We start from the raw sequence: 57,671 nt of genomic DNA, 5'->3' as shown, positions 1-57,671 counted from the left end.
TCTACAAAAGCTTTCTTTTTAGCCTGATACTGAGCCGTCTGATAAGACTGGACAGGCTGAGATACCATTTCCTGTGCAGAAAATACAGGAGCTAATGCCAACATGGCGATTACAATTAACTTTTTACTCATAACTTCTTCATTATTTTAAGGAATTCGTGAATCTTCGATTTCATAAATCTATCTTCTTTAATTATAGTTTCTTTTTATTTCGTTTATTTTAAACGCGAAGCCCGCAAAAATTTTTCTTTACAATGACCTGTATATTTTCGTTTGCAAAGGCATTTAACCCAGCAAAGATTTGCTTAAAATATTTCCAGATTATTTTTCTTTTCTTTTTGACAGCATCCATTCATACAATTTAGGATTTGAATAGGTTGAATCCCATGAATTATGGTTGTCATTCGGGAAGATCGTTAATTCTGCAGACGGATTTACCGGGTGGAGTTTTTGGTAAAAATTAAATGCATTTTCCGGTAATACGACATCGTCCATTCCGCCATGGAATATTTTCATATTTAAATTTTTGTACTGATCAATGTTGGCATACATCACTCTGTCCGTAGGCGCGCAAACAGAAACTACTGCTGCAAACATTTCGGGATGTTCCATTGCCAATTTCAGGGTTCCCCAACCTCCCATAGAAAGTCCCGTAAGATAAATTCTGGAAGCATCGATATTATATTTTGCCTGAATTTCTTTGATCAGAGCGTATACAGTAACCGTATCCCACCATGTATTTTCAGGACATTGAGGAGCCAAGATGGCTACAGGTTCCTTGATCAGGTTTTTGTAGGTGAAAGGACTGTGCGCTTTTACTTTTTCCAGATCATTGCCTCTTTCACCGGATCCATGTAGAAATACAATTAGCGGAACATTTCCTTTTGCATTCTGAGGATAATCGAGAATGTAGGAAATCTTTTCCTGTCTTTTAATTTCTTTATTTAATTCTGCTTTAATTTCCTGGGCATTTGCTTTTATGAAAAACAAAACAGGGAGTAATAAAGCGTATTTTAGTTTACATTTCATCTGAAATTTCTATTTTGGATTCCCAATTTAACTATTTCTTTTTAATTAGCCCCGATTGTAGCATTTGTCTGAGCTCATTTTTTGGGTTTCTGCATGGCGGCTTCGCCGCCTGCAGAAACCCAAAAAATAGCGAGTGCGGAAAGCGGGAAACAGCTTCTGAAAAATTATTTAATATTATATTTTTCTGATCTGAAGCTTAATTTCTTTAATCCCTGTTGAATTTCAGGAGCATTCATGAATAATTTCCATAAAAATCCGGTTCTGTAATTTTCAATCATGGGTGCAATGGTACCCTGATCTATTGCGAGATATCTTGGGGTAAACCAGTTGTCGTAATTGATTGAAGTTGCATCATAAGGTCCGGCAGAGCCAATAAATTCAGGTTTCTGCGTATAGATGAACCTTAAAAAATCCATGGATTCTTTCGGTGTGTACGGAAAACTGCTTAGTGCGGCGGTAGGCGTAATTACCCCTCTGTCATTTTTTGGAAAATGTGCGTCGTATCCCGCAGTTCCGTCGGCATTTCTGGAGTAACTTGCCGTAAGTCCCCAATAGTTTGGTCCGTATCCTTTCCATTTTTTAGGATTTTCAACACAGTAGTTATAATCGATCAGTACCTGGTTCTTATTAAGGTCAAAATAATTTTTGATTAATTTGTCTGAAAGGTTGCTGGGGTCCAGACCGATATAGGAGTAATGCGCCCAGAATAAGGGCCCTCCGTATTCTTCGGCGCCGTTATGCTTTACGTATAAAGGAAGTCCGTATTTTGTTTTGTCTGAAAGATAGGTTCCGTTTCTTGTCCAGCCTTTGTAATAGGTTTCCGCATCAATTGGATAAGTCGGTGAAGATGCCGCTAAAATATAGGTAATCAGGCATTCGTTGTAGCCTTCAAGTGGAAAATTCATTTCCCATCCATAATTGGGTGACCAATGCCAATATAATACTTTTTCCCCACCTTTGGTATACCAGTTCCACTGAATTCCTTTCCAGAGATCATCACATTTTTGGGCTAGTGCTTTTTCTTCGGCATTTCCGTTTTTGAAATACTCGCGCACCATTAAAATCCCCGATGTTAAAAATGCCGTTTCTACCAGGTCTCCGCCATTGTCTTTTTTGCCGAAAGGAACTGTTTTACCGGTTTCACCGTTGATCCAGTGTGACCAGGCTCCCTTGTGGCGATCTGCTTTTGCAAGAAAATCCATCATTACGGTTAATCTTTTCACCGCTTCTTTTCTTGGTACAAAACCTCTTTCAACTCCCACCAAAACGGTAGCCAGACCAAAGCCCGAACCACCGGTGGTAATGACATGTTTGTCGTTATCAGGGTAAATATTGTCTTCATGATAACGCTCGCGTCCAAGCTTAGAGTTGGGTTCTGCGTAATCCCAGAAATATTTTAATGCATCTTTCTGCACCCTGTCCATTAATTGTTCATCTGTGATATCATTCTTCACGATTTGAGGTTTCGGGGTCTGCTGTTGCGGAGCCTGCGAATTTTTGCATGAAACCGTGAATAAAGATATTAAAGCGATAGATGCTATTATCCTCTTCATAATTTAATTTTTATTTTTTAAAATCCATACTGTGTAGAGTGGAAGCCTAGCTTAATAAGCCCCTGTTTCACATCTGGAGCATTCATAAACAGCTGCCATAAAAACTGATTTTTATAGTTTTCTACCATTGGCGCGATTGTACCCTGGTCTATCGCCAGATATCTTGGCGTTACCCAATTGTAATGAACCGAGTATGCATCGTATGGTCCTGCAACACCAATATATTTGCTGTAATTTTCATTATATAAAGATCTAAGTACATTCATACTTTCAGTAGGTGTATAAGGCATATCTGATAGTGCTGCTGTAGGCGAAATAACACCTAAATCATTATTTGGCTGATGAGCAGCATACCCTGTAGATCCGTCCGTATTTCTTGAATAACTTGCGGTAAGTCCCCAGCTTTTTGAATTGTACCCCAGCCAACCTTTAGGGTTTGTTAAACAGTACTGATACATAATTCTGGCGTGGTTAGTAGTTGCTTCTCCATAATTTACATATTCGTCAGAAAGTCCCCTTGGGTCAAGGCCTAAAAAAGAATAATGTGACCAGAACATCGGCCCTACTGTTCCATTTGCTCCGTTATGGTTTACAATAACCGGGATTCCATATTGCGTGGCGGTACTTTTAATGTTTCCGTTTCTAGCCCAACCCTGTTGATAAACGGGCTTATCTATGGAATAATTTGGTGAAGCAGCAGCCAACACATAGGTAATCAATGTTTCATCAAAGCCCTTCAGCTGCATATTCATCTGAAAATTATAATTTGGCGACCAATGCCAATAGAGTACATTTTCTCCTTTTGTATACCAATTCCATTCAATTCCTTTCCATAGAGTGTCTGCTTTTTGAGATAGTGCTAATTCTGAGGTATCAGAAGAATTTTTAAAATATTCCCTTACACAGATTAGACCTTGTGCCAAAAATGCCGTTTCCACAAGATCTCCTCCATTATCCATTGTACTAAACGGAATAACCTGTCCGGATGTTCCGTTCATCCAATGGGGCCATGCTCCATGGAAGCGGTCGGCATTCTGTAGAAAGTTAAGTGAAGTTGTAAGTCTCGAAACAGCCTCTGCTCTTGAGATATAACCGTTTTTAATTCCTACCAGAATAGTCATCAATCCGAAACCTGATCCTCCTGTAGTTACCACATTTGCATCCTGAGATGTATTATCGGTATGGTATCTTTCTCTGGCCAGCTTTGAATTCGTTTCTGCATAATCCCAAAAATATTTTAAAACATCTTTCTGAACCATTTCGATAAGTTGTGGATCTGTATAATTGTTGGGTGTTTCGGTATTACCACCCCCGATTGGTGTTCCGGAACTTGCCGGTGTATCATCTGAAGAGCAAGAATTTAATAAAATTCCGATGAATACTATTGAAGCTATCATTTTTCTCATATTCAAATATATAAAAAAAGAGCCTAATTACAGGCTCTTCTAAGATTATCTTCCGTCTTTTTCAAGTTTATATAACGCGATTACATCAGAACTTTTCAAAGCCACATTATATATCCTGAATTCATCCAGCTGTCCAGCGTAACTTGTTGCCCAGTCCTGCTGTGATCCGTTATTTTGCGGTGGTACGGTTTCAAATTGGTGTGACCCAAAAACCACTTTTCCATTCGTTCCTCCCATTTGGAAGTTACCGTATCCGGGAGCATTGGCTGGATTGCTCGCACCGCCAGGATCTGAAGCAAACCATGTTGCAGCTCCACCAAGCTCTCCTCCAGCAGGAGAATAAGCAAATCCGTCAAGATTTTTGGCTGCTTCACCGTCTTGATATACATAACATTTGCTTGTGCTAGCATCATAAGCGAAAACTATATGAACCCATTTTCCTTTATATCCATCAAGGTTTGCTATAACACCCTGTCCTTTCCAAGAAACTCCTGTTCTGCTATTTTCAACACCCAATTTAAGTCTTATCCTGTTTGGTTTGGATGCATCCGGATTTTCTAAGAATAGATTAATACCTCCCCAGAATTCGGTTGGACGAACTATAGTAAAAATACCTTGTGCACCTTTACCTTGTCCCGGAGTTGCAGGATCTACCGTACCATCACTTTTCATCCAGAAAGCAATTGTAAAACTATTCAGACCTGTAATCGCAGTTGTAGCATTAGCAACAGAATACTTCATTTCTGAGGAAGAGCCATTATAAGCCATTCCTTTTACACCTGAGGTATACGCAACACCCTGTGGCATTTGCCCCGTAATATTATTTATTTTATCACTTAAGTTATTTTCGAAACTTAATTTTGCAACAAGATTACCGGATGCTACTTCGTCTGAATTTTGATATCCTCCGATAGAAGAATATGGTATTGGCGGATTGTCTTTGTCAATACTATCTTCACAGCTGATAGCAGTTATACTAAATAAAAATGCTGCTGCTATATATTTAATTAAATTTATATTTTTCATCTGTATACATTATTAATATTAATAACCTGGGTTTTGCTGAGACATTCCCTTTGATTCATCGATAAATGACTGTGGAATTGGAAATAATTCATGTCTACCAACAACAAATGTTTTACCATTTGCAGCCATAGCAGCTTGTGCTTGTCCAGTTCTTACAAGATCAAACCAACGATCATGCTCAAAAGCTAATTCTAATCTTCTTTCATTCCAAATAGCAGTTCTCATGGCAGCTTGGGTAGTAGCGGTAGTATTTGCAAGCCCTGCTCTTGATCTAACTTGATTTAAATATGTTGCAGCATTATTAGTCTGCCCTGTTTCATTTAGAGCTTCAGCCTTCATTAATAAAACTTCTGAGTATCGTAAATATCTAATATTTGCGTCGGAATCATCCGAACCAGTAAATGCAGATGAATAAGCTTTGTAATTATAATACGGGTTTTCCACAGTAGCTGGAACTACTCTACCATCGTATAAGGTTGAGTTTCTGAAAATAATTGTAGCATCTCTTCTTTCAGTATCTCCAGCAGCATTGAAAGCATCTACTAAGCTTTGAGATGGTGTATTAAAGCCCCAACCCCAGCCACCAGCTCCTCTAGCGCCCTGAACTTGTGAATATTGCTGAATACCAGGCATTGAAGCGCCACCAAAACCTTGAATCTCGAAAATAGATTCTGCATTATTTTCTCCAGATACCTTGTATATATCCTGAAAATTTGGAGTCAATGAATAACCTACTACCTGATCGCAATTTTCCGAAACTTTTTGCCAGTTTTTCTGATATAAATAAACTTTAGCTAACAAGGCATAAGCGGCTCCTTTACTAGCCCTGCCCACATCGGCCCCAGAATATGCACTCTTTGCAGGCAATGCGGCAATTGCATCTTCTAAATCTTTAACAATAAATGCATAAACCTCCTCTTTTGATTTTCTGGTTAATAACATCTTACGATCTTCCTCATTGTTTGAATCTGCAATTCTATCAACAATTGGAACTCCTCCCCAACCTTTAACAAGTGTAAAGTACATAAATGCTCTTATGAATTTTACTTCACCAATTAATCTGTTTCTTAACTGCGGATTTGCCTGATCAAGCATAGGAATAAACTTGAGAGCTTGATTCGCTCTATTTATACCTTTATAGTTAGCTCTCCAAACTTCGTTAAAAGATCCCGTAGTGGGTGTGATATTTAAAGCATCTATTAAATCTTTATCTGAACCTGAATCTCCAGGAGAAGAACCTTTATCTGCATCATCAGTAATTATACTTGTAATACCAATCCATGAGAAGGTACTCATATCCCAATCTAAAAACTTTGCGTATACAGCTGTTACAAAGCTTTTTGCTCCTTCATCATTATTATATAAAGATAAATCTTGAGTAGATACACTTGCCGTTGGTGTAACATCCAACTCATCATTACAGCTATTCAAAAATAATCCTGACAAAGCTATAACTGATAATATTATTATTTTTTTATTCATGACTTACAATTTAAAATTTTACATTAACCCCAAATACAAATGATCTCACAGTTGGATATGCATCTAATTCAATACCTGCACTTCCGTATGGATTATTATCTCCTGGTAATTCAGAAGTAAATCCTGAGAATTTTTGGCTTATAAAAGGATTAATTGCATTTACATATAAACGTATTGTTTTAATTGATTTTAATTTTGTATCAATATTATATCCTAAAGTGATATTATTTACTCTGAAAAAATCTCCAGACTCTAAATAATAATTAGATGCGATCGGAACTGAATTAAATGGAGCCGGGTTTTCAGCTGAAGTATTATTTGGAGTCCAAAAATCATTTGCAACATTGTACTCTATATTTTCTCCGGAAAACCTTTGTGCCTTTTTACCATTATAAACTTTAAAGCCAAATGCTCCATAACCATTTACTGATAAATCTACATTTTTATATTTTAGATTGATATTAATACCTAAAGTAGATTTAGGAATATAAGATCCGAAGAATTTTCTGTCATCTGCATCTGCCGCACCGCTTTTACCATCTCCATCAGTATCCACGTAAATAAAATTTCCATTAGCATCATATCCAGCTACTTCCCATAAATAAAAGCTTCCCAGAGACTGCCCTAGTGTTTTTTCTGATAAAAGTTTTGTCCACTGTCCATTTCCTAAGCTCCCACCATTGATGTCATTTACATTTTCATCACCAAGCTTATCTAAAGTATTTTTATTAAATGAATAATTTGCATTGATTGAGTAAGAAAAATCCTGACCAATTCTATCTCCCCAACCTAAAGATATCTCAATACCTTTATTTGTAACTTGACCTAAATGAGAATAACCTGCTTCTTCCAAACCTGTAGTACTAATAGGTGTAGCCTGGAGAATTAGATTATCAGTAACCTTTTTATATAAATCAATTGTCCCTGTTAATCTTCTATCCAACATCTCAAAATCTAGCCCAATATTGCTACCTTTAACTATTTCCCAAGATAAATTCGGATCAAAATATCTTACCAATGTTGTTCCTCCATTATTCGCAACTCCATTGAAGTAATAATTGTAATTTTGACCTGTTGCGAAAGGCAAGAAGTTAAGTGGTACATTTTGGTTTCCTAATTTACCCCAGCCACCTCTCAACTTTAATAGATTTAAGAAAGAAACATCTTTCAAGAAATCTTCTTCAGATACAACCCAACCAGCACCAAAAGAAGGGAATGTTCCCCATCTGTTATCTTTTGTAAATTGAGAAGAACCGTCTCTTCTTATAGTTGCTGTCAATAAATATTTATTCATTAACTTATATTGAGCTCTTCCGAAATAAGATAATGTTCTAGCATCATTTGCTTTTACTGAGTTTAATGTAGCCAAATTATTACCTGCATAATTAGTCCCGTCAAGATTCCAGTAATTACTGTTTTCTAAGACATTATTTCTTGTATAAGCTACAGATTCTGCTCCAGTAAAGACTGTAAGTTCAGTACCTACCGTAGCCTCAATATCATGAACTCCAAACTTTCTATTATATGTTAAATAGTTTGTGATTGCATAATTAAAATCATTTGATCTATTATTTGTTAAAGTATTGATTGGATCAGATGGATTATATTGGGCTAAAGTTCTTGTAGGGTCATTAGCTAGCCAAATCTGTCTGGTTGGAGTATAGTTATAGCTTTTTGCGTTATTATACTGTCCTGAAAACTGTCCTGTATACTTAAGTCCTTTAAATATATCTACATCTAATTTTGCACTCCCTTGTAACTGAAAATCATTATTTCTTTGATTATTGAAATTTAATTGTGCAACCGGATTACCAACATTATTAAATGAAGAACCTGTTGTTGAAGCAAAACCATCTGCTCCTACAAAAGAAACACCATACTGCCCCGTTCCAAAATAAACAGGAACTATAGGCGATTGCTTATAAGCAGCAGTAAAAGCACTTAATGGTTTTGGAGTGACATTAAAAAAAGCAACACTTAACGTCTGAGTAAGCGTTACACCTTTGGCTATTTTAAACTCATTGTTGGTTCTTACTGTAGTTCTGTTATAATCTGTACCTTTAAGAATTGATTTTTCATCATAATTACTTGCACTGAAGAAATACTTTGCATTTTCTGAAGAACCTGAAACTGAAACATTATGTTGATTGTATATACCTACTCTTGTTATTTCATCAAACCAATCTGTATTTACAGGTTGATCCTGAGAAAATTTCGTAGTTCCTAACGCTGTATTAGTATAGTAAGAAAACAGATTACTACCAGCCATTTTCACCTTTTTAAGAGGTGTTCTTACTCCTATAAATCCATCATATTCTACAGAAATACCTTTACCTCTACCACTCTTTGTAGTAATGATTACAACTCCATTTGCTCCTCTATTACCGTAAATTGCTAAAGCTGATGCATCTTTTAGAACGTCGTAAGTAAGAATATCATTAGTATTGATATTAGAAATACCACCAACCATCATTCCATCTACCACATAAAGTGGTTCTCTTCCACCAAGTGCTGTTCCTAAACCCCTAATAACAATTGAAGGTGTTGAACCGGGCAAATCCGATGCAGAAACCTGAACACCAGCAGCTTTACCTTGAATAGCCTGAGTTGGATTTAACACTTTTGTTTTGCTGACTTCTTCCGCGCTAATAGAGCTAATTGCTGCAGTATTGTCAACTTTCTTTCTACTACCATATCCAATCATCACCACTTCCTCAATCTTCTGTTCTTTCGCAACAGTATCATTTGGTGTGGTTTGTGCATTGACATTCATACCGAAGTATAAAACAGCAATGAGACATGAATACTTTAAATCACGTTGTTTCATATAGTTATTTTTTATTCGTACAATCATAGTGATGGAAAAAATGCCTGATTTTTTCCTGCTTATCATGAAAATATCGCATATTCTCACAAAAAGACATTAGTCAAAATTATAAAAATATCTTGAACAATGTTAATTTTACTTAATGTTTTTATACTTTAGTTAAATCATCAATTTGTATAAAATAGAGATAATATTTCCATTTTAAAAAAGATATTCAAATTTTAGTTTAAAATAGCTATTATACTTAATCACAAGATCTGTTTTTAACAAAAAATATTTATTTTTAATATTTAGTTCAAATCAAAAATATTTTATCCTCATACTAATTTTTTAACATTCTCAATATTCACTATTATAAAATTTGTTAAAACAATATTTGTAATTAAATTTGGTTTATTATTTGAGAATATATTTATTTTTAATCATTACAATGAAAAAATACATCATCGCTGCTGCCTTTATTATAGGTACTGGAGCTGTCATCAATACATCAGTGCAGTCTTGCACTACATTGGCAACGTCAGATCTCGGTTTGTCGGTTATTAAAAGATTACTTCTGAACGGAATAGATAAAGGAGTCAACATCTACAGCAACAGAGACGCTTTTCTGCAAAATAACATGGTAGACAAGGCTCTTCCTAAACAGCTGCGGGAAATCAATTCTATGCTTGAAAAAGTAGCACCTTCACTGGTAGCTAAAGAGAGAGAATATATTGCAGACGCAGCCGTCTATACCGTAAATATTTCAAAACCTATTCTTGTAAATGCCGTAAACAGTCTTAATGCTCAGGATGTTACAAGAATCATCCAGGGAGAAAAAGGGACAGCCACACTTATCCTGAAGGAAAAGACATCACAACAGCTTATCGCCGCAATTACGCCGAAAGTTGAAGAGCAGCTGAACCAATATGGCATTACAAGAAGCATCAATACAGCTTTATCAGGAAGTAATCTTCTGAATGGCCTGCTTGGAGGAAGTAAAACTACGGTAAATTCCGGCGGACTGAGTCAGATGGCTTCTGAGCAACTGGTGAACGGTCTGTTTAACATTATTGAAGATTACGAGATTCAGAATTCCAGATCGCTTTTAGGCCCACTTGGAAAGTAGAAAAATTTTCGTTATATTTATATATTATTTACAACTGGAGATGGATATTTTACAAGGAAATCAACATGCAAGTCCGGATGATTTTTACAATTCATTAAGGACAAAACTGGAAGATCATCATGATTTTCCGGAAGATTATTTATTCAAATTTATTATTCCGACCGATCAGGCAAAACTTACCGAAATTTACCGGGTTTTTGACGGGATTAAATTTACTTTGGGAAACAGGGAAAGTAAAAACGGAAAATATACAGCCTGCAACATCAATGCATTTGTATTGGATGCCAATCAGGTAGTCACTATTTATAAGGAAGTAGCCAAGATAAAAGGCGTTATTCTACTATAAAATTAAAGTCAGCTCAAAAAGCTGACTTTTTAGTTATTTGTCTATAAAGTATTTTACATTTTCAACAGGCCTACCCAGCATAGCTACAGAACCTTTAATCAGAATAGGTCTCTGAATGAGAGAAGGGTTTTCGGATAAAACCTTTATCCATTCTTCTTCTGAAAGGTCTTTCCCGGCATATTTTTCAAGATACAGCTTTTCATTTTTTCTGATGATATGAAAAACATTTTGATTGAGCTTTTTAAGAACGGTTTTAATTTCCTGCACGGTCAACGGTTCCTCAACAATATTAATGATTTCAAACGGAACCCCATTTTCATCAAGATACTCCAAAACCGCATTGGATTTTGAACAATTTCCGTTGTGTAAGACTTTCACTAACATTTTTAATGATTTTAAATATATTCTGATTACAATAAATGTAGCAAGAATACTACCAGAACTATCTTAATTTAATAAATCTTTCTAAAACAAGCCATAAAGCTCCGCCTCAATTTTTTCAAGGATAAAACCAAAATCTTCCGGCTTTTCTACGAAATCAAGATCATCTACTTCAATGACAAGCAGTTTTCCTTCCGTATAATTTGAGATCCACTTTTCGTATTTCTGGTTGAGCTTGGAAAGATATTCTATGCTGATTGATGCTTCGTACTCTCTTCCTCTTTTATAAATCTTTTTTACCAGATTAGGCACATCAGACTTTAGGTAAATTAAAAGATCGGGCGCAGAAACAAATGATTTCATCAGATTAAATAAAGATGAATAATTATTAAAATCCCTGTCTGAAAGCAAATTCATATCATTCAGGTTTTCTGCAAAAATATGGGCATCTTCATAAATCGTTCGATCCTGAATGATATTTTTCCCGCTTTCCCTTATTTCTTTCACCTGCTGAAAACGGCTACCTAAAAAATAGATCTGCAGCGCAAAACTCCACTTGCTCATGTCTGCATAGAAATCTTCAAGGTATGGATTGTGATCTACATCTTCAAATTGGGCATCCCATCCGTAATGTTTAGAAAGCATGGTGGTTAAAGTAGTTTTGCCTGCTCCGATATTTCCTGTAACTGCAATATGCATATTTTCTCCTTAATATTTTTGATTTTTTACCGACTAATTGCCGCCTGATTCCAGCGTTGAGATATCCTCTATCAACTTTTGCAAAGAGCTTTCGGAAGGATTTTTATCTTCAATTTCCTGAGTTTTTTTCTCCAGCTTTTCTTCCGGGCTTCCGGATTCTGCCGGCTTCTCTTCAGGCTGCTTTACCTCCTGCTCCGGTTCTCTCTGCTTCTCTTCCGGTTCCTGCTGCGGCTGAACCTCTTTTTCGAGGCTGTAAAGATAAAGTTTGTTGGTCTTGATTTCAAAATAAGAAAGGGTATTTTTATCCACAATCCGCGCTTCGGGATCCTGAAAAATTTTAACAATTTCTTTTTCCTGAATGTATTTTAAAATAGCATTATTGGTAATCACTAAAATATTTTCATTTTCCCTTCTGAAACGTTTCCCATTTTCTACCGGTGCTTCAAAGATTTTTTCAAACTTAAAAGTATATACCCGAAAAGCCTGTTTTGTTAATATGTAAATCTTATTCTCATACACCAGAAGATCCATAAGATCATCGAAACTCGCATCAAAAGGATAAGAATTAATAATGGTTTCGTTTCTGAAATTGTACTGGATGAGCCTTTTGGTACTTTCATCCAACAGCCAGAGCTGCTGAAGGTCTTCCGCATAGGCCATTTTTATAAACCCGAATTTTTGTTTAAAATCCACGCGCTGGATCTCATTCATATTCTGGTCAACAAATTTAAGTTCCTGCGCATTTTCCGAGAAAAGTGGCACACTCAGCGGATTCTGTACGCTCTGAACTTTGAAGGGCACCGTAAGCATCATCTGCCCTATCTGTTTTCCCAGCGAATCATATTTGGTGAGACTGAAATCTTTGTTTTTGTAGACATAGAGGTTTCCGTAATCATCAGCAAGCATATCTTTAGCTTCCTTCAGTTTCAGCGTATCCAAAGGCAAGGATTTCTGCGCTGAAAAAGAGCAGAAGACGAACACCAATATCAAATATAATATTCTCAAATTATTTTACTGAAGTAGCGCTCCAAAGGAACACTACCAATTTACTATTTATTTTATTTAAAATTTAAAGCTTATCAGAATTTTAAATATAATCATTACCTATTTAACAGCAACTTCATAAATTTTCGGCCAGTTTTTCCCTGTTACGAGCATATTTTCTCCTTTAAAAGCGATACCATTGAGTACATCATCACTTCCTTTGGTATTTTGTTTTGCAATATCCGTAAAATCAAATGTTCCTACAACTTCTCCATTCTGAGGATTAATTTTTAAAACAATAGGTTTCTGCCAGACATTAGCGTAAATAAATCCGTTGTGAAATTCCAGTTCGTTCAGCTGATCGTATGCTTGTGCGCTTCCTGCTACTGCGATATACTTTACCAGTTTTGAAGGATTGGCAGGATCAAGAAAGTAAAGAAGTTTGCTTCCGTCTGATGCAATAAGATTTTTCCCATCGTAAGTAAGTCCCCAACCTTCACCCAGCACATTAGGATAGGCGAATTCTGATAATAACTTCAGGGAGCTTTTATCGTAAATATATCCTTTCTTACTCTGCCATGTAAGCTGATAGACCTTATCTCCTACAATAGTACTTCCTTCAGAAAAATCTTCCTGCGGCTGTTTTGTTGAAGCAAGTGGTGTTGTGGTTCCCAATGTGTATTTTAATATCTGGGAAGAGCCGTTTTGTCCGTCACTTTCATAGACAGTGTTTCCCTCAACCTGGAAGCCCTGAACAAAATTCTTTGGATCATGAGGATATTCTGCCACGATTTCATAAGACATTTTTTCCTCCGGATTTTTAGCAAAAACATTTATGGTTGCATCCTGGGTAAGCGTTTCACCGCTTTTGGTTTTGATATTAAAGGTAACCGGATTATCGCCCAGTGTAAAAAATTTCGGATCAATTGTCAAACTGGAGGTTTCTTTATCCCCAAAACTGATGGATATACTTTCCGCTTCATCGGTAACTTCATTCGGCAGGATAAGTTTTTCCCCGAAGTGGTATCCTTTCTGCTCCATAGAGTTGTTATAATCTGCCAATGCATCCAGAACTTTTCGATCATCTTTGCAGGCTGACAACAATAAGATTGCCGCAAGACCGGCTATAATATTTTTCTTCATTGATTTCTAAAAATTTTTTCAAAATTAGCAAAATTTATGGCACCCTGCTAATTTACTTATCAGGTTCACCAAATTGTAATATATTAAGCATGAAGATTAACTTTCAAGATACCGTTTCAGGCTTTCTTCTGTGATTTGTGTCCAGCCTTCCGTGAAAGCTTTTTCGGAAAAATTTTCGCCGAGATTATGAAAAGCATTAATATTTTCATGAATCAGTCTGATGACAGTCTGCAGCCCCTCTGGATAAAGCTCCCAGGTTACCGTGGTTTTCTGGTCTGAAAATTCGGGATAAAACCAGGTGTGTTTCAGTTTTTTTTCCGGGATAACTTCCAGAATTTCTGCCTGATGATGATATTTTCTTTCGTCTCCCGGTTCATAAAAATTAAAAACGGTTCCTGTTTCAGGGATAAAATCAGGGATATCAAAATACCATATTTTCATTTCATCTATGTCCGTTAATGCTTTCCAAACCTTTTCTGCAGGCGCATTCACTTTCTGTTCTACAATGATCGGATGGCTCATATATTTGTTTATTGATTTTTAATGCAACTTTTCTGACATTGTCATCTTTTCTTCATTCTATTCATTATTAAATGTAATGTTTTTTTCAAAAAGAATGCTAAAAGAATTTCATTAGCCGTAAACAGACAGATGAAGGTTGGTAAAAATTAATTATAAAAACTCCCTGTTAATTCTTTGTGAAAGGAATATTGTTATAAAACCCGATCTGAATTTGCCCGCGATTCCTGTTCTCCTGAATCTGATTCATATATCCCGCTTCAATTCTCATATTTTTATTAATAACATATCCTAATGCTCCGTAAACCCTGTTCCTGTCGAAAACCGGACTGTTGAAATGCAGAAATATTTCGTTGTATGCAGATGCATAAAAAGTTTTCGGGACAAGCTCTTTGTTGTTGATGGGAATATTAAATCCTAAAAAATACCGGAACCTCATCCTGAAATCATCTTCAAGAAACCGTTCTTCCAGACGATAACGGTGCTGAAGGTAAAATCTTCCGAATTTTTGCTTCGTGATATACTGCTGGAAGATGCGGTGCTCAATATTTTCAGTTTTTTCACCGTTCGTATAAGGCTGACTTAGAATAAATCCGTACCCTAATAAAATATTGTTGTTGTTTTCAGTAAGGTCATATCCGATTCCCGTACGGATCAGAAGCTGCTCGAGATCTTCGCCTGCATCGAAATTCCTGTACTGAATTTCATTATGCCAGTTTAATTTTTTGCTGATTTTATTATTTCCAAAATACATATACCATGCGCCGAGATCGCTTTTTTGTGCATGAATTGAAGAAATACCAAACATAAGGAGTCCTGCCGCAAATAATCTTAAAATTTTCATTCTTTATTGTTTATTACTAAAATCTATTAAAATTTGAAGTTTAATATCATTTATCAATAATAAGCAAAATAATCAGTTTATAAAAATGATTTATGTCTGGTTTTAATTTAAAATAAAAAAACCGGCACTAATGCCGGTCTTCTTTACTCTTTACGGATGCTGCTGTGTTTTGGCAGGATCGTCATAATTTACCATCCAGTTGATTCCGAATTTATCGGTAAACATTCCGAAATACGCCCCCCAGAAAGTATCAGACATCGGCATGGTCACTTTTCCGTCTTCAGAAAGTCCGTTGAACAGTTTATCTGCTTCTTCCCTGGATTCTGCATTGATGGAAATCGAAAAATTGTTTCCTTCCTTATGATTTGAAGCCCATTCTCCGGCCGTATCGCTTCCCATAAGTATCGTCTCCCGGGAAATCGGAAGGCTGATATGCATAATTTTATTTTTATCTTCTTCAGGAGTTTCCTTACCTTCCATTGGAGGCATCTCGCCAAAAGTTCCTACATAGGGAAACTCTCCCCCGAAAACGGATTTATAAAAGTCGAAAGCCTGCATGCAGTTTCCGTTGAATGTTAAATAAACATTTACTGTAGCCATAATAATATATTTTTTAGTTTATCTGTGCTGATCGATGAGGATCATGTTTCCGTCGGGATCTTTCAGGTAAATATGTTCCGGTCCGGAGGTATTTTCATCGGCCTCTTTTTCCAGCACCACACCTTTTTCCTTTAGTTGTTTCTGAATATCGCGGACATCATCAAAACGATCAATATTTTGGGCATTCTGATCCCATCCCGGATTAAACGTAAGCATGTTACCATCAAACATCGCCTGAAAAAGACCGATGATGTGGTCTCCGTTTTTCATAATAAGATAATTATGATCCATATTTCCGCCCATCTGGCTGAATCCTAACTTTTCGTAAAAATCTCTAGACTTCTGAAGATCTTTTACACTTAAACTGATTGAAAAAGCTCCTAATTTCATATTTTGTTTTTAAGAATTATCTTATTTAAGTTAAATTACTGACTGTTCTGTATGCGGGTTTTAAAATCCAGAGTCCCGTCATAGCTTTTCCAGTCACCGGTAAGCTCTATATATTGTTGTTCAACTTTTTCGCTGTTTTTATTCCACCGAAACGTGTATACAAATTTTCCTCTGAACATCCCGGAATGCTTTCCTTTGTATTCTTCGGCAAGTTCATATTCGCCATATACAGTTCCTTTTTTACCGGAATCTCTGTATTTTTTGATTTTAAATTTACCTTCAAATTTGGTATAATTCTTATCCACCATCGTATAACCCGAAACAAAATATTCCTGATCATTTTTCCGGTCCTGTTCGGAGATCTCAATTTTAAGTTTGATCTGCTGATCTTTGCTGCCGATTGTTCCTGTGTAAGTTTTACCATTATTTAACCAGACATTGGAGATATCGGGCATTTGTGAGAACAGAACATTTGAAATGAGAACGAGAAATAGTAATATTTTTTTCATGTGTTTTATTTTAATTTAAATTATACTCCGAATTGCGCCAGGTGATGATTCAGATGTTTGGCAAACATATTATTCCATTCCCGGGCCTTTAGTTTACCGAATGAGAAGGATTCTTTACCGTCGAAAGCTGTTTCTCCCAGCTGCTGTGTTTTCTGGATAAAACCGATCAGTCTTTTCTTTTCCTCTTCGAAATTTTTCCTGTCGGCAATGATAAACTGAGGAGCTGTAGGGCTGTTTTTGGGATATCCTTTTTCACCTACAACTTTGGATTTCACGAATGTTTTTAAAATAAATTTCGCAATAGATCCCGGCTTTCTGTGTTTTTCCGGTTCGTAGACCATTTCATAAGAAACATTACAATGAGCCAGCATCTGGTCTACCGACATTTTACCCCATAACGGCTGTGTTTCAGGAGTAAGCGTGTTGATCCTGTCAATGTAATTCTGAACAACTTTTACATCAAAAATGTTTTCCATAGTTTAGTAATGTTAAAAAACAAATATATTAGTTTTTTTCTGATCAGTTTTCATGAAATATTAAAAAGCATGCAACAAATTACTTATCCAAAATAAAACTATAACATGTTTTAAAAGATTGATATTTACATTTCATCATAAATATTAGAAAAAATTTAATTTAAATTAAATTTTACATCAATAAAACCCTAATAATATTATTTTGTCACAAAATGTTGAATAAAATATCAATAAATTTTCATATTTTCATCCACAATTAATATCAATATATTATTCAATCATTGTGTTTTGATTATTATTCAGCCTTTCCATTGACTCTATTGTAATTTGATGGTAAAATTATAATGAATCAGACTGAAGGATAATCCCTTTTTAAATGTAAACGCCATATAGGCTAATAACTATGATATGAAAATTTATACATTCTTACTTTTTACGCTGTTTTCCAGCCAGTTTTTTTCTCAAAATAATTTTGAATATGCAAGAACCTGGGGGACCTATTTTGGAGCAACCGGCGGTCAGATCGCAGGGGTATATATTAACAAAGGAATTCTGTTCGATTCTCAAAGGAATATGCATTTAAGAGGCAATATATGGAATTCTTCCAATTACGGACCTGCATATTTCAATCAGTTTTTAGTAGGCAATGGAAATTCATATATCACTCAGCCGGGCATACATCTTTTTGAAACCCAAATTACACCTTCGGGAATGCTCTCGTATTATGGATATCCCAATAATCAGTTTTCAACACTTTTAGAAAAAATCGATCACCAGGACAACCGATATTATATTTCATACGCTGTTTCTCCGGCCATTCAGCCAACAGCAGGAGTATATTTAAGTACCGATCCGCAACCTTCTTCACCTGCCAAAATTATCCTGGCAAAATATTCCCCTTCCGGAACACTTCTCTGGGCGAGCTATCTGCCTTCAACCCAAACGGATATTAATATTGAAATTGACGAGGCGGATAATCTGTATATTTACAGTACAACCACCTTAAGCACCAACTTATCTACACCGGGTGTATTGCAGGAAGACTATGATTTTATACCTACTCCCAACGGACAATTTGCTGCAAATGGTTATTTGCTGAAACTCTCTCCCAACGGACAAAGAATATGGGGAACCTACATGCCTTCCGGCATGGCACCGGCTATGAAGTATTACAATGGTTCTCTCTATATGATTTCCGGATCAAACACCAATCCTGCACTGAATACAATGGCTACTGCGGGAGCATTTCAGACTTCTCCTGCATCAAGCTCTATTACAAAAATGAATGCGATAAACGGAACAAGGCAATGGGGAACATATTACGGACCTGCCCCATCTACAGGTTTGGGAATTCTTGTAGATCTGGATGTCAATGAAACAGGAGTTTATATTGCCGGAACAGATTATAATTATGACGGCACGAGCTTCTTTGGAACCCCATCAAGCTACAAGCAGTATGTGACCGGAGGCTCGGATATCTTTCTCTCCAAATTTTCTTTGTCTGGAGATCGGGAATGGAGTACTTATTTCGGATCTTCAGCGGAAGATATGAATGAATTCGATAAGGTGATTGCGGTAAACGGAAATGACATCTATATTACTGGAAATACATATGGCATAGGGAATAATATTGCAACGCCGGGAGCTTACCAGGAAACACCCGAAATAAATGCCGCCAATTACTATAACTTTTATTTTGCAAAATTCAATTCTTCAGGAAATCTAGTATGGAGCTCTTATTATGGAGGGTCTACCATTCTTGCACAAATGATTGTACCTATTAACGTAGCTTTTAATAATAATACCCTCTATCTGTACGGAAGCACAAATTCGAACAATGGTTACAGCATGGAAGGCTCATGGATGCAGCTGCCTAATCCGGCCAATACCAATGATCTTACCTGCTTTATTGCAAGATTCGACAACAAAAATCTGTCAACATCTGAAAATGAAGTTTCATCAGATCTCGTTTTATTCAACAATCCTAATAATGGTAATTTCACACTCCGCGGAAAAGTTCTTGCAAAAACAGATTGCATCATGAAAATTTATGATATGTCCGGAAGAATGATCATCACAAGAAAATTGAACAATGAAAATTCTCAATATTTTGAAATGCAAAACTTACTTGAAAAAGGAAATTATATTATTGAAATTTCTGCTCATCAAAAATCATTAAAAACATTTAAGATGACTGTCAGCTAACTTTTCATATAGACTTTAAAAATAATAAAACTCCGCATATCTTTTGATTTGCGGAGTTTTTATGTCACGGTCTAAAGCTTACTTATTCCGAAATATTGACGTTGCTTCCTTTTGTATGCGCATTCATCTGCGGGGCATAATAATTCTGGATCGTGGTAATTCCGTTTGAGAATTTTCCGGAAGCGTTCGCTACATAATCATATTCAAATACATATTTTCCTTTCGGCATATACTGAATATAGAAATTCGTGGAAGCATCTTTTGTGGATTGATAATAGCCTAAATTATTTTTCCACTGGTATCCGGATAGTACATCCAAAGGTTCAAAACCAGCTGCCCGCATGTCTTTGATATGAATAAATTCCATCGCACGGTCTGTATTTAAAATCATTCTTACCGTAACTTTATCTCCTACTTTCAACGGAGTTTCCGGCGCTATTTTCTGTAATTCTTCACCGTTGACTGTTTTGATTTTTCTGTACAATTCTTTTGTTACCGACAGATAATTTTCTGAAGATTTGATTTTGTCCAGATCTTCATAATATTGCCAGAATAAACCTCCCTGAACGATTCCCGGTCCCGGCTTGGTAATGGTAACCTCAGCAAGATTTTTATTGAGAACATCCGTTTTTATTGTAGATTTCACATAACCGGTTGCCTGGGTTTCCGGCTTCAGTTCTTTTCCATCCCAAATAATGGTTGCTTTATCACTTTCAGCAGAAGTCCATGATTTTCCTGAATTTAGGATCGTGAAAATTACTTCCGAAGTTGCTCTCGAGCTTCCCCATGAATTCACTTCTTTCTGTGTGATCAGCCAGATTTTCAAATCTTCAATAAATTTCTGATCGTTCGGCTTTAATGTATTAAATGCTTCCAACGCTCCGGCATGGTTGACCACTTTGGAACTGAACCAACCCCAGTTGTCAAGATTCTGTTTCCAGTAAACGCCCTGAGCTTTTGAGTCTACGGAAGTTTCTTTTAAATAGTTCATCAGTTTATCCGAAACATCTTTCAAACCGAAATCATTCATCAGTAAAGCAGTACGATGCAATCCGAAAAATGTGAAATCCGTGATTTTTGCTGTTTTTGCTTTTTGTTTTACCAGTGATTTTATTGTCTCGCTTTTTCCTGTTAAAGGATATTGTTTTTCCCAGTAATTCCGGGTATCAAGATACTCCAGCGTCCAGTTGTTAAGGATATTTTCTTTATTTGATTTAAGCGAAGCCGAAGTACCATATTTAGCAATCTCGTTATCTACATACTGAATGAGTTTTTTAACCAAATCATTTTGTTCGGAACTTTGATAATCACTTACATGATCTTTCAGCCATATATTAATTTTTCCTAAGTTTTTCAGGATATACAATGATGTGGAATAGGAACTCGGATATCCCTGATACCAGGAGAATCCGCCATCAGGATTCTGCAGTTTTCTGAGATCATCCCAATCCTGATTAATTGAATTTTTCATTGAATTTACATCAAACAACACTGCCAGTTTAGCCATTTGCTCTTCTTCATTTTTACTTTCCAAAACCCACGGCGTTTCTTCCAGTAACAATTGTTTTAATTCCTGGTTTTTCTCCAGATTGGAGTTTAATAATCCTTTATTCTGATATTCTTCAAAAACAGTTTTCATCTTCGGATTAGCCCTGAAAATTTCTGAAGCCAGAACATCCGCAAACCATTTATTGAAGATCACATCGGCAGAATTATTCGGGTCATTTTTAAGGCTTGGAAGCGCAAACATGATTTCCCAGATCGGATTGGTCGTTAATTCCAGCGTATTGAAAACATTGGAAATTGATGTTGAAGTTGTATTTTTAAGATTTTCCAATGTAAATGTTTTGGTTTCACCTTCTTTTACGAAAATCGGAACCGCATCTGTCACCAGCATTCTGTTGGGTAAAACAGCCACCGCTTTTTGTTCGCCATCGGAAAACTGACCGGCTTTAGCTACCACTTTCAAAATAATCGAAGAAACATTCTCCGGAACTTTTATGTTCCATGTTAACGCTGAATTTTCGTTTTCATTTAAATCAAAATTCTTGGCACTTGAATGTAATCCGAATTGAGATGAAATATCTTCATTGGTGATAGCATCCAGGATTTGTAAGCTTGCCGAACCGTTTAATTTTTTATTCGTTAAATTCGACAGTTTTGATTGTAAATTTAATTCGTCACCTACTCTTAAAAATCGTGGATAATTGGGTGTTACCGAAAATTCTTTTTGGGTTATGACTTCTTTTTCCAAAGTTGCCGCCTTTGCATCTTTTGTGTGAGCCAGGAACATTAACTTCCATTTCGTCAACGCTTCCGGAGAGGTAAACTCGAAGCTTACGTTTCCTTCGGAATCTGTTTTTAAATCAGGATAAAAGAAAGCAGTTTCATTAAGATTCTGGCGAACCGGAATATTTTCCAGGGGTTTGTCGTCTTTATCAAGAACTCCGTCATAATCAACATCCATTAATTCTTTTTTCTCTATTTCCGATAATTGTCTTCCTGAATTAATTATATCGATAGCCTCATCACTAATTCTCATATTTGAGATTTGCATTTTGTCCCTTTTTGATGCCATTGGAGCCGGACTGGCAACACCACGTACTACCACTCCTGATGCTGCTCGCGGAGATCCGTTAAAGTAGTCTCTATCAAACCAATTAAAAGCAGGAACACCCACTTGTTTTTCCGCCATATATTCTAATCTTTTCTGATAATATTGCTGATTAAGGTATTTTCTGATGTCATAAGAAGTAACAATGGAAACCGGCGTATATAAACTGTACCAGTTGAATCTATGGATCACAAATTTATCCAGAGACATATCGTACATATTGGCTAGAACCTCGGCATTGAATTTCTCTTTTTCATTTCCAGACACTTTTACCGACCATTTTTCTTTTGAATTCGGCTGAATTTTATCTCTGAAAGTAACGGTTTCAATTCTTAAAGGCTGCTCAGCATCTTTTATGGCAAGATTGACAGATTCTGTCTGAACATCATTAAAAGCTACCACCTGAAACTGCACATTCAACGTCTGAATATTTTTATCTTTCGGAATGCCTGCTGCATATTCTACCATTCCGTTTTTAAATTGCCGAACTTCTGAAACTGTTTTTCCAGAACCGTCCTGAACGAAAATATTCAGCCAGGCTTCAGGCACTGAAGAATAAACAGTAAAAACCGCTTTTTCGCCTCTTAAAAATTCTTTTTTAGGCTGTAGAACCGTAAGGAAGGTTTTTTGATTCGGCTTTAAAGATTTTTTATCCCAGACACTGAAATTCTGAGTCGTTTTTATCGTGTCTTTACCTTCGATATTGTATAATTCGAGCTGATAATCTCCCGCTTCCAGTTTTCCAAGATCAAGCGATTCTTCATTTCTTTTTACATCATTAAGAATAACAGAAGCTGTTTTCCAGTTTTTCTTTTCATCATTTTTATCATAAAGATCATGAGGAAATTTGCTGATGAATTCTGCTTTTGAGTATTTCGGCATATCCTGAACTTCAGATGTAAAATTGTCCCTGAAAATCCTGTCCGGAGCCTGCAGCTTTGATAATTTTACCTGATACGATTTTTTAAGGTTCTGTTCATTATAATTTTTGGTTTCAACTTTCAGCTTTATATTTTCATCAGAGAATACATCTTTAATTTCCTCAGCCTGTATATAATGGGAAACTGACGCAACTTTCAACTGTGTATCCGCACTCTGTGTTTCCCCGTTGATATCCGTAACGGAAGCATTGATTTCATAGTTATCAATCTGTATACCTTCTACATTTTCATCTTTTTTAAGATCAAGCTTAATGATAAATTCTCCTTTTTCATTGGTTTTTGCTTCTCCCAAAACAGAATTTTCATTATCATCATCCTGCGGATACCAGGAAAAATACCTCCAGCGGATATTGTGTTTTTTAATTTCGTACTGTACCATTGTATTGCTTAAAGCAACTCCGGAAAACATCATGGCTTTCCCTTTCAGCTCAATGGTTTGTCCGTATTTGTATTCGTCTTTTACGGGATCAAAGGTTACTTCAAACTTCGGTCGTTTATATTCTTCAACGCTGAAATCTTTATACCCTTCATTGGTATCGGTCTTTAAATAGAAAACTCCGTTTAATTTACCTTTCGGCAACATAAAACTTCCGTGATAAGAACCGAATTCATTGGTAGTGAATGTCTGCGAAGAAACTTCCTGCCCGTTTGCATCCGTTAATGTTATTTTTTGCTGTAGCCCTGAAGTAACGGACTCTTTCTCTTTATCAAGACTGGTATTAATCACTTTAAAATAAACTGTTTGACCGGGTCTGTAGATGGCCCTATCCATAAAAATCTGGGCCTTGGTGGGTTTCGTTTCATTGTTTCGATCTACAACGGATGCTCGGTTTCCATACACATCCATCATCTGAAAATTATTTGTTTTCGATTCTGAGATGAGGAAAGTTTTGTAATAATCTTTATTGGTTGTTGTTGGAAATGTAAAAACACCTTTACCGTCGGTTTTACCTTGTATCGTATTGACGTTTTTATTTGAAACAAATTCATAAAACGTAAGACTTTCATTAGCAACAGGCTGTCCGTTTTCGCTGTTAACCAATTTTAATTCATTCTCCAACTGATTTCTGTCGGTCTTTGACTGGTAAATAACTCTGTTGTCTGAGACCAGAAAATAAAAATCTTTTTCAGCTTCGGCATCTTTGGCGCTGATCCCGTCAACAGTGTATTCCGCAAGATAAATTCCGGACGGAAGAGACTTTATTTCCAGAGATGTTTTGTGATTTTGGTAATCTTTTAGATCATTCAGCTGATATGCCTCTTTTCTAATAAGATTCTTTTTAACACTGCTGAACGTATTGGCATAAGGATTTTTGGCATATTTTAGAAATGAGGTCAGATCCTCTTTCACCTCATAAATGTTGATGGAAAAAGAACTCACATTTTTATATTCTGCAACAAAGTGAATCGGTTTATTGCTTTGAGTCTGCTGTTCGTATTTTATATTCAAAAACGGATTTAAAATCTGATTTTCTATATTTTTTATATTACCGATGAAAGGAGATTTCGGATATTGTTTTTTGGCCTGAGCGGCTATTTCCAGCGCTTCCTTTTGCTTTTTATCAGAAATCAGCTGATTCATGATATCCTCCATGATCAGGACTTTATAATCGCCTTCTGCATCGGATTTCAGAAGATTACGAAGCTGAACCAGCCTGTCTTTGCACTGATTGAAATTACAGTTTTGCTGCAATTTTTGGTGCATAAAATACAGTTTGGAATTGCCGGTATTCTGAGTGATTAATTCATCAAAGTTTGTATTAATCTTAATGCGGTTTTCTTCGAGCTCATTTTTAGTAAAAAAATCATTGTTGGCAAAAAAAATATTTTCCTGGATAAGATACCAGTCCCATAATGTTGGAAAATAAGTAATATAATCGCCATTTGAAAATGTGTTTTCAAACTTTTTCAAAGCAATTTTTTTCATTTTTTCTTTTTGCAGGTCAAGCGTCTGATAGCTTTTATTTAAATAATTTTTAAAATCAAGCCTGCTCCAGGTTTCTATTTGTGACAGATCCTGCGAATTGATATTGGTGCGTTGTCTTATTTCCCAGGAATGCTCATTATAATAATCAAGAAAAAAACTATTCAGTAAAACCTCAAATAGTACTTTGTCATCACCTTTCAGCTGTTTTTCTACATCCGTAAGTTTTTTGAAAAACTGACTTGCCGTATTGTTTTTTTCATCATCCTGAATTCGGTTAATTATGATGAATTCCGCCTTTAAAGACTGAATTAGCTGTACGATATTATAGTCTTTCATCGCTTGTTTTTGTATTTCTGAAATGATGGGAAGATTTGATTTATAAGCTCCTTTCTGAGAATTTGCAGCTACATTTTTCCATTGCTCATCATAATATTTCTGAGCAAAAACCACCGAAAAATTCAGCAGAAGCAGCAAAAGCATAAAAATCTTGGAAAATCTTTTCATATATGTTATTTTTGATAAATGAATTTCTTAAAAATACTGAAAAAATCCGTTATAGACAGCCAATTGTATGTTTCTTTAATGGGGACCCTTTTTGCAGTATTCTTCATGGAGGAGCAAAACACATTCCGTTATCCTACTGTTTTCCTGATTTTTATCACCTATTTCAGCGGATATCTTTACACCAAGTACCAGAAAACAAAACATTTCTTTAAAATACTGATTCTGAATATTGTCGCCGGGATGATTTGCGCTCTTTTAATTATTTATAATCATAATGAAATACGCCTGATAAAATGGGGCATCATTGTTTTTCTGGGACTCCTCTACAATAGTTTTTTTCTTGATCTTTACATCCGGAAAATCCCGTTGCTGAAAGTATTTTATGTCGGTCTGGTCTGGGCGCTGGTGAACTGCTGGCTTACCTTGCCGGAATTTAATATTCCTATATTCATGATCAGTTTTTTTTTCATCACCGCATTGGTACTTCCGTTTGATATCCGTGATATGAAAGTGGACACAGTAAAGACTTTTCCTGCACTTATCGGTGTTCAGAATACCAAATACATTGCTTATATCTTAGTATTTCTAAGCATGATGCTTGCTTCACAATATCTTACTTTCAATTATTCGGTTTCTTTTTTTCTTTCGGGTATTATTACGTATATTTTTATTTATTTCTCTGAGAACGAAAGAGATGATGTCTATTTTTCTTTCGGAGTGGAAACGTGCTCTGCACTTCCTTTTTTATTTTCAGTAATAATGAAGTATTTTTGAAGAATGATTATCAAGAAACTTTCGCTGTATAATTTTAAGAACCATTCTGAAAAAAGATTTGAGTTTTCACCGCAGATCAACTGTTTTGTGGGAAATAACGGTGTAGGAAAAACCAATATCCTGGATGCGCTCCACTATCTTTCAGTAGGAAAAAGTTTCCTGGGAAACACTGATCTCAATAATATCAGGCATGAGGAAGATTTTTTCACAATTGATGCAGAAATTATGAATGAAGACAGTGAAGATGTCATTAAAATTTCTCAGCCGAAAGAAGCCAAGAAGATCATCAAAAAGAATGACAAAAGCTATGACCGGCTCGCGGATCATATCGGCTATCTGCCCAGCGTTATGATTTCCCCCTACGACTCCAACCTGATTTCAGATTCCGGAGAAAGCAGAAGGAAGTTTCTGGATTCTATGATTTCACAGACCGATTCCGAATATCTGTTTGATCTCATCCAATATCAGAAAGCCATTCAGCAAAGAAATGCACTATTAAAATATTTTGCTAAAAACAGAATCTGGGACAAAGATTCCCTGGAAATCTATGATGATCCCATTACCAGAACCGGAACCAAGATTTTCATAAAACGCAGGGATTTTGTTGAAAAGCTGAATCCTATCGTTCAGAGTTTTTATCAGATTATTTCCGGAGGCATGGAACATGTTTCGGTAATTTATGAATCCCATCTTTTGGAAAACTCTTTCGAAGACCTGTTAAAAGAAAGCCTGGAGCGTGACAGAATGCTTACCTATACTTCAAAAGGCATTCATAAAGATGATCTTCTGTTCGAAATGGATTCTGTTTTAATTAAAAAAATCGGTTCACAGGGACAGCAAAAATCTTTCCTTATTTCCTTAAAGCTGGCACAGATGAGCCTTGTAAAAGAACTTACTAAAAAAACGCCGATTCTGCTGCTGGATGATATTTTTGATAAACTTGATGACAACAGGGTTTCTCAGCTGATTGAGCTGGTAAATCAGGAGAATTTCGGGCAGATTTTTATTACAGATACCCATCGGGAACGTACAGAAAATGTGGTTAAAAAAATTAATGAGGAAAGTATTATTTTCGAATTATAATCCGTTTGATGTAACAGAATTTTATCATGAAGAAAAATAAAAAACGGGAATACCAGTCATCCGACCTTGTGAAATCTTTCGCAAGGATCTATGGTTTTGAAGATAAACTGATTGCCTTTGAGATCAAGGATTTCTTAGAGGAATATCTTGATGAAAGCCTTTTCCGGGAAATTAAAAGTGTAAACATTGAAGACAAAACCGTGATTATCAAAATCCATTCACCGCTATTGAAAAACGATTTTCAGATGCGTAAAAGTTTTTATCTGAAGAAATTCCAGGATAAGTTTGGTGCTGAGAAATTTAATGATCTTCAGATTTCGTAGTAATCCTGCTGTTCATAAGATCATCCGTTCTTTTATCAAGTCCGGAGCGCAGCGGGATAAAAAACCTCAACGGATTTTTCAGAAAATATCTGAAAATCCCTTTATAGATTTCACTTACCTGTCCGAAATTAAGCTTTCTTGATCGGAATGCCAGAAACATAGATAAACTAAAGCTGACCGCAAAATTGAAAAAACCGATCAGGAAAACGGTAAATAGTGAGATGCAGAATGTATAAGAATCTATAGTGAAATCTTTTCCGTAAAGACCCAGTGCAAAATTTCCCGCTGCAAAAGTAATATGCCTGATATCCAGGTCAAGACCTAAAAACAATCCTACCGGAGCCGTCGCTCCGAGAAATACCCCGAACCAGAAATTCGATACAATACCCGGCCAGTTTTTAGCATAATATTTTGATAAGCCTTTTGCAAAGTTCTTTCCGAATAATCTTCTGATGGAAAGGTTTTTTGATATTCTCTCCGGTATCTGATAAAACACGGAATTGTTGCCGATATTTCCAGATATAATGCCCGAAATAAAAAGGTAAAATCCTGCAATACATGCATGCAGTACCGCTTTGGATTTAAAAGGATCAAGATCTTTGAGGAGTTTATCAGACCTTTCAACGGCAAGATTCTGTGAGAAAAAAACGTCGAGGCCATAGATAATAATCAATGCGACAGGGAAAGATAAAAGAACATTTCCTACAAAAGCAATAAACTGGCTTCGGAACAGCTTTGAGACCAGGTGGGCAAATTCTTTGCTGTCTGTTTTTATATTCCCTTCTTCAGACAGAACTTTCGTCATGGTGGCGGCCGTCATCGCAGGCTGCTTTGTTGCCAGCGTAAAGCCCATCAGGTAAATCATCACAAAGCCCATGGCATAGTTCATGGAATACAGGAATGCGTGTGAAAAATCACTTCCCGGAACATAGCCGTACAGCATTTTCAAAACACAAAGTGCTCCTACGATAATTCCGCCGCCGCTGGCTTTATAGAACATCGTCATATATTCTTTGCGTGTGGATGTAATATAGTGTGCTCCGGTTTCAGCCGTATGATTGGTAATGAGATGCGAAATCAGCCTTGTGCTGTCATTAATAAGCTCTGAAATATTATTCCTGTGTGATTTATAACTTAAAATATTAAATACCAATTGCTTTGAATTGATTAAAATATCTTTTTCATCATCAATTACCAACAGCTGTACCGTTTCATAAATTCTCTGAACCTGCTGGCGGATTTTCAGCAGAGACTGGTTGATTTTCCCGGAAATTCCGTATTTAGATGAGTTTTTAAATGAAATATTTACAAATTCGAGACATTGTTCGATGTAAATTTTTATCTGCTTATAGCGGCTGTCTTTAGAATGCAGCTGCAGTTCCGGATCTTTCTCAAATTCTGCAGCAAGCTCCTCAAGCTCATTCTGTAAAGCAAGAAAAGGATTATCAAAATTACGATATTGAGGCGCCATCCTTACTACCTCAACTTCCATTGCCGAGCCGGTAACGCGCCACGAAAGTATGTTCATTGAGAAAAGCAACTCTTTTTTTACTTGTGGCTTTATGATAAAATCCGATAATCCTAAAATTTTAAAGAATTCATCAATCTCATTCTCCGGCAGATTCTGAAGAAATTCAATATCTTTTTTCGGTGTAAAACTTACATTGTCGATCATGTACCAAATCGTCTGTTCATTGACGACGGGGGGCAGAATCTTATTAAGAATTCTTTTCTTAAGTTCAGGAACGAAAGCGTTTTCAGAAAGAATATTCGCTTCTGTTAAAGACAGATTAAAGGTTTTATCCCTGAAAATATTATGAATATACTTTTTAAAATTTTCTGCGACTGGCGGATTATTTCTCAGGAAATTAATCACATCTGTAAAATCCGCACTTTTAGCACTTTCCAGAAATTCTGAAAAGGGTTCAAGAGAAGCTGTCTCATTCTTAAAGGAAAAATATTTTTTAAGAACAGACTCGAAATTGTTACCGGATTTAAAGAGTTTCATTAGTACAAAGATACTATTTCAAACTCACATTCCTCATTTGTCTCATGATCCAATTATGTTTCTTTCTTAAATAGGCTGAAGGATTTTTAGGATCATATTTTTTAGGATTGGGCAAAACGGCTGCTATCCAAGCTGCTTCGGATACAGTAAGGTCTTTTGAAGATTTCCCGAAATAATACTTTGAGGCGGCTTCAACTCCGAAAACGCCCTGTCCCATTTCGATGGAGTTGAGGTATCTTTCGAGGATAATGTCTTTGCTCCACACTTTTTCGATAATAAAAGTATAAACAGCTTCAAGCCCCTTTCTGAACCAGCTTCTTCCCTGCCACAAAAATATATTTTTTGCTGTCTGCTGGGAAATGGTGCTTCCTCCCCTGATTTTTTTACCTTTTTCATTGTGCTTCATCGCCTTTTCAATGGCAGTGTAATCGAAACCGTTATGTGAAAAGAATTTCTGGTCTTCGGAAGCGATAACTGCTTTTTTTACATTGTTTCCCATTTCCTCATACGAAACATAGTCCCTGTTCAATTTTCCATATTTTAATACCCCTCCTATTTGCGTAATCGTTATAGGCGGATTAAAAAATCTTCCCCAAACAATAAATACTACGTTCAGAATAAGAATGATGAATATGATGCGTTTAATCGTTTTCCACATAATTTAAAAATGAAAAGTCAAAAATAAGCAAATAGTCCGAGTTATTGCAATTCTTTCATGTAGGTAAGCTGATAACCCGGCAAAAGTTCAGGATGGAAAATTTTAATATAATCTTTTAACACAAGATCTGATCTTACCACGCCGCTTTCGAAAAAATCATTGGCTTTGGCTTTTTCTTTTCCGGTAATTACATACACTTTCCCTTTATTAAAAACAGGCAATTTGCTGTAAACAGGGTTCATTGTCAGCATTTCTTTTTTCGAAGGATGATTTCCGGCGTTGATCCAATACTGAACCTGACCTGCTTTTGCAAAAACTTCTTCAAAGCTCATTGTAACTGCTTTTTCTTCCGTATTATTTTTCAAAATATAATTGGCATTGGCGTCTGAAATAAAATGTGCCAGTGATGTATTTCCGCCGGGAAGATACCAGATGTCGCCATACATTTCGTTCGCAAGAATAGTAGGTCTTTCTTTAGCTTTAGCAGCCAGCTGCTTTAGATCCTGATAGTTTTTAATAATTTCATCATATTTAGCCATTGCTGTGTCACTTTTCCCGAAAAGTTTCCCGAAAAGTTTAATATAGGCCGTTTTTTCAAGCGGATTCTGCTCAAGATATTCATCTAAAAATACAACCTGAATTCCATTATCTTTCAAAAGTTTATAGGTATTGTCGAAACTTGCAATATGATTGGTAAAAATAGCATCGGGTTTTAAAGAAATGATTTTTTCCACATCATATTTCTGTTCATTTCCGACGTTTTGAATTTTACCTTCTCTTACTAATTTTTGAATATTTTCGGAATAAATATACTCCGGGCTTGCAACGCCGATTATCATATTTTCAGCTCCCAGTTCGGTCATGTATCCGGCCATACTTGCATTCAGCAATATGATTTTTTTGAATGGAAGCTGATTTTCTTTAAAATTATAGCTAAACTTTCCCGACTGGATATTCAAAATTCCGTTTTCTTCGGTATACTGAACGTTGTTTGAAATTAAAACAGGTTCTGAAGTAGATTTTTTTTGTTCTCTTTTACAAGCCGTTAGCGTTAAAAACGCGATTAATAGTAAAATTCTTGGTTTCATCTTTCAAAGAAAGCAAAAAAGTGTTATATTTGCAAACCATTAAACAATGGCCTCGTGGCGCAACTGAATAGCGCATCTGATTACGGCTCAGAAGGTTACAGGTTTGAATCCTGTCGAGGTCACAAGACGGGGATTAAGATTTTTCAAATTTTGATCCCCTCTTTTTTTTCCACCTAATTCCTTCTTAATCAAGAAAATACTTTTAGCAAAACTATTCATTTTAGCGGTTCGAAAACTAGTTCCGTCAAAAGTTAACTTTTCAGGAAATATCGAACCAACAATCGCGCGTTTATCAATCAAATTGGCATTTCTATAACGATCTGCTACATTTGTTACAGCATCTAATGCCAAAGAAAGTTTTGTTTCAATTTCACTCTCTGGGCTTTTCTTTATCAAACCTAACTTTTCTTTTAATTCGTCCAGTTCACTCTTATACCTATTCTTAATGTCTCTAAAATCATCCTCATCAATTTTATCAGATAAAAACATATCTCTTGCTTTTGAGATTCTTTCATTTAGAGCGTTTATTCTATTTGTAATAGTAGATCTTTCATCTTTTATCGTTAATGAAACACTTTTGAAATTATGTAGAATTATCGTATTTAAAATTTTTCTAATACCAGGCTGGAACTCATATTTTGAAAGTTCACTTTCAAATAGTTCATTAACTAAATCAGAATTATGTCTAAATCCACAGGCAGAACTGCAATGATAATAGTAGTAATGCTTTTTTCTTCCTTTCGAACCGCTCGCAGTAAGATTGTTTCCACATTTAGGACAGAGCAAAATTCCTCGCAAAGGGTATCTTTCATCATTAATTGCTTTTCCTCCTGGCAACCTCAGGTCCTTGGTCCCTTTTCGCCGTAAAACATTTTGGACCTTCATAAAGAGCTCTTCTGATATTAACGGCTCGTGTTTTCCCTCCACTATTTTCTCCTCTTCTTTTCCATTAGCACGTAATAATAGCTTCCCACAATAAGCTACATTCTTTAAGGCTTCCATAAAAGCATTTAAAGAAATATTCCTCCCATCACGTTTATTCATTTCAACACGCACTATAGCTGTAGGTAAATGGCCTTTGGCCACTTGTTTAAATGCCCATATTATATTAGAAGCTTCCGGCTCCTTTATGGCAACATATTTCCTTCCATCTTCTGTGCATTTATTAATATAGCCATAAGGAGCAATTCCCATCATCCTACCTTCCTTTATTGCTCTTCTCATCCCATTTGTTACATTCAAGGCTCTTCGATCGTTTTCAACTTCAGGTGTGGATAAATAAATTGCTAACAACACCTTATTTTCAGGAATACTCAAATCTAAAGATTGCTCAATGGCTTGAGGAGTGATATTTTTCTTTTTAAGATGACCGATCATCTGATATGCGTCACTTGTATTTCTACTAAATCTGTCCCATTTCGTAAAAAGCAGTAACCGTCCTTCTTTCTCTGCCTTCCTCCGGCTAAATTCAAGCATATATTTTTTCCATTCAGGACGTTCAAAAGACTTTGCTGAATGATCTTCAAAAATCACCTTACCAATTGTTAATCCGGTTCGAAAGCAATGACTGCGCAGCCTCTCCTCTTGATCTCTTTGTGAATACCCTTTATCCGCCTGTTCATCCGTGGAAACCCTTATATACAAATCAGCAATAGCCATAATGGAAAAAATTTAAAATTGGAAATCAATATAAAATTACACAATGCTGTAACAAATTGATTATTAAAGTATTTTAGAGAACTAAAATACAAAAAAGATTTATTTAGCAGAGAAAACCTCTTTCAAAGTTATTTTTGCTATAATGTTCAGAAGCTGCATTAGCTCAGTTACCTCTTCGGCAGTTAAATCAAAACCCGAATCTATCAACATTTTCTCTGACTGCTCCAATGTCAATTCTTCAAATTTCATAATAGGTTCCAGCTCAAATGTCTCTGTGCAGTTCCTTGTATGATTTTTTAAAGATTTTTTCCTTTTGTTAGCAGCCATCTTATATATTCTAAAAGCAGAAATGAATATATTCAGCTGGCAATAAAATGGATGTTGAATCTTGTGCAAAGGGGTAATTTGACCTATAGTTTCCTATTTAAGATAAAAAAGAGGGTTAAAACTGTAACGGAGTGTGAGAGATTCCAACCACTTGATATAAGTGATTAAAATAAAACAAATTACAATTTAATTTCCAACAATATAATAAAATCATGCCTAATCAAAATTCACTTTTTTCTAGACATTGGTTCAGTATAAAATTTTGAAAAAACATTTGAACATAATAGATGTTTTTTAGAAATAATTTTCTAAAAAAGAGACTACTCTACCATGCAACGAAATGTAAAAAACATAGTAACAGTCAATCAAATATGAACTTATTATCACTCTGTAATTGATACTTATTTTCCGCCAAAGTTCTCCTTTTTTCTACTAAGTTTTTAACATGGATATCCAAAAAGACATATTGATAAGAAACAAGCTGCAAGGGAGGAATTTCCTATATTTCCCCTTATAATTACAAAAAATTCTTAGTTTTGTTAAACAGCCATTTCAAGCACATCCTATCTGTTTGACCTAGATAAATCAAATTTAATGCTTGAATAATGCTGCTAATAACCATTTAACTCTATTTATGAACAAGTTTATAAAAGTAATATTCATTTTACTTTCAGCTCTCTTTGGAACCATTGGAATTATATCATTTTTTATAATCATTTTTAATATATCCTATCAATTCAATAATTCAAAAATTATAGATCCGGAATTAGCCTCTAAATTTGGTGATTTTTTTGGTGGATTTATTGGGACAATATTTAGTATAATGAGTGTTTTACTTCTTATTTACACCATTCTACATCAAAATAGAGAGGCTCAGAAATCTACTCTGGAAACAAATTTCTTTAGAATGATTGATTATCATAATCAAAATGTCAATCAGCTAAAAGTATCAAATCTTGATAGAACACGAACAGATGATTTCTATGAAGGTAGAAGAGCTTTTGTTCAGTTTAAAATTCAAATCCATAGGCTCTTCCCAATTGTAAGGGAAGTAATTACCGAAAATAATTATGAATTTACAGAAGAAGAAGTTGCTGATATAGTCTATATGATTTTTTTCTACGGCATCGAAGGCTCTTGGATTTCTTTTATTCAGGATAAACTAAGCAGATATGCACCTATACATCTTGAATTGTCCGCTAAAATACAAACGAAAATCGATCTTAATCCTGATTTAAAATGCGGAAGAACAAATCAAACACACTTAAGTACATATTTTAGGAATATGTATAATGCCATAAAACTAGTTGACAGCTCAAAATTTCTAAACCAAAAAGAAAAAGAAGATCTCATAAAGATTTATCGAGCACAATTATCTAATCCTGAATTGTATATCCTTTTTTTCAATATCTTATCCAGATTTGGAAAAAAATGGATAAAAAATAAATACATCATCAAATACAATATCATCAAAAATATTCCTAGAAATTACTGTGAAGATTATGAACCTAACGATTATTTTAAAATGAATTATGAAGACGATGATAATTAAACATTAACAAATTAAAATAAGTAAGAATTACATTCTGAATTCAATGACTTTTAACCTTTTAAATGAAATATTTTTATAATGGAATTACTTGAAAATTACAAGGGCGCAGTGTTTTTTGTAGATATTTTGGGAATCTCTGCACTTACCAACAGTAAAATCGAATTGGATGAAAATGATTTTACACCATGGCTTGATGATCCAACAAAATTTTCAAATCAGTTCCTCGGAGCCGCAATTCTGGCTAAATTCCGAGACTTACTGTCTTCTTTGGGGGATGAAAATACAGCCCTCAAAATCACACAATTGTCTGACTGTGCTTTTGTATGGTCAAAAAAGATTAAAGATGTTGTAGTGTTTTGTTCTAAATTTATGCACCATGCAGTAAATAACGGAATTTTATGCCGAGGAGGATTGGCGTATGGTGAAATCATCGAAACAAATCAATCCCATAAATTAGGAAGGTTTATTCTTGGTGATGCAGTAACTCAAGCCGCAAAATTAGAAAGCATTTCTAAAGGATGTAGAGTCCTGATCAACCAAGATCTGCCCCATGAACTTTTTCATCAAAATGACGAGATGTTTAATAAGATAGCTAAACTATTCCAACCTTTTGATAATCCCATTAATTTCATTACATATGACGAGTTTAAATGGTACATGGCTCCGGAACTTGAATATAAAAATCAGTCAGATCTGAGTCGCATAAGCTTTAGAGAAAAAGTAGAACATACTAAAACCAGATTGATCCTTGCAAATAAATTACGCTGTTCCACTAAGTTTAACTGGAATTCCAAAACCACTGAAGGGCAATCACAATTAATTCCTAGTATTCGTTTTTTATCCGAAAATTGTATAGATGGTGTAATGCATAATTTTGAATGGAAAACGATGTTCAACACAAGAGGTGAGGAGAAAGAACTACGCATAAAAAATGAAGTTAAAGAATATCGAGATTACAGAGAGTATAAACCAGTTCCACCTCCTGATGATTGGGAATAGTGTTTTGTGAAAGAACAAATTGAAGAAGAAACCTTAGCAATGGATCTTATAGACAACCTTAAGATTGCCGGAGGTGATCAAGCTTCTGATGAATCATTATTTACCCCTAGATAAAACATTAGCAGAAATGCCTGACAAAGCAAAATTGGCGCAAACCATCACTGGTGAAAATCCTTAAAGCCTTTTCATTAAATCTAATGTTTGGAATCTTAAAAAAGGAATTATCTATTTTCTAACATAATTAAAAATTCTTAGGAATACAGTTCGAATTAATTTACTTGCCACTCAAGATACCAAGCATAATCACACCTAATACCACCATAACATTAAAGAAACCAATTTTAGGTAAAAAATAATTGCTATGATTATTCTTAATTTTCCACATTTCTGAAAATTTGACCATAAACCAAAAGCTGTAATTTCAACAATTACAGCTTTTTAAACTTATTTTAAGCGGTTTTGAAAGTTTTGCATCTCCTACCAGCGGAGAGAAAGGGGGGCCTGTCGAACTACTTCTGCCATCATTATCCTTCTTTGAAAGTATTAAGTAGAATAAAAAACTCAATGTATTTAAAAAGTAAAGTAACATATTAGTGTTGCTTTACTTTATTAATTTTTAAACGATTGAATTACCTTATAAAGATATTGTTTGAATGAAAATGCAACTCCAACTGATTCCGAGTTATTTCACAAATAGTTATTGGTCTAAACTATTCATTTACGAGTATTACATTCCAGCCTGCTTCCCTAAATTTTTCTATGTGAGGTTCAGCATTTTCTTCGCGAACGGCAAAACAGAGCAAATCCGTCGGCCTCGAAAAACCTACATACATCATTTTTAAGGTCTCATTTGACAGTGCTTTACCTAAATGTGAAAAATCTTGCTCCTGAAAAAATAATGGATTCTTACCAATAAAATCTGGCCTTGTCTTAGTCCCCTTAACAAAAACGGTCAATTTAGCAATTTCAGATTTATGGTAATCTGTTTCAATATACATTGTTGCACAATGCGTTTGCCCCTTCACCGAATGAACAGACCCTAACTTAATTAAAGGATCTCCCGGTTGACTAACAGCAGCAGTCTCCACAATTTCAGTAATTTTAAAATCAAATTCTCTATTAATAAATCCACCAGAACTCGCAATCCTGAAACCCGGCATCAAATCTGACAATTCATTAACAATAAAACTGGAATAATCATTAAATACAGTTTCATAGTCCTCGTTGACCACTATTGAGTAACACCAATCATACAATCTAACTTTGAAGGGCTCATAATAGTCCTGTCCCTTGCTTCTAAGCAACTGAATGAGGGTGGATTTACGAAATTTTTTCGGTGGATTCTCCGCGAAGTATATATTCTCAATTTGTAACACCCTAATTATTCCATTTAAAAGCGATTTCCTAACGGCTTCGAAGGTTGGCTTTTGACGGTCAAACAAAAAAATATATTTCCTTAGGCAATCAAAATCCTCTCTTTTCTGCTTAATTTCCCTTGAATATTCCGGAAAAAGTTTTCTTAAATACCATTTTTCAGAGCCTACCTCCTTGTCCGTCGTCCAAGCAATGATATGAAACCCTCTCTCAACGTTTTTTGGATCCGTTTCAAGACGGAAATGCCTTATTAAGCTGATGAATTTTTCTTTTAGTTGATTAGCTTCAGTTTCATCTTTATATACTAAAATATGCGGAGGAATTTGTTCACGATTAGAAGTACCTACGACACTATAGCCCTCATTTCGATTAAGTACAAAACCATCAACCAGATTGCCGATTATTGGTGTTAATCGATGTGAATTGTTAAGACTGAGGTCTTTTTCAAACCTTTCAGGATCAATCTCATTTCTCGTAACCCATACAGTCTCACTATTTAGGGATGAACTTGAATAAATTGCCTGGTTACGGTCGCCAATTCTTTGAATAACAGTTTGAGAACCTTCTGTAAAGAAAATGTTTTCTATCAGTTGAACCTGATCAAAATCCAGGTCTTGCATTTCATCAATGAATACATATCCAAATCTATGTTGCAAGATAGCTTTAAGATGCAAAGAACCAGCAAGATCGAGATATCTTTTTGAAATATCAAAAGTGTCCTTGTATGACAAAATACCCTGTGACAGTAAACTTAGTTTCCATTGTTCCAACTCAATATAATATGGCTCGGTTACACCCCCATATTTAAATTTTGTTTGATTACCAATTGTAATTTTTTTCTGTTCTAAATTGAATGAACAGTTTTTCAAAAAAATTTTGACATTAGCTTCTGCTTCAGAAAACTCAACAGTTTTTCCCGCATTCACCACTGCTAACAATTTGTTTTTTAAGTTTTGCGGTTGCTGTCCTTTTCTAGAATAAATCAATTTTCGGAAAAATAGATCTGCTTCATAAAAATAAATTTCGTCATCATTTTTATGTATATAACTACCGTAAAGTTCAAAACAGGCCTGATTGGCTACAAATTTATTGGCAAAACTTTGGACGGTTCCAACAAAATTTGGATAAGAAAACAACTGAGGACAGAGAGGCTTTAAAATCTTTTCAATTTCCTCAATGGCATGATTTGTATGGGAAAGCACCAAGATACCCTGATTTTTATTGAAGGGCATCTGCTTAGCCAAACAATATAACTTTGCAAGTAAAGCTGTAGTTTTTCCACTTCCTGGTACTGCCAATAAATCAACAGTACCCATATGATAGATAAACTCTCTCCTTTCATCATCAAATTCCTCGCCCTTTATCAAAATCTCTTCTGCTTTTCTAAGATGTGCTGGATCAATTCTCATAGTCATGTACATGTTTTATTGCACTTACTAAGTAAGATAGATAATGATCTTCAGCAATTTGCTCAGTTGATACTGTCTCATCATTTTCCAATAATTCGGCAAATACGTTCATAACCGCTACCTTATCAATTGGAGATGTACCAGTTGTCTTCGATAACTTAGTAATGAACTTTTCCTCAAATGAAGCTTTAAAAGCATTATTTTCTTTTTTGAACTCCTCTGTATTACTGTGTACCCTTGCTACCGCCTCCTTGAAAAGATCGGATAAGCAGGACTTATACAGACACCATTCAAGCGTCCATTCAATGGCAATATTTAGTTTTACATCCGTAAGTTTCAGTTCCCGTTTAAGTACATTGATATTGCAGAGTCTGTTTTTGAATGTCTTATTCTCTCTAAAGAAAGATTTAAACACACCAAATTCATCAGGCCTGTTATCCAAATCGGTAATTATCGCTACAGGAACATGCATTTTTTGCTCGTCTTGCCGCAGAAATATTTTAGCAAAATGAAGATACGCGGTGGATGCAACATTGATAATCGATATTTCATTTTTTGTCAGATCCATTTCCAGTCTATTGGCAAGGGTCGGAAGAAGTATTTCTTCAGACCAGCCTTCCACAATGATATTTCCTTTTGAAAAGAAAAGATTGCTCTTGGTCACATCCAAAAAGCGTTCTAGATATTTGTAATCTTTACGATCCAATTTCGTATTACCCTCTCCCAAAGGGAAAGCATTATTATTTTTACATATTATAATTTCCCTAAGATCTGCCTGAGAAGTTATATTTGGACTATGGCTCGTCAGAATATACTGAATTCCGTCTTCCTTTTTTAAACGGTTAATTATTTTTAACTGAGCCTGAGGATGAAGATGTGCTTCCAACTCTTCAACCATACAGAGTTTTAATCCGTTCCAATCCGGCTTTCTGAGGTGAAGCAATTCTGCAGCCATAAACAAACGATTCATTGTTCCAAGGCCCAGGTTTTTAGCATCGATGATACCCAGAGACATTTTCTCAAGAATATTCGTGATTCTAGTGGGGCCAAAATCGAATGTTGACTCCGAATTATCACCGATAAACGAGCCAATGAAGTCGTCAACCACTTTCTTTATATTCGTATGATATCCTTGTTCCTCATCTCTAAATTTCTCTCTGATCTGTTCGCTTGTTCCTTCAAAAAGTTCCTCGAATTCATGCAGACCATTTTCCTGCCTTTGTTTAAACTCTTTATGCTCCTTTAGGATCTGCGATAACCTGGAATTCTTCTTTGCGGCTAATTCATTGTCCGCATCTCTTAAAGCCTTAAGATAGGTGCACTTCAGATAATCCTTTGCTTCAGCAGTTAATGTATTTCCGACACCATCCATGCCAGCTTTAACGTCGGCTGGAAGTATACGTCCATCTTTATATTCTACTTGATAAATCAGATGCAGTTTAGGTCTTCGAAACACCTCTTTCCCTCCTTCGACATTCATGACTTCGTCTTGAGTTCCACACCATTCCGTAAAATTAGCCGCCTCCTCATTAGTAATACCGGCGAATTCAATCTCAATTCGTAAAATTGGAGAAATTTGATTTCCATTAGTATAAAAATCACTTTCTTCAACCTTTATCCATTCATAGGCATGAGTTTTTAGCACAAGCTTGATGGCGTCAATAATGGCTGATTTCCCCGAATCATTCTCTCCGATAAGAATATTTATTCCCTTATTAAAAGGTATTGTTAAATGAGGAGAATTTAGATCGAAAACGGGACTTCCATATTTCCTGAAATTCCAAAGTTTTAAAGAGGATATGTACATTTATGATGAGTTTTCTTGGTTGGGATTAAAATACAAAATATTATCAAGGCTTGATACTAAATTTCTAAAGGAAATAATGTACTTGATATTCTTATTAAACAATTAAATTAGACAGTGATTTAGGATAACTCTGTGCATAAGAAATCATGGTTCACAATCTTAGAAATGTTTTAAATATTCAATCAAATCAACTGATTCTTCTTCAATCCATTCGTTTTTAGAAATTAATTGTTTGATCGATTCTATCTGCTTCTTGGTGAAATGATTTCGATCTAGTCCAGAAAATTCCCGTTGATTTTTCCATTTACTTTTGTGATGTTTTACGGCAACCGGTAGCTTTTTTGAGTTTTCAGGCGGTTCAATGAGAACTATTTCCTTTCCTTTTACATTAAAAATATCTCGGACCTGACAATAGATGTCAAGACCGTTGTAATCCCAATCACAGAAATAATAAATAGGGAGATTTAGTTTGTCCGCTGAAATATCAAGCAAGGGTCTGGTATTATTACCACCTACATACCAAAGTTCAATATCATTGTTCTTATATTCCACGGGAACCTTTAAACAATCTAAATTCTCGCACAGTACTATAAACCTAGGACGTAAACAATCAACCACCCATCTCCATTGATGATTCTTCGGATCATTTTCCGGAAAAGAATCGACTTCCAGCAACTGCAAAATAGCTTTTTCCAGTGAGGGGCGATTCTCAATATACTTTGAGTTTTCTTTCCTAAAAAGTTCAGCTGAAAGTTTTTTCCTGGTCGTCATCCTATTGCGGATTTCCCCTTTATTGTAAAAAACAAATATCAGGGCTTTCAGATCCTGTTCAGTAAAATTTTTCTTACTATTATTTTCTAAGCCCGATTCTTCAAAAAACTTATTGTAATATTCAAACGTCGCTAGAAATTCCCGCTCAAAAAACACTTTAAATCTATTCGTAGACTCAAGTACCAAATGATTTCCTTTTTGGTATCTTATTAATTTTTTCTGATCGAAGATTATTTTTTTTATATAAGTATTGTTCAATACTTTTAGTCGTGTCCGGCCCTCAGTATACAATTGATGTAACCCTCTCAAATGCTTCCACTCTACTGTTTTCATACTAAATCATTTTCGCTTGATCCAAATATTGGTATGGGATCGTAATTTATTTCATCATTCTCCACACTATTATGAAGAAGATAAATATTTTGTTTAGAAGCGTCTATTTTATGTGGGGATATTGACAAAGAAATTAACTGATAATCGTTTGCCTCTGCAATTTTATACAGCATATCAAAGTTCTGCCCTAATCCGGCCGCTTCATCAATTGCCATAAACCGAATTGCACTCTTGTATCGATTGCTGGACTTCAAGAAGAGATAATTTTGCCATACATAATAATGCTATCGCTGAATACGTTTGACTCGTACTGCCATCATTTTTCTTTCCAGAACTGTTTACCATCGAAAACTTCAGTCCATAATATGATTTAGGATTCAATAGTTCTTTAATCTTTGGTTTGAGATTATGATCTCCACCAGACCGATAATAGGCCTGTTGCAGTTTCTCTGTAAGTGAGTGGTATTTCTCAAGTTCATTTGATATTCCTTTTTCTTCTGCAAATAATGTATAATCAGAACCAAGTTCAGCATCTTCTTTGATATTGTCAACGAAAATTTGCATCCATTCAGGTGAGAGCGAATTATCTCTTGTCTCAGAAAGTGTTGCCTTATGTCCTCCGGAAATTATCTTTTCATCATCATTTAGAAAGTTTCGAACATACCGCGCCATATTCAGCTGGTTGCTGACTTCAAGCCACACATCGTCTATTATCGCAGCTAACTTATTTAATTTACGCGAGTTAAGCTTCTTATTCTTCAAATTAATATCAGCCAGATATTTCCGAATCTTTTCAATTACATCTTTTTCAAGAATATTTGAATCACTTAAAATTTCTGGGGGTAAAATTTCCGAACATAAGCCTTGGAAATCCCCAGAATCCTCAAACCTTTTAACATTGTTACTTAGATTCTCTCCTGCTATAATATTATACTTAACGATATATTTGTTTTCTGCATTTAAACTCTCTTCATGCAATCGCTCTACTTCTTCCAATACCCTTTTTTGGCTTACATAGGATGAATTAAAAATATCAGGAGACTTACCATATGCTTCATTTCTATTTGCATTTGCCTCAACGGCAAGTTTATCTATTTCTTTAATCCTGCTAAAAGCTAAGTAGTTTTGCTTTTGATCATCATAAATTTTTAAAAATTGACCATAAAATTCATTATCATGAAAATTTGTCACAATATCGCTTACACTCAAACTTTCAGTTAGATCGTATTTCCATCTGCCAACTATCTCTTGAATATCATTATTGTAAACAGCTTCAATAAAGGATCCTTCTAAATTATGTAGATTGGTATATAAACTAATTAGCTCATTCTCCTGATTTTTTAAAACTTTATAGCTGTTAGTAAAATCAATCTTTTTTTGAGGAATTTCATGATCAAGGCTAAGATCGTGATAATACAGTACTTCCTCCCTTTTTAGAGAGAATAATTCATGTGATTGAAGTTGTAGCTCTAAATCCCACTTAGAGTTCCAGGCTTTAAGATATTCATCGGGATCCGTGAAATGCTCAAAAATTTTATACAATATAGTATATTCTGCCAACTCTTTATCCAAGGCTTTAATATCGCTAATAATACTAGTGGTCTGACTTTCAAAATACTTCTTTATATCTAGCTTGTTTCCTGTATTGAAAACAGATTTAAAATCTGTCGAAATAAATTCCAAAACACCATTGAGATTAAGCCAAAAACCATCCTCTTCTTCCTTATAAACTGGAATCTCACCTTTTAGTAAAACGTCGGGATCTGGTATGAATCGACTTAAACTATTATTTGGCTCATCCACTCGAACATCCTGATTTTGGTATTTTCTTATAATTCCTTCTTGTTTAAGATCAAAAAAACTGTTGGATTCCAGAGCCCATCTGGCGATAGAAGTAGGTTCGTCAATATTATTTAGAGCATGCAACTTATTCTTAAATTCAAGTTCTTCCTTCAATTTCTCGCAATTTTGCTGAATCTGAACTAACACACCTTTTCCGGAAAGATCTAAAAGCAAATTGCCTGAAATATTATTATCCTTTATTAGTTTTTCAAGTTCATTAACTCTGCGTATACCATCTTTAGATTCCTGATAGCTATCATACTTGGCAATTAGCTGTTTTGCAGTAACCCCAAACTCAGTTAACCAATTTAAAAAGGTCTCTCTATTTTTGTGCTTATTATTCCATTCATTTGCCAAAATAAGGGCCTCTTCAACCTGTTTCTCAATGATAGGCTTACGTTCAGCTATTACATCAAGTTTTGTAGAAAGCTCCTCTTTTAGCAACGGCAGTAGTTTGGTGCTCTCATCATATTTAATGATCAATTGCTCAAGCTGGGAGAGTAATACATCTTGTTGCTGATCATAAAAATCATAAGCAGCTTTGATATAATCTGTAAAAGCCAGTTCTTTCTGCAGTTTCAAATCAAGCAGATCACTGAGTTTTTGTTGTTTTATGGTAAGTTTGTCGATTTCGTTTAAGTTATCGATGAACTGTTTTTCATCACCTCGAAGCTCTTCCACTGTTGTTTCGAATCTCCGCATGAATTCTTTTTCAATTTCGTCACCAAATAGAAAAGACTGTAAACTGCTGCTTGCATCAATGTCAAGAGACTTACGGGAAAATGTCTGGATAATTTTTGCATAATTGTGTAATGCTTGATTACTCACGGAAAGATCAAGTGGAAGTATATCATTGTAAAATAAAATCTTGTGGTAAAATTGTGTTCTCTCCCAACTTTCACAGAATAAATTAAAATTGTCACTGATATGATCTCGTAATTCATTGATAGGTAAGATTGTATTATTTCTTTGAAATTCCTCAACTCCTAACAATTGTGTAAATGGCACCAACTTTATATCGGGTTCAAAATTTTCCTGAGCTTGCACAATAAACATTTGGGCTGCACCGGAACTTTCGAGATAGATCCCTACGATTACGTATTGATGTTTGCCAAGCTCAATAGTCAAAAAGGCATAGCCCATATCAGTACCTTTTCCCTCAGTTCGCAAAACAAGGGTCTTAGCCTCACGGGGACCATAGCTTTCTGTCGGAGAATGAAAATATCGGACTCCAACAAATATCAACTGTAGCATATCTGCAATCATACTTTTACCAGCACCTCCCTCACCAACAAAGTCTGTTCTAAAGGGACCAAATTCATAATCAAAGTGCTGATGCCTAATTATTCCCAGCGTTGACAATCTTCTTATTCTTGGATAATTTTTCATTTCAGCTCATTTAAGGTATTATCTATGTCTAAAATATACTCTTCATAAATTTTTATTAATCTATCAAAAGCTGGGAGTAAACTGAATTCATCACCCTCTAGGGTTATCCAACCTATCTTTTTAAATTCTTGTAGAGCAGATTGTATTACAGAATCCAATATAGCGTCATTTACATTTCCAGGCCCTACATTCTTGGATTTCGCAATTAGGTAATATATTCCTCTTTTATAATCGTCATAGTCAATTCTTATCTTCTCCTTAAGCTTTTGAACCGAGTCTAGTAGTACGTCCAGATCTATATATACAATTTTATAAATGATAAACCCGATAATAACATATTCGCTTTTCAGAATATTTCTGTGCTTGGAAGATATATTCCCCCTGTCATTACCATAGAAATCTAAGTAAAAATAATTATCGGGAGCTTCACCTCCTTCACTAAGCAGTACACCGAAAAATTGATGGTAATAACTCTTTAGGCTTTCCATATTTCGTTTAATATATCCAAAATATCGGGTTTGGTTTCCGGAGTTCTGAAAATGGACACCATCTTTAAGTTGATAATCAATTTTTGCGAAAATTTCCTGGGCCTCATCATCAATTAGAAAGCCAAACATTAAATTTTGATAATTGACATTTTCCATAATGTTATATTTTTATATTCGGGGCTTCTCTCCAGAGCTTTTTCCGTAATTAATTTAAATTTCCCTTCGCTATTGTAAACCTGTTTTATTACATTGAACAAAACAGTAACAGCAATTTGACTGCTTCCTGTTTCTTTAATGATGTCATAAAAATACAAAGACAACTTTATTTCCTTTTTTAAATCAAGTGCAGCAAATATTAAAGTTTCCCAATTATTTATTATTTCAATTTCTCTTATTTCAGCATTAAACTTTTCAAAATTTCGCTGAACATTCTCCATATTTTGGACATATACTTTTCGCTCCTTAGGCTTTGGCGGAAATAATTCTTTATCCCGACTCACAATCGTAAATTCAGGCGTATCGATATGCAGTTGCGGAACAAAAATATTAGATGGGAAAATTATACTTTTATTCTCAAGAGAACTCTGGTTCAATAGATAAAGAATAAATTTCTCGACTTTGGAACTAAATGAAGGTTTGTTTAGGGTTGAAAACAACTTTCGGATTTTTGGTTGTATTCGATCCAGTTTTCTGTCAATGGAATTAAGGCGATCATTAATATATTTTAAACAAGAGTGGACGTCTAAAACCAAATCATTTATTACAGGGTCAGAAAAATCTATTGCATCCAATAAAGCACGAATGTTTTTAGTTTCAGAATATGCCGCACGCAACTCTTGGACATGAGTCTGAGACTGAGCTAAACGATCCTGTGTTGCCACTAATACGTTGATAAAACTATGATCCGAAAAATTAATATCACTTTTTAATTCTTCGATTGATAAGGCTATCTGGCGATCTAGAAAATCAATTTGCTCTCGGAGATCTGGTTCAAACTTCTTAAAAGTTTCCTGTAGCCAAAATTTAATATTATCAGATAATTTAAGTGTTGAAGTCAAATAAGCGCATATCTGTTGAATCCTAGTTGGGTTAAAGACCCCCTTAAGCGTTTCCTTTGCGTGTAAGCAGAATTTATATGCGTAATCCTTGAAAAAATATTTTTGCTTTTCCTGGTCATAATCGAGAAAATACTCCTGAAGATCCATAATATGACCACTGTAAACTTCTTTAGGATAACGAATATTCGTGCGATAGATCTTTTCAAATGCAATATGAATATCTTTCTCGGTGAACTTATCGTCAAGAAACTCCTTATTGATTATTTGCTCGTAAATTATCACAACGGCCATTCCTACCTCTTTTGGTGGAAAAAGAAGTTTATATGTTTCGTTCTCATCCAGAACGCTGACAAAATTAAAATCAGATTTTAAAGAATCACTCAAATGGCTAAAGAAGTATTAAAATAGATTACTTAAAATGCTCTCTAACAAATATATTAAAAACTCTATGCAATTTATTATGGTTATCCGTTTTAATTATTGACAAAATTTAAGTAAAAGGAAAGCATAAACCGATCATAACTGGGATTTTATACCGCGCGGTTCAGTTATTCTGCATTTTTTATTAGTATGGAATAAAAATTATCAAGAAAAATATCAACAGAAGTAGCCGTCGTTATCTTAGATTTTCTATACATGGATTTGCAATATTTACTACGATTTATAAATACCCCGAACCTGTGTTTTCAATGCCTAATTTAATTTTTTAAAAAGGGTTCGAGGGTTCGAATCCCTTCCTCTCTAACGCTTACAATATTCAATATTTTATTCCAGAATCATTTGAAAATGAAATAGAAGTACTTGTTAATGCTAAAAAAGAATCTTTTGTAAAAGACTCCATAAATGGAGATAGGGATTCGAACCTCTGAACCTCTTTTACAGAGTTGCTAAATCTCTAAAGTTATTTCAATGAATCAATTGTTGAATCTACTTTACTTAAGAAGTCTAATATGAAAACCTTGAATGCTATTATCTTCTTCAAGTCCACAATCCAGAAAAATAGTCTCCCATTCTTCATTCTCATTATAGAAATTCAACTCACAATATTCTTGGCAACAAATGGTTAAATCAAATATACTTGTCATCGTAACAACCGCTAAAGGAAATAGAATTTCTTCACTTATTTCCCAAGCTAAATCAATCCAATTAACATTTTCATTGGATTGATCAATAAACTTTTGGAATATTTTTCGTATCTCAGTTTTTCTGTTCTTAATACTCTCATTTGCTTCTATCAATACTGCTGTCCTCTTAAAATTATTATTAAGACACATCTCAAATTCGTCAGCCATCTTAGAAAGGAAGTTATGCTTACCAATATTTTCATCATATATTTCACTCCACATGCTTACCTCAGTCAACTCCATTATATCTAAATATCTTTTGTTTTTAATAATTTCCTTAAGCAACAAAGATCTCCCGGTATAAGTATCCATTTCATAGATTACATTTTCAGTATGAAAATGTAGCATGTAACCTATAATTTCAACTTTATAATCTTTCTGTTGTAGTCCTGTATACTTTTCAAATGCCCGTATATACTTATCATATGTATCTAATCCGAATTTATCTGCATAAAAATTAAAGACATTCTTAGAAATTCCATTAATCCCAGAATCATGAAATAAATGTAAAGCTTCTTCTTTTAAGACTTCTACAACCGAATCTTTTCCGGATTTTTGTAACTCAACAGATCTACTGAAGAGATGTATTTTAAAATTTTTTAAAGTAAAAAAATGAGGATCTGAATTACATAATTTCTCACTACTATAATCCCAACTTTGAGGATCAATATTATATTTCATATCAAAGGTTACTTTAATATTTTCATCACTAAGCTGGCAGTAGAGATTTTTATTACTTTCCGAATTTAAATAATACTTAATAATCATACTCAATTACGAATAAGGTTAAACAAATCATTATACACAATTAAAAAGAGATAGCTGAAAACTTATATCTTTTTAAATTCTTCGTGAATTTATATCAATTGAGTGTCAACCCCTTAACTAAAGTATTTTTTGTCCTACATTTTCTTTTCATTTCCTAATTGCAGACGTTTATATCAAACTTTTTTAAAGTATTGAGCCATTATTAAATTGACTATATATTAAACTTTATTAATACTAAAAAAACAAACATAAACAACTATTAATCAAATAAATAATAACATTAATTATATATTTGATGTAAATATTAAAAATGGAAATATCATTATTAACAAAAGAAGATTTGCAGGAATTTAAAATCCAACTATTGTTTGATATAGAAAGAATATTTGATGAAAAACTACACTCTGTTAGATCTACGCCAAAGAATATAGATCCAGAATGGATAAGAAGTAAGTCTGTACGAGCTTTCATGAATATTTCTCCAGCTACACTCCAAAATCTTAGGGTAACAGGAAAGGTTAAATTTAAAAAAGTCTTAGGATCGTATTATTACAATTTAGATGATTTAAAAAAATTGTTTGAAAATGAAAAAGGATAATACAGTTAATTGGCTCAATTATTTAATTCAAATTACAGCAGATGAAAGACTCACTGTATGGCATATTACATTATTACTTGCAATCATCAAAATTGCATACATCCAAAATGATAAAGAAATTATATTCGTTAGTAGAAGTAAATTGATGTTTCAATCACACATCAAAACGACTCCGACCTATCATAAATATTTTAAGGAACTACAAGATTTTGGTTATATAAAATATACACCATCATATCATCCAGATTGTAAAAGCACTATTGATTTTTTAAACTTCAAAATTGTTTATTAAGTACATTTAAAATTCGATCAATATCTGCAAGAAACTGGTTCGAAGATAATACTGTCAAGTTCACAAGACCGACATTTGAAGATTTTCCCCTTCTTTGTCGGTTTTTTTTATTTCCTAATCCCTTCTTTATCAGAAAGATAATATTAACAAAACTATTGATTTGGCGGTTTGAAAATTCTCTCCGTCAAAGGTTAACTTTTCAGGATATATCAAACCAATTATAGCCCCTTTATCAACCGTATCTGCTTTTTTATACCTTTCAGAAATTTGCGTGACAGCATTCAAAGCCGCATATAGCCTATGTTCTACGTTATTGTTCTTTTTGGTTTGTTTGATCGAATTGAGTTTGAATAAGAGTCGGTCAAGTTCATCCTTATTTTTTGTCTTAACTGCTCTAAAATCTTCTTCATCTAATTTATCTTCCAGATATAAATCTCTTGCCTTTGTAATCTTATTTTCTATTTTAGCGATGTTCTCCTCCAAAAGTTTTCGCTCATCATCAAATAGCTCCTCGGATATCAGAGGCTCATGTTTACCTTTGATAATTTTCTCTTCTTCATCTCCGTGCGCTTTTAAGATTATATTTCCACAATAAACTACGTTGCGAAGAGCCTCAAGAAATGAGTTCCTTGTAAGTTTCCTGCCCTCTCTTTTGTTCATTAGTTCTCTGACTTTTACACTGGGTAGATGACCCTTCGCAACTTCCTTAAATGCCCATATAATATTAGAAGCCTCTGGTTCTTTTATTGCTACATATTTTCGGCCGTCTTCTGTGCATTTATTAATATACCCATAAGGAGCAGTCCCCATCATTCTACCTTCTTTAATTGCCCTGCGCATTCCATATAAGACATTCAATGCTCATCGATCATTTTCCACCTCAGGAGTTAAAAGATAGATGGCTAGCAATAGTTTATTTTCAGGAACTCTTAGATCTAATGGTTGTTCAATTGCTTGGGGAGAAATATTCAATTTAGTAAGTTTTGATATCATTTGATCAGCTTCACTAATATTACGGCTGAACCGATCCCACTTTGTGAATAGAAGCAATCTGGTTTCTTTACCAGATTTGCCTCTTCTGAAACTATCCATATATTTCTGCCATTCTGGTCTTTCAAAAGTTTTTGCGGAATGATCCTCAAAGATGATACGATCAATTCGTATATTTTTGAGAGATACAATGTTGCGAAGGCGTTCTTCTTGATCGCGCTGCGAATAACCTTTATCAGCTTGTTCGTCCGTAGAAACACGGATATATAAATCGGCAATTTGCATAAGTTTTTTATTAGTGGATGAGAAACTAATGAATATTGATATTCAGATGATTATCAATATTATATGCACTAAAATACAAAATTAATTGTTAGCAGAAATCAACTCTTTGGGAGTCATCTTAACAAGTGTATGTAGAAAAGATAATATATCCTCAATTTCTTCTTCAGACATATTAATATTGACATCTTTAATATCTTCTCGGCCTCGGCAACTGGCATTTCCTTAAACTTCATAATCGGTTCGAATTCGAATTGCTTCAAATCTCTACCTTTAGAATCATTCTGTCTCCCCTTGTTACGCATTGCCACTGAGTACTTATCACTATAATTTATTGAGAAAACTTGATCATTTTGATTTCAGCCTTTTAAGGGTAACCGATATTTCAAATGAAAAAGTATTTAAGCTAAAATCGCAATAAATATCGAATGGAAATGCGTTCTAAACAGCTAGTTGGCCATTTAGTGCCTATTTGGGTTATTAACTAAGTACAATATTTTATGATTGGATTATAATAGAATAAACTGCAATCATAAAAATTGAAGTTTAGATCTTTTAGGACTTATATTGCTTAAAAATTTATGTATAAAAGTTATTCAACTCTGAAAACCTCTGAAAAAGTAAAGAACTAAGTAACACTTTTGCCACCAACAGCTCTTTCTGGTCTCCACTTATGTTTTAATAGTTAAAGCTTGGTAATTATACGGTTAATTGATTCCACATTGCGCTTGTTTACACCATATTTGTATGATAAATCTTTCCACTGATTTAATGCATATCTGGTCAACTCTATAGTGCTATCAATAAAGCCTTTAGATAATTTGGCTTCCTGACCTAACTTTACCAAATGTTTTATAGTAATATTTTTACCTTCTCCCAAGACCATAGTACTCTGCTCACCTCCTGGACCGGTTGAAAAAGTCAGATCGTAGGCAGGTGAAAGCTTCCAATTACCAGAGTCGTCCATCAAAAAGCTAAAGTTCTTTGCGTGGTCATCCCTATTGTGAGCCAAAACATTAAAAACTGCCAATCGATACATTTTTTCCACCTCACGAATATCTTTTGTCAGAGTTGCAGTCAAAGTCAGTAAATCTTCGTAATCGTGTGAAGGTAACCTGAAATTACTATGCAGCAAGCCACTGACAGTATGCATATGCAGTCTTCTATTTTTGTCCCTGTCAAATCTCTTTACTGCAAAATATCCGTTGCCTCGTTGAGAAGGAAACAAATGCACATCGGGAATAGAAATACCGGCTTCCGCAGCCATCAGTGCATAAACATATTCTATTGCACCAGAATCAGGTCCGTCCTGCGAATTTGAAAACTTTACCAACCAATGTTCAAAAGTATTCTCTAAGTTTTGAGCGCCGTATAAAATGTTTTTATGATCACTATCTACACCAATAAGTGCTTTTGGCCTTGCACCTGCAGACGAACCATTCAGAGCTAAAAGTTCAGCAATTACCTCTTCTGAACTTCCTGTAAGCACATTCTCAGTTTGTACTGCCAATACATCAAGCTCAACGTTATCTTTGGGAACTACAGGACTGTTATCCGGTTCATAAATCAATGCTCCCATACCGTGTAATCCGACGTGCGCCAAGCGGTCAAGTGTTGTTACATCAGAAGGCATCAATCCAAAAGATCTTATCAGATCAAATAATAATCTGCCCCACCCGTCCGGTAAACTATCGCTGAAAACACCAGCTAAGCCGTCAAAAGGATGAAGAGGCAATTCGCTAAGCCCTCTTTTCAAAGGAAGTCTGAAAGGTGAGATCTCAAATCCGGAATTGACAAAATCATCATCGTACTGGAAATAGATAGTCCCATTACTTATAGCAAGGCGTCCTACAGGCTTTATTCCTGAACCAAAGTCTAATCCGACTTTTATTTCTGCAACCGGTGTAATCATTTTCTTCTACCTCTTTTTTTAATTTTAACATCCTCATGTTTTACAACATCATCTATTGAATTGAAGATTGGCTTGTTTGGTTCAAGAACTTTAAGCACTTCTTCTAACCCTCCTACTACAACTAAAATTTTTATGAATGATTCCAGTGAAATCGATCCTTTTTGTTCAAATTTTCTCAGTGTTGACAATGCAACACCGGACCGTTCTGATAGGCCCTCCTGAGTGAGTTCCAAAGCGAGCCTTCGATCTCGGACATATTCAGCGATCTTTCTTTGTGCCTTTGAAGCAGATATAAGTAACATAAAGGTATTATTTAATCGTGTAAAATATAAATAATTATCACTATTGTATTACAAATATACGATTTTGCAACTATAAAAATGTTATCTGCCCCTATTATTATAATTTTGAATATTGATTTTAATTTCACTGTTTTTCGCAATAAAAGAATCTTCGGATACACAAACCACTTTTTGTAAAGAATTAAAGAATTTTTTGTTTTCATCCATTCGTTCTATTATAGGGTTAATTTTAGCGGTATTTTTCAATTGTTGATCCTTCTCAAGTTTATAATTGATGATGAGATTCCTCTTTGTTGACAATATTGAATTTCATCTGAATTGCTCCGTGTGCGGCGGAGACCTGTTTTTCCCGCACCTGCTGTTAAAAAACCTGTAGATTGCAGCTTGAAGGAAATCTTGACTTTTCATTTTTACCGAAGGGTATCACCTGATTAAGATCGTATCATACATTTTAATATAGCATTTTATAGTCTACAGATTGATAAGACATCTGATATAACTATTCTGTTATCATGTAAGATATACGGACTGGTACCAAGGGTAATTATAAGGATCAAAATTTCAATGAACTGCATTTGCATCTTGTGAGGTTTCTGACTTTTCTATGCGGATCAACACATTCAAGCAGTCCCAATGAAAACCGGAATCAATTCCAAAAAACAATAAGAAGAAATATTGATGCAGGTCAGAAATCTTATTGCGGAGGCTCCGTGATCTCCGGTCACAGATACCCAAAAAGTTTTTTTTCAGCAGGGACAACGGAATAGATTTGCTACAGAAAATCGGACAGCCTCACGGGCAAAATTTAACATTGATACAATGATCTATGATCATATAAACAATCCGCCGGATGCATCATAAGCGGATGAATATTTTCATTATTACTAGGATGACCATTTAAGAAAGAGCAGAATTATGATCTTAAGTTCTTTAGTAATAAATACTTCTAAATATTGAAAATACAAACAGAGTTCAGATACTATTTATAGATTTTTTATTATATCTAAAGTACGCGCCATTTTAATTTATTTTGCATCATCCCACATCATCTAACATATATGATCAATAGATCAACTGGAAAAATCGTAAACTAAAAAAATAATTAATTAATGTTTTACGATAATTAATTATATATTTGCATTAACAAATTAATTACATATGCTATGAATCAGAGTAAAAATATTTCAAAAATCTTGTGTTACCTGTGCATTATATTATCCGCAGGGTATCTTAGCACGTTTATTTATTCGGTATTTTGCCTGGTGACCGGTTTTGCCGTAACGCCTTACAAAGAAGATCTGTATCTGCATATTAATTACCCATTTACAGAGCAGCCTTTTCTCAATATCGAAAACACCTATTCTTATATTATCCTGTCTTTTTTGCTGGTTTTATTAACTTACGGCATCTTTTTCTGGCTGTCAGCAAAAGTGTTCAAGGTTTTCTTTCAGTCAAAATTATTTACCGAAGAAAATATCGTACATCTTAAAAGATTTTACATTTATAATATGTTTTTTCCTTTACCAATCGTTATGATTGCCAATTTCTTTGTGGAAGTGGAAAGCTTCATTTGGGGATTGGTCTTTATTCATTTCATGCTGGGAATTTTCTGTTTCTTCCTTGCCAATATTTTTAAACAGGGATTACATTTACAAAACGAACAAGATCTATTTATATAAAAATGCCAATTATCATCAACTTAGACGTCATGCTTGCCAAACGAAAAATGCAGAGTAAAGAATTGGCAGAGAAAATAGGAATTAGCAATGTGAACCTTTCTGTTCTTAAAACAGGAAAAGCTAAAGGCGTGCGTTTCGATACGCTGGAAGCCATCTGTAAAGCATTGGAATGTCAACCCGGAGATATTCTTGAGTTTAAAGAAGAATAATTAAATAAAGCAGAAAGCTTTCGTGGCCATCGTCAATTAAGCTTTATCCTTAACATTTTTACGCAAAATTTTAAAGCAATAGAGACGTTGCCAGGAATTCTATGACCTAAAATCAATCCTATGAATACTTTAACAATCGACAATCTAAACCTCATCTACAAAAATGGTTTTCAAGCTATTAAAGACATTTCTTTAACAATAGAAAATGGAATGTTCGGTTTATTGGGACCCAACGGAGCCGGAAAATCATCATTGATGAAAACCATCGTTGGACTACAGAAACCAACTTCAGGGACGATCATCTTCAACGGAACAGATGTCTCTAAAAATCCTGATCACATCAAACAAAATCTCGGATTTCTCCCTCAGGATTTTGGCGTTTATCCCAAAGTATCTGCGTATGACCTTTTGCAGCACATTGCCCTGTTAAAAGGCATCAGCAACAATACAGAGCGGAATAACCAGATTTTAAATCTGTTGGAAAAAGTAAATCTTTCTGATTTTAAGAATAAGGAAGTCCATACCTTTTCCGGTGGGATGCGACAACGCTTTGGTGTTGCTCAGGCATTACTGGGAAACCCAAAGATCATCATTGTTGACGAACCGACCGCAGGTCTGGATCCTGAAGAGCGAAATCGTTTCAATTCTTTACTTAACGAGATCAGCAATGATGTGATCGTGATCCTTTCTACGCATTTGGTTGAAGATGTCCGCAATTTATGTTCTGAAGTAGCCATTATCAATCAGGGAAAACTCCTCAGCAAGGGAAATCCAAACGAACTGATTGCCGGATTGGAAAATAAGATATGGTCAAAACCCATTGAGAAAGATCAGCTGGAAAATTATCAATCTAATTACAGGATTATCAGCCAGCAATTAATCGAAAGAGAATTATACATTACCGCCTTCTCAGAACAGCCGCTTCCTGATTTTACATCAGTACATCCTTTGTTGGAACACGTCTATTTCAACACACTTACCCAAAACTCATAGTTATGAATATTTTATTTTTATTTGAGGTCAAACGTACAATCAAGCGTTGGCCTGTATATCTCATTGCCTTAATTCTACTGTTGATCGGCATTTTTTGTGGAAACCGGTTCAATCTTACCGTTGGGGAGGGAATTTACTTAAATTCACCTTATACCATTGGTTTTATGACAGGCTTACTGAGCTTGGTTATCATCTTTTTTGCAATAATTTTTGCCATTCAGGTGCTTTTTAAAGATTGGGATTCGAAATTTGACATTCTTATTTTCTCATATCCGTTTTCAAAACGAACATATTTATACGGAAAGTTTCTCACTTTTTTTCTGCAGACTTTTTTGAGTTTTATATTTCTGATGATTGGATTTGTGATTGGACAAAATCTAAGGACAGGAAGTGAGATTCAGCACCATTTTCATTTCTGGCATTACTTCTACCCTCTTTTAATTTTCGGAGGAATCAACTGCATTGTAGTATGCAGCTTCTTATTTTTCATTTCATTTACCACAAAGAAAAAGCTTCTGGTTGTTGTCGGCGGATTGTTCCTTTATGTTCTTTATATGATCATCCTTGTGTTTTCCAATTCTCCGTTTATGGCAGGAAGCTTACCACAATCCCTGGAAACACAGCAATTATCAGCGTTGATCGATCCTTTCGGGATATCAGCCTATTTTTTTGAAGCAAGAACATTATCGGCTTTGCAAAAGAATAAATTGACAGTACCATTTTCAGGATATTTATTGATCAACAGAATCGCTTTTCTGATGATTTCAATGTTACTTTTGATATTGAGTTACAGACTATTTTCATTTTCTCCTCTTTCCAAAAACAAAAATAAAAGTAAGAGCAAAAAGCAGATGGTAAATGTTTCTTTTACTAAAAATAAAGGAGCATTTACAACCACAGGATCTGATTTTGGATTTATTTCTGATATAAAATCCGTCTTGTCATTTACAAAAATCGATCTTATTTACCTCTTTAAAAGCATTACTATTGTAGCAGTTTCAATACTGATCTTATTTTTTGTAGGAATGGAAATGTATGCTGAAATCGAAAAAGGAATCCGTCTGCCTCAGCAATATGCGAGTTCAGGATTGATGTCGACCACCATTTCGGAAAATTTTCATTTGTTTGGAATGCTGATTACCATTTATTTTATCAACGACCTGTACTGGAGAAGCCATTCATCCGGGTTTTCACTGATTGAGAAAAGTACTTATTTTTCTAAAAATAGAATGAGCGGTCATTTTATTTCCATCAGTATCTTATTTTTCTTTCTTACCGGTATTTTAATTGTTGAAGGATTGATATTTCAGTTTGTTTACAGCTATTTTCACATCGATTGGAATGCGTATTTAGGAACAATTCTTTTCAATACCCTTCCATTGATCTTTTTCTCAGCATTTATTTTGCTGATTAACGACAATATCAAAAATCGATTTGTAGCGCTGGGAGTTTCCGTGCTTGCAGGTTTTATACTCGCCGGACCGGTTTCAAAAAAGATTATATCCAGTCCGTTATTGAGAATATTTTCTGATTACAAAGGCGTTTACAGTGATTTTAACGGATACGGACCTTACGCTTCAGCTTTTGCAGAACGACTGTTATTCGGATTAGGTGTGATTTCTTGTTTTTGGCTGATTAATGAATACCTCAAAACAAAAAAACGGAATTTCAAATATCTCATTTTCACCGTCATTGTATTATCTATAGGAGCTTTTGCCGGAAATCTTTTTATGAAAGGCTATATTCCTCAAAATGAAGATGAAAAGATGATACAGTCTGCTCATTACGAACAGAAATTCAAACACTATAAAAATATTGCAGAGCCGACAATTACAAACGTAATCACAGAAATACAGCTTTATCCCTTTGAAAATTCTTATAAGATAAACGGAACATATAAGTTGACCAATGAAACAGACAAACCTATTGAAAAGATTTTAATTAATTTCAATCCCAATCTCCAAATAGAATCAGCCCGTTTCAACATCAATTCCGTATCAAAAAAAATCGATGAGACAGTGACTGAAATTGATTTAAAACAACCTTTACAGCCTGGAGAAAAAGCCAG

At 34.8% G+C, this 57,671-nt stretch carries 49 protein-coding genes and 1 tRNA gene (2 of these 50 running past the window's edge); 15 read left to right on the top strand and 35 right to left on the bottom strand.

All coding sequences use genetic code 11. The features are described 5' to 3' along the window. The 7 genes from bglX to ODE14_RS01970 form a co-directional block, all read right to left on the bottom strand. On the bottom strand, positions 1–131 hold the start of the coding sequence (bglX, locus tag ODE14_RS02000; protein ID WP_263602766.1) for a beta-glucosidase BglX. The gene continues 2,200 nt to the left of window position 1, outside the view; 131 of the gene's 2,331 nt are visible here — the first part of the coding sequence; its start codon is at positions 129–131; the stop codon falls past the left edge of the window. 189 nt (positions 132–320) lie between these two features. Then, complete coding sequence (locus ODE14_RS01995; RefSeq protein WP_248393926.1) at positions 321–1,028, bottom strand: prolyl oligopeptidase family serine peptidase; 708 nt, start codon at positions 1,026–1,028, stop codon at positions 321–323. A gap of 164 nt (positions 1,029–1,192) precedes the next feature. Then, complete coding sequence (locus ODE14_RS01990; protein ID WP_248393928.1) at positions 1,193–2,581, bottom strand: glucoamylase family protein; 1,389 nt, start codon at positions 2,579–2,581, stop codon at positions 1,193–1,195. 17 nt (positions 2,582–2,598) lie between these two features. Beyond that, complete coding sequence (locus tag ODE14_RS01985; RefSeq protein ID WP_263602765.1) at positions 2,599–3,987, bottom strand: glucoamylase family protein; 1,389 nt, start codon at positions 3,985–3,987, stop codon at positions 2,599–2,601. Between the two features lie 45 nt (positions 3,988–4,032). Further along, entirely contained in the window at positions 4,033–5,013 is a 981-nt protein-coding gene (locus tag ODE14_RS01980) for a LamG domain-containing protein (protein WP_263602764.1), read from the bottom strand. Positions 5,014–5,031: 18 nt separating this feature from the next. Next, positions 5,032–6,495, bottom strand: a complete 1,464-nt coding sequence (locus ODE14_RS01975; protein ID WP_263602763.1) for a RagB/SusD family nutrient uptake outer membrane protein — start codon at positions 6,493–6,495, stop codon at positions 5,032–5,034. Between the two features lie 10 nt (positions 6,496–6,505). Then, on the bottom strand, positions 6,506–9,322 hold the full coding sequence (locus ODE14_RS01970) for a SusC/RagA family TonB-linked outer membrane protein (RefSeq protein WP_263602762.1): 2,817 nt from the start codon (positions 9,320–9,322) through the stop codon (positions 6,506–6,508). A 430-nt stretch (positions 9,323–9,752) separates the two neighbouring features. Here ODE14_RS01970 and ODE14_RS01965 point away from each other — a divergent pair, with 430 nt between their 5' ends. Then, positions 9,753–10,430, top strand: coding sequence for a DUF4197 domain-containing protein (locus ODE14_RS01965; protein WP_263602761.1), 678 nt, complete (start codon positions 9,753–9,755; stop codon positions 10,428–10,430). A 40-nt stretch (positions 10,431–10,470) separates the two neighbouring features. Then, on the top strand, positions 10,471–10,776 hold the full coding sequence (locus ODE14_RS01960; protein ID WP_263602760.1) for a DUF493 domain-containing protein: 306 nt from the start codon (positions 10,471–10,473) through the stop codon (positions 10,774–10,776). A gap of 33 nt (positions 10,777–10,809) precedes the next feature. On the opposite strand, the gene ODE14_RS01955 is transcribed toward ODE14_RS01960, so the two are convergent. The 10 genes from ODE14_RS01955 to ODE14_RS01910 form a co-directional block, all read right to left on the bottom strand. Beyond that, complete coding sequence (locus ODE14_RS01955; RefSeq protein WP_263602759.1) at positions 10,810–11,160, bottom strand: ArsC/Spx/MgsR family protein; 351 nt, start codon at positions 11,158–11,160, stop codon at positions 10,810–10,812. 81 nt (positions 11,161–11,241) lie between these two features. After that, positions 11,242–11,856, bottom strand: a complete 615-nt coding sequence (locus ODE14_RS01950; RefSeq protein WP_248393939.1) for a deoxynucleoside kinase — start codon at positions 11,854–11,856, stop codon at positions 11,242–11,244. Positions 11,857–11,889: 33 nt separating this feature from the next. After that, a complete protein-coding gene (locus tag ODE14_RS01945; protein WP_263602758.1) occupies positions 11,890–12,795 on the bottom strand; it encodes a hypothetical protein in 906 nt (301 codons plus the stop codon). Between the two features lie 165 nt (positions 12,796–12,960). After that, positions 12,961–13,983, bottom strand: a complete 1,023-nt coding sequence (locus tag ODE14_RS01940) for a glutaminyl-peptide cyclotransferase (RefSeq protein WP_248393941.1) — start codon at positions 13,981–13,983, stop codon at positions 12,961–12,963. 96 nt (positions 13,984–14,079) lie between these two features. After that, positions 14,080–14,505, bottom strand: coding sequence for an SRPBCC family protein (locus tag ODE14_RS01935; protein WP_263602757.1), 426 nt, complete (start codon positions 14,503–14,505; stop codon positions 14,080–14,082). Between the two features lie 166 nt (positions 14,506–14,671). Next, on the bottom strand, positions 14,672–15,346 hold the full coding sequence (locus ODE14_RS01930) for a DUF2490 domain-containing protein (protein ID WP_263602756.1): 675 nt from the start codon (positions 15,344–15,346) through the stop codon (positions 14,672–14,674). Between the two features lie 150 nt (positions 15,347–15,496). Beyond that, entirely contained in the window at positions 15,497–15,946 is a 450-nt protein-coding gene (locus tag ODE14_RS01925; RefSeq protein WP_263602755.1) for a VOC family protein, read from the bottom strand. Between the two features lie 18 nt (positions 15,947–15,964). After that, positions 15,965–16,336, bottom strand: coding sequence for a VOC family protein (locus tag ODE14_RS01920; protein ID WP_263602754.1), 372 nt, complete (start codon positions 16,334–16,336; stop codon positions 15,965–15,967). Between the two features lie 35 nt (positions 16,337–16,371). Further along, positions 16,372–16,845 (bottom strand): hypothetical protein, encoded by a 474-nt coding sequence (locus ODE14_RS01915; RefSeq protein ID WP_263602753.1) that lies wholly within the window; start codon positions 16,843–16,845, stop codon positions 16,372–16,374. 20 nt (positions 16,846–16,865) lie between these two features. Continuing rightward, a complete protein-coding gene (locus ODE14_RS01910; protein WP_248393953.1) occupies positions 16,866–17,321 on the bottom strand; it encodes a DinB family protein in 456 nt (151 codons plus the stop codon). 408 nt (positions 17,322–17,729) lie between these two features. Here ODE14_RS01910 and ODE14_RS01905 point away from each other — a divergent pair, with 408 nt between their 5' ends. Further along, a complete protein-coding gene (locus tag ODE14_RS01905; RefSeq protein ID WP_263602752.1) occupies positions 17,730–19,526 on the top strand; it encodes a T9SS type A sorting domain-containing protein in 1,797 nt (598 codons plus the stop codon). Positions 19,527–19,608: 82 nt separating this feature from the next. Here the strand turns inward: ODE14_RS01905 and ODE14_RS01900 are convergent, their stop codons facing one another. Then, the gene (locus ODE14_RS01900) at positions 19,609–25,512 is read right to left on the bottom strand and encodes an alpha-2-macroglobulin family protein (RefSeq protein WP_263602751.1); all 5,904 of its coding nucleotides are present in this window, start codon (positions 25,510–25,512) and stop codon (positions 19,609–19,611) included. A gap of 18 nt (positions 25,513–25,530) precedes the next feature. Between ODE14_RS01900 and ODE14_RS01895 the strand changes: the two genes are divergently transcribed. From ODE14_RS01895 to ODE14_RS01885, 3 genes are read left to right on the top strand one after another with little or no spacing between them, the layout of a single operon-like run. Further along, positions 25,531–26,286: a hypothetical protein gene (locus ODE14_RS01895; RefSeq protein WP_263602750.1), complete on the top strand. Its 756-nt coding sequence runs from the start codon at positions 25,531–25,533 to the stop codon at positions 26,284–26,286. 3 nt (positions 26,287–26,289) lie between these two features. After that, complete coding sequence (recF, locus tag ODE14_RS01890; RefSeq protein WP_263602749.1) at positions 26,290–27,369, top strand: DNA replication/repair protein RecF; 1,080 nt, start codon at positions 26,290–26,292, stop codon at positions 27,367–27,369. 26 nt (positions 27,370–27,395) lie between these two features. After that, positions 27,396–27,692, top strand: coding sequence for a hypothetical protein (locus ODE14_RS01885; RefSeq protein ID WP_248393959.1), 297 nt, complete (start codon positions 27,396–27,398; stop codon positions 27,690–27,692). Here the strand turns inward: ODE14_RS01885 and ODE14_RS01880 are convergent. From ODE14_RS01880 to ODE14_RS01870, 3 genes are read right to left on the bottom strand one after another with little or no spacing between them, the layout of a single operon-like run. After that, positions 27,670–29,700 carry a site-specific recombinase gene (locus ODE14_RS01880; RefSeq protein WP_248393960.1) on the bottom strand — a complete coding sequence of 677 codons (2,031 nt, stop codon included), beginning with the start codon at positions 29,698–29,700 and terminating at the stop codon, positions 27,670–27,672. The genes ODE14_RS01885 and ODE14_RS01880 overlap by 23 nt on opposite strands. A gap of 13 nt (positions 29,701–29,713) precedes the next feature. Continuing rightward, a complete protein-coding gene (mtgA, locus tag ODE14_RS01875) occupies positions 29,714–30,358 on the bottom strand; it encodes a monofunctional biosynthetic peptidoglycan transglycosylase (RefSeq protein WP_263602748.1) in 645 nt (214 codons plus the stop codon). Positions 30,359–30,399: 41 nt separating this feature from the next. Further along, positions 30,400–31,446 carry an ABC transporter substrate-binding protein gene (locus ODE14_RS01870; protein ID WP_263602747.1) on the bottom strand — a complete coding sequence of 349 codons (1,047 nt, stop codon included), beginning with the start codon at positions 31,444–31,446 and terminating at the stop codon, positions 30,400–30,402. 48 nt (positions 31,447–31,494) lie between these two features. Between ODE14_RS01870 and ODE14_RS01865 the strand changes: the two genes are divergently transcribed. After that, a tRNA-Arg gene (locus ODE14_RS01865) sits at positions 31,495–31,568 on the top strand. On the opposite strand, the gene ODE14_RS01860 is transcribed toward ODE14_RS01865, so the two are convergent. Both ODE14_RS01860 and ODE14_RS01855 read right to left on the bottom strand, forming a co-directional pair. Further along, the gene (locus ODE14_RS01860; RefSeq protein WP_263602746.1) at positions 31,534–33,105 is read right to left on the bottom strand and encodes a recombinase family protein; all 1,572 of its coding nucleotides are present in this window, start codon (positions 33,103–33,105) and stop codon (positions 31,534–31,536) included. The two genes, ODE14_RS01865 and ODE14_RS01860, sit on opposite strands and share 35 nt — an antisense overlap. A gap of 99 nt (positions 33,106–33,204) precedes the next feature. Further along, positions 33,205–33,432 carry a hypothetical protein gene (locus tag ODE14_RS01855; RefSeq protein WP_263602745.1) on the bottom strand — a complete coding sequence of 76 codons (228 nt, stop codon included), beginning with the start codon at positions 33,430–33,432 and terminating at the stop codon, positions 33,205–33,207. Between the two features lie 634 nt (positions 33,433–34,066). Between ODE14_RS01855 and ODE14_RS01850 the strand changes: the two genes are divergently transcribed. Beyond that, positions 34,067–34,984 (top strand): putative phage abortive infection protein, encoded by a 918-nt coding sequence (locus tag ODE14_RS01850; protein WP_263602744.1) that lies wholly within the window; start codon positions 34,067–34,069, stop codon positions 34,982–34,984. A gap of 78 nt (positions 34,985–35,062) precedes the next feature. Next, positions 35,063–35,983 (top strand): hypothetical protein, encoded by a 921-nt coding sequence (locus ODE14_RS01845; RefSeq protein ID WP_263602743.1) that lies wholly within the window; start codon positions 35,063–35,065, stop codon positions 35,981–35,983. A 710-nt stretch (positions 35,984–36,693) separates the two neighbouring features. On the opposite strand, the gene ODE14_RS01840 is transcribed toward ODE14_RS01845, so the two are convergent. The 8 genes from ODE14_RS01840 to ODE14_RS01805 all read right to left on the bottom strand — a co-directional run bounded on the left by ODE14_RS01840 (position 36,694) and on the right by ODE14_RS01805 (position 48,346). After that, positions 36,694–38,766, bottom strand: coding sequence for a UvrD-helicase domain-containing protein (locus ODE14_RS01840; protein WP_263602742.1), 2,073 nt, complete (start codon positions 38,764–38,766; stop codon positions 36,694–36,696). Beyond that, the gene (locus ODE14_RS01835; RefSeq protein ID WP_263602741.1) at positions 38,756–40,573 is read right to left on the bottom strand and encodes an ATP-dependent nuclease; all 1,818 of its coding nucleotides are present in this window, start codon (positions 40,571–40,573) and stop codon (positions 38,756–38,758) included. The genes ODE14_RS01840 and ODE14_RS01835 overlap by 11 nt, the downstream gene beginning before the upstream one ends. A gap of 159 nt (positions 40,574–40,732) precedes the next feature. Beyond that, on the bottom strand, positions 40,733–41,677 hold the full coding sequence (locus ODE14_RS01830) for a hypothetical protein (protein WP_263602740.1): 945 nt from the start codon (positions 41,675–41,677) through the stop codon (positions 40,733–40,735). Next, positions 41,674–41,892 (bottom strand): hypothetical protein, encoded by a 219-nt coding sequence (locus ODE14_RS01825; RefSeq protein ID WP_263602739.1) that lies wholly within the window; start codon positions 41,890–41,892, stop codon positions 41,674–41,676. Before ODE14_RS01825 ends, ODE14_RS01830 begins: the two co-directional genes overlap by 4 nt. Continuing rightward, the gene (locus ODE14_RS01820) at positions 41,882–44,908 is read right to left on the bottom strand and encodes a DNA repair protein Rad50 (protein WP_263602738.1); all 3,027 of its coding nucleotides are present in this window, start codon (positions 44,906–44,908) and stop codon (positions 41,882–41,884) included. Before ODE14_RS01820 ends, ODE14_RS01825 begins: the two co-directional genes overlap by 11 nt. After that, positions 44,905–45,552 (bottom strand): condensin complex protein MksE, encoded by a 648-nt coding sequence (locus ODE14_RS01815; protein WP_263602737.1) that lies wholly within the window; start codon positions 45,550–45,552, stop codon positions 44,905–44,907. Before ODE14_RS01815 ends, ODE14_RS01820 begins: the two co-directional genes overlap by 4 nt. Beyond that, a complete protein-coding gene (locus ODE14_RS01810) occupies positions 45,525–46,838 on the bottom strand; it encodes a hypothetical protein (RefSeq protein WP_263602736.1) in 1,314 nt (437 codons plus the stop codon). The genes ODE14_RS01815 and ODE14_RS01810 overlap by 28 nt, the downstream gene beginning before the upstream one ends. Before the next feature lie 548 nt (positions 46,839–47,386). Next, positions 47,387–48,346, bottom strand: a complete 960-nt coding sequence (locus ODE14_RS01805; RefSeq protein ID WP_263602735.1) for a hypothetical protein — start codon at positions 48,344–48,346, stop codon at positions 47,387–47,389. A gap of 310 nt (positions 48,347–48,656) precedes the next feature. Between ODE14_RS01805 and ODE14_RS01800 the strand changes: the two genes are divergently transcribed. Both ODE14_RS01800 and ODE14_RS01795 read left to right on the top strand, forming a co-directional pair. Further along, on the top strand, positions 48,657–48,944 hold the full coding sequence (locus ODE14_RS01800) for a helix-turn-helix domain-containing protein (RefSeq protein WP_263602734.1): 288 nt from the start codon (positions 48,657–48,659) through the stop codon (positions 48,942–48,944). Then, a complete protein-coding gene (locus tag ODE14_RS01795) occupies positions 48,931–49,236 on the top strand; it encodes a hypothetical protein (protein ID WP_202270306.1) in 306 nt (101 codons plus the stop codon). The genes ODE14_RS01800 and ODE14_RS01795 overlap by 14 nt, the downstream gene beginning before the upstream one ends. 129 nt (positions 49,237–49,365) lie before the next feature. Here the strand turns inward: ODE14_RS01795 and ODE14_RS01790 are convergent, their stop codons facing one another. The 4 genes from ODE14_RS01790 to ODE14_RS01775 form a co-directional block, all read right to left on the bottom strand. After that, a complete protein-coding gene (locus tag ODE14_RS01790; protein ID WP_263602733.1) occupies positions 49,366–50,094 on the bottom strand; it encodes a recombinase family protein in 729 nt (242 codons plus the stop codon). A 3-nt stretch (positions 50,095–50,097) separates the two neighbouring features. Beyond that, a complete protein-coding gene (locus ODE14_RS01785; protein WP_263602732.1) occupies positions 50,098–50,511 on the bottom strand; it encodes a recombinase family protein in 414 nt (137 codons plus the stop codon). Between the two features lie 682 nt (positions 50,512–51,193). Then, entirely contained in the window at positions 51,194–52,420 is a 1,227-nt protein-coding gene (locus ODE14_RS01780) for a type II toxin-antitoxin system HipA family toxin (RefSeq protein WP_263602731.1), read from the bottom strand. Next, positions 52,417–52,722: a helix-turn-helix domain-containing protein gene (locus ODE14_RS01775; RefSeq protein ID WP_263602730.1), complete on the bottom strand. Its 306-nt coding sequence runs from the start codon at positions 52,720–52,722 to the stop codon at positions 52,417–52,419. The genes ODE14_RS01780 and ODE14_RS01775 overlap by 4 nt, the downstream gene beginning before the upstream one ends. 1,163 nt (positions 52,723–53,885) lie before the next feature. Between ODE14_RS01775 and ODE14_RS01770 the strand changes: the two genes are divergently transcribed. The 4 genes from ODE14_RS01770 to ODE14_RS01755 form a co-directional block, all read left to right on the top strand. Next, the gene (locus ODE14_RS01770; protein WP_263602729.1) at positions 53,886–54,401 is read left to right on the top strand and encodes a DUF2975 domain-containing protein; all 516 of its coding nucleotides are present in this window, start codon (positions 53,886–53,888) and stop codon (positions 54,399–54,401) included. Positions 54,402–54,403: 2 nt separating this feature from the next. Further along, positions 54,404–54,610: a helix-turn-helix domain-containing protein gene (locus ODE14_RS01765; protein ID WP_263602728.1), complete on the top strand. Its 207-nt coding sequence runs from the start codon at positions 54,404–54,406 to the stop codon at positions 54,608–54,610. Between the two features lie 120 nt (positions 54,611–54,730). Continuing rightward, positions 54,731–55,603, top strand: a complete 873-nt coding sequence (locus ODE14_RS01760) for an ABC transporter ATP-binding protein (protein WP_263602727.1) — start codon at positions 54,731–54,733, stop codon at positions 55,601–55,603. A 2-nt stretch (positions 55,604–55,605) separates the two neighbouring features. Beyond that, positions 55,606–57,671: the 5' portion of a M1 family aminopeptidase gene (locus ODE14_RS01755; protein ID WP_263602726.1), read on the top strand. Its footprint extends 1,111 nt past the window's final position; only the first 2,066 of its 3,177 coding nucleotides appear in the window; it begins with the start codon at positions 55,606–55,608; the stop codon falls past the right edge of the window.

It is taken from the genome of Chryseobacterium sp. PET-29, assembly GCF_025736815.1.
GTDB lineage: Bacteria > Bacteroidota > Bacteroidia > Flavobacteriales > Weeksellaceae > Chryseobacterium > Chryseobacterium nepalense.
The sequence above is the reverse complement of the archived record's forward strand: the minus strand, read 5'-3'. Positions and strand labels throughout refer to the sequence as shown.

Excerpts from the sequence above, each read along its gene's own strand:
- ODE14_RS01995 (WP_248393926.1), bottom strand. The coding sequence starts at position 1,028 with ATGAAATGTAAACTAAAATACGCTTTATTACTCCCTGTTTTGTTTTTC.
- ODE14_RS01990 (WP_248393928.1), bottom strand. The coding sequence starts at position 2,581 with ATGAAGAGGATAATAGCATCTATCGCTTTAATATCTTTATTCACGGTT.
- ODE14_RS01985 (WP_263602765.1), bottom strand. The coding sequence starts at position 3,987 with ATGAGAAAAATGATAGCTTCAATAGTATTCATCGGAATTTTATTAAAT.
- ODE14_RS01980 (WP_263602764.1), bottom strand. The coding sequence starts at position 5,013 with ATGAAAAATATAAATTTAATTAAATATATAGCAGCAGCATTTTTATTT.
- ODE14_RS01975 (WP_263602763.1), bottom strand. The coding sequence starts at position 6,495 with ATGAATAAAAAAATAATAATATTATCAGTTATAGCTTTGTCAGGATTA.
- ODE14_RS01970 (WP_263602762.1), bottom strand. The coding sequence starts at position 9,322 with ATGAAACAACGTGATTTAAAGTATTCATGTCTCATTGCTGTTTTATAC.
- ODE14_RS01965 (WP_263602761.1), top strand. The coding sequence starts at position 9,753 with ATGAAAAAATACATCATCGCTGCTGCCTTTATTATAGGTACTGGAGCT.
- ODE14_RS01960 (WP_263602760.1), top strand. The coding sequence starts at position 10,471 with ATGGATATTTTACAAGGAAATCAACATGCAAGTCCGGATGATTTTTAC.
- ODE14_RS01955 (WP_263602759.1), bottom strand. The coding sequence starts at position 11,160 with ATGTTAGTGAAAGTCTTACACAACGGAAATTGTTCAAAATCCAATGCG.
- ODE14_RS01950 (WP_248393939.1), bottom strand. The coding sequence starts at position 11,856 with ATGCATATTGCAGTTACAGGAAATATCGGAGCAGGCAAAACTACTTTA.
- ODE14_RS01940 (WP_248393941.1), bottom strand. The coding sequence starts at position 13,983 with ATGAAGAAAAATATTATAGCCGGTCTTGCGGCAATCTTATTGTTGTCA.
- ODE14_RS01935 (WP_263602757.1), bottom strand. The coding sequence starts at position 14,505 with ATGAGCCATCCGATCATTGTAGAACAGAAAGTGAATGCGCCTGCAGAA.
- ODE14_RS01930 (WP_263602756.1), bottom strand. The coding sequence starts at position 15,346 with ATGAAAATTTTAAGATTATTTGCGGCAGGACTCCTTATGTTTGGTATT.
- ODE14_RS01925 (WP_263602755.1), bottom strand. The coding sequence starts at position 15,946 with ATGGCTACAGTAAATGTTTATTTAACATTCAACGGAAACTGCATGCAG.
- ODE14_RS01920 (WP_263602754.1), bottom strand. The coding sequence starts at position 16,336 with ATGAAATTAGGAGCTTTTTCAATCAGTTTAAGTGTAAAAGATCTTCAG.
- ODE14_RS01915 (WP_263602753.1), bottom strand. The coding sequence starts at position 16,845 with ATGAAAAAAATATTACTATTTCTCGTTCTCATTTCAAATGTTCTGTTC.
- ODE14_RS01910 (WP_248393953.1), bottom strand. The coding sequence starts at position 17,321 with ATGGAAAACATTTTTGATGTAAAAGTTGTTCAGAATTACATTGACAGG.
- ODE14_RS01905 (WP_263602752.1), top strand. The coding sequence starts at position 17,730 with ATGAAAATTTATACATTCTTACTTTTTACGCTGTTTTCCAGCCAGTTT.
- ODE14_RS01900 (WP_263602751.1), bottom strand. The coding sequence starts at position 25,512 with ATGAAAAGATTTTCCAAGATTTTTATGCTTTTGCTGCTTCTGCTGAAT.
- ODE14_RS01895 (WP_263602750.1), top strand. The coding sequence starts at position 25,531 with ATGAATTTCTTAAAAATACTGAAAAAATCCGTTATAGACAGCCAATTG.
- recF (WP_263602749.1), top strand. The coding sequence starts at position 26,290 with ATGATTATCAAGAAACTTTCGCTGTATAATTTTAAGAACCATTCTGAA.
- ODE14_RS01885 (WP_248393959.1), top strand. The coding sequence starts at position 27,396 with ATGAAGAAAAATAAAAAACGGGAATACCAGTCATCCGACCTTGTGAAA.
- ODE14_RS01880 (WP_248393960.1), bottom strand. The coding sequence starts at position 29,700 with ATGAAACTCTTTAAATCCGGTAACAATTTCGAGTCTGTTCTTAAAAAA.
- mtgA (WP_263602748.1), bottom strand. The coding sequence starts at position 30,358 with ATGTGGAAAACGATTAAACGCATCATATTCATCATTCTTATTCTGAAC.
- ODE14_RS01870 (WP_263602747.1), bottom strand. The coding sequence starts at position 31,446 with ATGAAACCAAGAATTTTACTATTAATCGCGTTTTTAACGCTAACGGCT.
- ODE14_RS01860 (WP_263602746.1), bottom strand. The coding sequence starts at position 33,105 with ATGGCTATTGCTGATTTGTATATAAGGGTTTCCACGGATGAACAGGCG.
- ODE14_RS01855 (WP_263602745.1), bottom strand. The coding sequence starts at position 33,432 with ATGGCTGCTAACAAAAGGAAAAAATCTTTAAAAAATCATACAAGGAAC.
- ODE14_RS01850 (WP_263602744.1), top strand. The coding sequence starts at position 34,067 with ATGAACAAGTTTATAAAAGTAATATTCATTTTACTTTCAGCTCTCTTT.
- ODE14_RS01845 (WP_263602743.1), top strand. The coding sequence starts at position 35,063 with ATGGAATTACTTGAAAATTACAAGGGCGCAGTGTTTTTTGTAGATATT.
- ODE14_RS01840 (WP_263602742.1), bottom strand. The coding sequence starts at position 38,766 with ATGAGAATTGATCCAGCACATCTTAGAAAAGCAGAAGAGATTTTGATA.
- ODE14_RS01835 (WP_263602741.1), bottom strand. The coding sequence starts at position 40,573 with ATGTACATATCCTCTTTAAAACTTTGGAATTTCAGGAAATATGGAAGT.
- ODE14_RS01830 (WP_263602740.1), bottom strand. The coding sequence starts at position 41,677 with ATGAAAACAGTAGAGTGGAAGCATTTGAGAGGGTTACATCAATTGTAT.
- ODE14_RS01825 (WP_263602739.1), bottom strand. The coding sequence starts at position 41,892 with ATGGCAATTGATGAAGCGGCCGGATTAGGGCAGAACTTTGATATGCTG.
- ODE14_RS01820 (WP_263602738.1), bottom strand. The coding sequence starts at position 44,908 with ATGAAAAATTATCCAAGAATAAGAAGATTGTCAACGCTGGGAATAATT.
- ODE14_RS01815 (WP_263602737.1), bottom strand. The coding sequence starts at position 45,552 with ATGGAAAATGTCAATTATCAAAATTTAATGTTTGGCTTTCTAATTGAT.
- ODE14_RS01805 (WP_263602735.1), bottom strand. The coding sequence starts at position 48,346 with ATGATTATTAAGTATTATTTAAATTCGGAAAGTAATAAAAATCTCTAC.
- ODE14_RS01800 (WP_263602734.1), top strand. The coding sequence starts at position 48,657 with ATGGAAATATCATTATTAACAAAAGAAGATTTGCAGGAATTTAAAATC.
- ODE14_RS01795 (WP_202270306.1), top strand. The coding sequence starts at position 48,931 with ATGAAAAAGGATAATACAGTTAATTGGCTCAATTATTTAATTCAAATT.
- ODE14_RS01785 (WP_263602732.1), bottom strand. The coding sequence starts at position 50,511 with ATGCAAATTGCCGATTTATATATCCGTGTTTCTACGGACGAACAAGCT.
- ODE14_RS01780 (WP_263602731.1), bottom strand. The coding sequence starts at position 52,420 with ATGATTACACCGGTTGCAGAAATAAAAGTCGGATTAGACTTTGGTTCA.
- ODE14_RS01775 (WP_263602730.1), bottom strand. The coding sequence starts at position 52,722 with ATGTTACTTATATCTGCTTCAAAGGCACAAAGAAAGATCGCTGAATAT.
- ODE14_RS01770 (WP_263602729.1), top strand. The coding sequence starts at position 53,886 with ATGAATCAGAGTAAAAATATTTCAAAAATCTTGTGTTACCTGTGCATT.
- ODE14_RS01765 (WP_263602728.1), top strand. The coding sequence starts at position 54,404 with ATGCCAATTATCATCAACTTAGACGTCATGCTTGCCAAACGAAAAATG.
- ODE14_RS01760 (WP_263602727.1), top strand. The coding sequence starts at position 54,731 with ATGAATACTTTAACAATCGACAATCTAAACCTCATCTACAAAAATGGT.